Source organism: Actinophytocola glycyrrhizae (assembly GCF_042653545.1).
Taxonomy (GTDB): domain Bacteria; phylum Actinomycetota; class Actinomycetes; order Mycobacteriales; family Pseudonocardiaceae; genus Actinophytocola; species Actinophytocola glycyrrhizae.
Window position 1 is genome coordinate 1371973 of record NZ_JBHSIS010000002.1, and the last position, 57051, is coordinate 1429023.

At 68.8% G+C, this 57051-nt stretch carries 55 protein-coding genes and 2 pseudogenes (1 of these 57 only partly in view); 30 read left to right on the top strand and 27 right to left on the bottom strand.

Annotated elements, in window-relative coordinates:
* Together ACFPCV_RS05550 and ACFPCV_RS05555 are read right to left on the bottom strand one after the other, a co-directional pair.
* A protein-coding gene (locus tag ACFPCV_RS05550; protein WP_378054910.1) for a hypothetical protein crosses the window boundary here: on the bottom strand, positions 1–40 show its start. Its footprint begins 311 nt before the window's first position; 40 of the gene's 351 nt are visible here — the first part of the coding sequence; its start codon is at positions 38–40; its stop codon lies off the left edge, out of view.
* 58 nt (positions 41–98) lie between these two features.
* The gene (locus tag ACFPCV_RS05555; protein WP_378054911.1) at positions 99–401 is read right to left on the bottom strand and encodes a hypothetical protein; all 303 of its coding nucleotides are present in this window, start codon (positions 399–401) and stop codon (positions 99–101) included.
* A 310-nt stretch (positions 402–711) separates the two neighbouring features.
* Here ACFPCV_RS05555 and ACFPCV_RS05560 point away from each other — a divergent pair, with 310 nt between their 5' ends.
* The 3 genes from ACFPCV_RS05560 to ACFPCV_RS05570 all read left to right on the top strand — a co-directional run bounded on the left by ACFPCV_RS05560 (position 712) and on the right by ACFPCV_RS05570 (position 6375).
* The gene (locus ACFPCV_RS05560) at positions 712–1872 is read left to right on the top strand and encodes an FG-GAP repeat domain-containing protein (protein WP_378054912.1); all 1161 of its coding nucleotides are present in this window, start codon (positions 712–714) and stop codon (positions 1870–1872) included.
* Between the two features lie 281 nt (positions 1873–2153).
* On the top strand, positions 2154–4847 hold the full coding sequence (locus ACFPCV_RS05565) for a hypothetical protein (RefSeq protein WP_378054913.1): 2694 nt from the start codon (positions 2154–2156) through the stop codon (positions 4845–4847).
* Between the two features lie 4 nt (positions 4848–4851).
* Entirely contained in the window at positions 4852–6375 is a 1524-nt protein-coding gene (locus ACFPCV_RS05570; RefSeq protein WP_378054914.1) for an AAA family ATPase, read from the top strand.
* Between the two features lie 172 nt (positions 6376–6547).
* Here ACFPCV_RS05570 and ACFPCV_RS05575 read toward each other — a convergent pair whose 3' ends face one another.
* The 6 genes from ACFPCV_RS05575 to ACFPCV_RS05600 form a co-directional block, all read right to left on the bottom strand.
* Positions 6548–7528, bottom strand: coding sequence for a cytochrome c oxidase assembly protein (locus ACFPCV_RS05575; protein ID WP_378054915.1), 981 nt, complete (start codon positions 7526–7528; stop codon positions 6548–6550).
* 294 nt (positions 7529–7822) lie between these two features.
* Positions 7823–8035, bottom strand: a complete 213-nt coding sequence (locus ACFPCV_RS05580; RefSeq protein ID WP_378054916.1) for a CsbD family protein — start codon at positions 8033–8035, stop codon at positions 7823–7825.
* Positions 8036–8298: 263 nt separating this feature from the next.
* Positions 8299–9732, bottom strand: coding sequence for a PKD domain-containing protein (locus ACFPCV_RS05585; RefSeq protein WP_378054917.1), 1434 nt, complete (start codon positions 9730–9732; stop codon positions 8299–8301).
* 26 nt (positions 9733–9758) lie between these two features.
* The gene (locus ACFPCV_RS05590; protein WP_378054918.1) at positions 9759–11249 is read right to left on the bottom strand and encodes a PKD domain-containing protein; all 1491 of its coding nucleotides are present in this window, start codon (positions 11247–11249) and stop codon (positions 9759–9761) included.
* A 320-nt stretch (positions 11250–11569) separates the two neighbouring features.
* The gene (locus ACFPCV_RS05595) at positions 11570–12595 is read right to left on the bottom strand and encodes an NAD(P)-dependent alcohol dehydrogenase (protein ID WP_378054919.1); all 1026 of its coding nucleotides are present in this window, start codon (positions 12593–12595) and stop codon (positions 11570–11572) included.
* Complete coding sequence (locus tag ACFPCV_RS05600) at positions 12585–14225, bottom strand: nitrilase-related carbon-nitrogen hydrolase (RefSeq protein ID WP_378054920.1); 1641 nt, start codon at positions 14223–14225, stop codon at positions 12585–12587. Before ACFPCV_RS05600 ends, ACFPCV_RS05595 begins: the two co-directional genes overlap by 11 nt.
* A gap of 173 nt (positions 14226–14398) precedes the next feature.
* Here ACFPCV_RS05600 and ACFPCV_RS05605 point away from each other — a divergent pair, with 173 nt between their 5' ends.
* Entirely contained in the window at positions 14399–15442 is a 1044-nt protein-coding gene (locus ACFPCV_RS05605) for an AraC family transcriptional regulator (RefSeq protein ID WP_378054921.1), read from the top strand.
* A gap of 352 nt (positions 15443–15794) precedes the next feature.
* Complete coding sequence (locus tag ACFPCV_RS05610; RefSeq protein WP_378054922.1) at positions 15795–16289, top strand: allene oxide cyclase barrel-like domain-containing protein; 495 nt, start codon at positions 15795–15797, stop codon at positions 16287–16289.
* A gap of 7 nt (positions 16290–16296) precedes the next feature.
* Here the strand turns inward: ACFPCV_RS05610 and ACFPCV_RS05615 are convergent, their stop codons facing one another.
* Together ACFPCV_RS05615 and ACFPCV_RS05620 are read right to left on the bottom strand one after the other, a co-directional pair.
* Positions 16297–17343 (bottom strand): type 1 periplasmic-binding domain-containing protein, encoded by a 1047-nt coding sequence (locus ACFPCV_RS05615; protein WP_378054923.1) that lies wholly within the window; start codon positions 17341–17343, stop codon positions 16297–16299.
* A 372-nt stretch (positions 17344–17715) separates the two neighbouring features.
* Positions 17716–18039, bottom strand: a complete 324-nt coding sequence (locus ACFPCV_RS05620) for a hypothetical protein (RefSeq protein ID WP_378054924.1) — start codon at positions 18037–18039, stop codon at positions 17716–17718.
* 558 nt (positions 18040–18597) lie between these two features.
* On the opposite strand from ACFPCV_RS05620, the gene ACFPCV_RS05625 reads away from it, so the two are divergent.
* Entirely contained in the window at positions 18598–19419 is an 822-nt protein-coding gene (locus ACFPCV_RS05625) for a helix-turn-helix domain-containing protein (RefSeq protein ID WP_378055029.1), read from the top strand.
* Between the two features lie 64 nt (positions 19420–19483).
* On the top strand, positions 19484–20065 hold the full coding sequence (locus ACFPCV_RS05630; RefSeq protein ID WP_378054925.1) for a dihydrofolate reductase family protein: 582 nt from the start codon (positions 19484–19486) through the stop codon (positions 20063–20065).
* A 352-nt stretch (positions 20066–20417) separates the two neighbouring features.
* On the opposite strand, the gene ACFPCV_RS05635 is transcribed toward ACFPCV_RS05630, so the two are convergent.
* Together ACFPCV_RS05635 and ACFPCV_RS05640 are read right to left on the bottom strand one after the other, a co-directional pair.
* On the bottom strand, positions 20418–20684 hold the full coding sequence (locus ACFPCV_RS05635; RefSeq protein ID WP_378054926.1) for a hypothetical protein: 267 nt from the start codon (positions 20682–20684) through the stop codon (positions 20418–20420).
* Between the two features lie 796 nt (positions 20685–21480).
* Positions 21481–21774: pseudogene (locus ACFPCV_RS05640) on the bottom strand (hypothetical protein); the annotation flags it as partial.
* On the opposite strand from ACFPCV_RS05640, the gene ACFPCV_RS05645 reads away from it, so the two are divergent.
* From ACFPCV_RS05645 to trpB, 12 genes are all read left to right on the top strand, one after another.
* Positions 21746–22297 carry an RNA polymerase sigma factor gene (locus tag ACFPCV_RS05645; RefSeq protein ID WP_378054927.1) on the top strand — a complete coding sequence of 184 codons (552 nt, stop codon included), beginning with the start codon at positions 21746–21748 and terminating at the stop codon, positions 22295–22297. The pseudogene ACFPCV_RS05640 and the gene ACFPCV_RS05645 overlap by 29 nt on opposite strands.
* Positions 22294–23370, top strand: a complete 1077-nt coding sequence (locus tag ACFPCV_RS05650; RefSeq protein WP_378054928.1) for a CU044_5270 family protein — start codon at positions 22294–22296, stop codon at positions 23368–23370. Before ACFPCV_RS05645 ends, ACFPCV_RS05650 begins: the two co-directional genes overlap by 4 nt.
* A gap of 75 nt (positions 23371–23445) precedes the next feature.
* Positions 23446–23676, top strand: a complete 231-nt coding sequence (locus ACFPCV_RS05655) for a hypothetical protein (protein ID WP_378054929.1) — start codon at positions 23446–23448, stop codon at positions 23674–23676.
* Positions 23673–24083, top strand: coding sequence for a hypothetical protein (locus tag ACFPCV_RS05660; RefSeq protein ID WP_378054930.1), 411 nt, complete (start codon positions 23673–23675; stop codon positions 24081–24083). Before ACFPCV_RS05655 ends, ACFPCV_RS05660 begins: the two co-directional genes overlap by 4 nt.
* Before the next feature lie 181 nt (positions 24084–24264).
* Positions 24265–24450 carry a hypothetical protein gene (locus tag ACFPCV_RS05665; protein WP_378054931.1) on the top strand — a complete coding sequence of 62 codons (186 nt, stop codon included), beginning with the start codon at positions 24265–24267 and terminating at the stop codon, positions 24448–24450.
* 2 nt (positions 24451–24452) lie between these two features.
* A complete protein-coding gene (locus tag ACFPCV_RS05670) occupies positions 24453–25118 on the top strand; it encodes a hypothetical protein (RefSeq protein WP_378054932.1) in 666 nt (221 codons plus the stop codon).
* The gene (locus tag ACFPCV_RS05675) at positions 25115–26020 is read left to right on the top strand and encodes a DUF6895 family protein (RefSeq protein ID WP_378054933.1); all 906 of its coding nucleotides are present in this window, start codon (positions 25115–25117) and stop codon (positions 26018–26020) included. Before ACFPCV_RS05670 ends, ACFPCV_RS05675 begins: the two co-directional genes overlap by 4 nt.
* A complete protein-coding gene (locus tag ACFPCV_RS05680) occupies positions 26017–26949 on the top strand; it encodes a DUF6895 family protein (RefSeq protein ID WP_378054934.1) in 933 nt (310 codons plus the stop codon). Before ACFPCV_RS05675 ends, ACFPCV_RS05680 begins: the two co-directional genes overlap by 4 nt.
* Positions 26946–27947, top strand: coding sequence for a serine hydrolase domain-containing protein (locus tag ACFPCV_RS05685; protein ID WP_378054935.1), 1002 nt, complete (start codon positions 26946–26948; stop codon positions 27945–27947). Before ACFPCV_RS05680 ends, ACFPCV_RS05685 begins: the two co-directional genes overlap by 4 nt.
* 401 nt (positions 27948–28348) lie before the next feature.
* On the top strand, positions 28349–28522 hold the full coding sequence (locus tag ACFPCV_RS05690) for a hypothetical protein (protein ID WP_378054936.1): 174 nt from the start codon (positions 28349–28351) through the stop codon (positions 28520–28522).
* Between the two features lie 14 nt (positions 28523–28536).
* Entirely contained in the window at positions 28537–29301 is a 765-nt protein-coding gene (locus ACFPCV_RS05695; RefSeq protein WP_378055030.1) for a helix-turn-helix transcriptional regulator, read from the top strand.
* Between the two features lie 78 nt (positions 29302–29379).
* On the top strand, positions 29380–30753 hold the full coding sequence (trpB, locus tag ACFPCV_RS05700; RefSeq protein ID WP_378054937.1) for a tryptophan synthase subunit beta: 1374 nt from the start codon (positions 29380–29382) through the stop codon (positions 30751–30753).
* 547 nt (positions 30754–31300) lie between these two features.
* On the opposite strand, the gene ACFPCV_RS05705 is transcribed toward trpB, so the two are convergent.
* Genes ACFPCV_RS05705 through ACFPCV_RS05715 form a run of 3 tightly spaced genes read right to left on the bottom strand, consistent with a single transcriptional unit; the run spans position 31301 to position 33719 of the window.
* Positions 31301–32416 carry an FAD-dependent monooxygenase gene (locus ACFPCV_RS05705; protein ID WP_378054938.1) on the bottom strand — a complete coding sequence of 372 codons (1116 nt, stop codon included), beginning with the start codon at positions 32414–32416 and terminating at the stop codon, positions 31301–31303.
* Between the two features lie 35 nt (positions 32417–32451).
* Positions 32452–33252 (bottom strand): alpha/beta fold hydrolase, encoded by an 801-nt coding sequence (locus tag ACFPCV_RS05710; RefSeq protein ID WP_378054939.1) that lies wholly within the window; start codon positions 33250–33252, stop codon positions 32452–32454.
* Positions 33249–33719, bottom strand: coding sequence for a hypothetical protein (locus ACFPCV_RS05715; RefSeq protein ID WP_378054940.1), 471 nt, complete (start codon positions 33717–33719; stop codon positions 33249–33251). Before ACFPCV_RS05715 ends, ACFPCV_RS05710 begins: the two co-directional genes overlap by 4 nt.
* Before the next feature lie 27 nt (positions 33720–33746).
* Between ACFPCV_RS05715 and ACFPCV_RS05720 the strand changes: the two genes are divergently transcribed.
* Positions 33747–34370: a TetR/AcrR family transcriptional regulator gene (locus ACFPCV_RS05720; RefSeq protein ID WP_378054941.1), complete on the top strand. Its 624-nt coding sequence runs from the start codon at positions 33747–33749 to the stop codon at positions 34368–34370.
* Between the two features lie 76 nt (positions 34371–34446).
* Positions 34447–34770 (top strand): annotated as a pseudogene (locus tag ACFPCV_RS05725) (IS3 family transposase); the annotation flags it as partial.
* A 113-nt stretch (positions 34771–34883) separates the two neighbouring features.
* On the opposite strand, the gene ACFPCV_RS05730 reads toward ACFPCV_RS05725, so the two are convergent.
* A complete protein-coding gene (locus ACFPCV_RS05730; protein ID WP_378054942.1) occupies positions 34884–35387 on the bottom strand; it encodes an SEFIR domain-containing protein in 504 nt (167 codons plus the stop codon).
* 197 nt (positions 35388–35584) lie between these two features.
* On the opposite strand from ACFPCV_RS05730, the gene fxsT (ACFPCV_RS05735) reads away from it, so the two are divergent.
* The 4 genes from fxsT (ACFPCV_RS05735) (at position 35585) to ACFPCV_RS05750 (ending at position 41501) form a co-directional block, all read left to right on the top strand.
* Positions 35585–38392 (top strand): FxSxx-COOH system tetratricopeptide repeat protein, encoded by a 2808-nt coding sequence (fxsT, locus tag ACFPCV_RS05735; RefSeq protein ID WP_378054943.1) that lies wholly within the window; start codon positions 35585–35587, stop codon positions 38390–38392.
* 103 nt (positions 38393–38495) lie between these two features.
* Positions 38496–38669: a hypothetical protein gene (locus tag ACFPCV_RS05740; RefSeq protein ID WP_378054944.1), complete on the top strand. Its 174-nt coding sequence runs from the start codon at positions 38496–38498 to the stop codon at positions 38667–38669.
* Complete coding sequence (locus tag ACFPCV_RS05745; protein WP_378054945.1) at positions 38653–39801, top strand: FxsB family cyclophane-forming radical SAM/SPASM peptide maturase; 1149 nt, start codon at positions 38653–38655, stop codon at positions 39799–39801. The genes ACFPCV_RS05740 and ACFPCV_RS05745 overlap by 17 nt, the downstream gene beginning before the upstream one ends.
* A gap of 101 nt (positions 39802–39902) precedes the next feature.
* Positions 39903–41501, top strand: coding sequence for an HEXXH motif domain-containing protein (locus ACFPCV_RS05750; RefSeq protein WP_378054946.1), 1599 nt, complete (start codon positions 39903–39905; stop codon positions 41499–41501).
* On the opposite strand, the gene fxsT (ACFPCV_RS05755) is transcribed toward ACFPCV_RS05750, so the two are convergent.
* Positions 41498–44761: an FxSxx-COOH system tetratricopeptide repeat protein gene (gene fxsT, locus ACFPCV_RS05755; RefSeq protein ID WP_378054947.1), complete on the bottom strand. Its 3264-nt coding sequence runs from the start codon at positions 44759–44761 to the stop codon at positions 41498–41500. The genes ACFPCV_RS05750 and fxsT (ACFPCV_RS05755) overlap by 4 nt on opposite strands.
* A gap of 356 nt (positions 44762–45117) precedes the next feature.
* Between fxsT (ACFPCV_RS05755) and ACFPCV_RS05760 the strand changes: the two genes are divergently transcribed.
* Together ACFPCV_RS05760 and ACFPCV_RS05765 are read left to right on the top strand one after the other, a co-directional pair.
* Positions 45118–45468 (top strand): hypothetical protein, encoded by a 351-nt coding sequence (locus ACFPCV_RS05760; RefSeq protein ID WP_378054948.1) that lies wholly within the window; start codon positions 45118–45120, stop codon positions 45466–45468.
* A gap of 174 nt (positions 45469–45642) precedes the next feature.
* Positions 45643–46445, top strand: a protein-coding gene (locus ACFPCV_RS05765) for an IS5 family transposase (RefSeq protein WP_378055031.1) whose coding sequence is annotated in 2 segments (ribosomal slippage) — positions 45643–46402 and positions 46402–46445 — 804 coding nt in all. Because the reading frame shifts where the segments join, the coding sequence is not laid out codon by codon here.
* 265 nt (positions 46446–46710) lie between these two features.
* Here the strand turns inward: ACFPCV_RS05765 and ACFPCV_RS05770 are convergent.
* From ACFPCV_RS05770 to ACFPCV_RS05780, 3 genes are all read right to left on the bottom strand, one after another.
* Positions 46711–47268: a hypothetical protein gene (locus ACFPCV_RS05770; protein ID WP_378054949.1), complete on the bottom strand. Its 558-nt coding sequence runs from the start codon at positions 47266–47268 to the stop codon at positions 46711–46713.
* A 91-nt stretch (positions 47269–47359) separates the two neighbouring features.
* Entirely contained in the window at positions 47360–48025 is a 666-nt protein-coding gene (locus ACFPCV_RS05775; protein WP_378054950.1) for a class F sortase, read from the bottom strand.
* Between the two features lie 15 nt (positions 48026–48040).
* Entirely contained in the window at positions 48041–48415 is a 375-nt protein-coding gene (locus tag ACFPCV_RS05780; RefSeq protein WP_378054951.1) for a hypothetical protein, read from the bottom strand.
* 162 nt (positions 48416–48577) lie between these two features.
* Between ACFPCV_RS05780 and ACFPCV_RS05785 the strand changes: the two genes are divergently transcribed.
* From ACFPCV_RS05785 to ACFPCV_RS05795, 3 genes are all read left to right on the top strand, one after another.
* Positions 48578–49285 carry a response regulator transcription factor gene (locus ACFPCV_RS05785; protein WP_378054952.1) on the top strand — a complete coding sequence of 236 codons (708 nt, stop codon included), beginning with the start codon at positions 48578–48580 and terminating at the stop codon, positions 49283–49285.
* Entirely contained in the window at positions 49269–51146 is a 1878-nt protein-coding gene (locus ACFPCV_RS05790; RefSeq protein ID WP_378054953.1) for a sensor histidine kinase, read from the top strand. The genes ACFPCV_RS05785 and ACFPCV_RS05790 overlap by 17 nt, the downstream gene beginning before the upstream one ends.
* A 314-nt stretch (positions 51147–51460) precedes the next feature.
* Positions 51461–51610, top strand: a complete 150-nt coding sequence (locus ACFPCV_RS05795) for a hypothetical protein (protein WP_378054954.1) — start codon at positions 51461–51463, stop codon at positions 51608–51610.
* A 179-nt stretch (positions 51611–51789) separates the two neighbouring features.
* On the opposite strand, the gene ACFPCV_RS05800 is transcribed toward ACFPCV_RS05795, so the two are convergent.
* From ACFPCV_RS05800 to ACFPCV_RS05830, 7 genes are all read right to left on the bottom strand, one after another.
* The gene (locus ACFPCV_RS05800; protein WP_378054955.1) at positions 51790–52530 is read right to left on the bottom strand and encodes an integrase core domain-containing protein; all 741 of its coding nucleotides are present in this window, start codon (positions 52528–52530) and stop codon (positions 51790–51792) included.
* A 415-nt stretch (positions 52531–52945) separates the two neighbouring features.
* Positions 52946–53188, bottom strand: a complete 243-nt coding sequence (locus ACFPCV_RS05805; RefSeq protein WP_378054956.1) for a hypothetical protein — start codon at positions 53186–53188, stop codon at positions 52946–52948.
* A 385-nt stretch (positions 53189–53573) separates the two neighbouring features.
* Positions 53574–53975: a hypothetical protein gene (locus ACFPCV_RS05810; RefSeq protein WP_378054957.1), complete on the bottom strand. Its 402-nt coding sequence runs from the start codon at positions 53973–53975 to the stop codon at positions 53574–53576.
* 288 nt (positions 53976–54263) lie between these two features.
* The gene (locus ACFPCV_RS05815) at positions 54264–54482 is read right to left on the bottom strand and encodes a hypothetical protein (RefSeq protein ID WP_378054958.1); all 219 of its coding nucleotides are present in this window, start codon (positions 54480–54482) and stop codon (positions 54264–54266) included.
* Positions 54479–54958 (bottom strand): Imm26 family immunity protein, encoded by a 480-nt coding sequence (locus ACFPCV_RS05820; RefSeq protein WP_378054959.1) that lies wholly within the window; start codon positions 54956–54958, stop codon positions 54479–54481. Before ACFPCV_RS05820 ends, ACFPCV_RS05815 begins: the two co-directional genes overlap by 4 nt.
* A gap of 404 nt (positions 54959–55362) precedes the next feature.
* Positions 55363–56279, bottom strand: a protein-coding gene (locus tag ACFPCV_RS05825) for an IS5 family transposase (protein WP_378054960.1) whose coding sequence is annotated in 2 segments (ribosomal slippage) — positions 55363–55935 and positions 55938–56279 — 915 coding nt in all. Because the reading frame shifts where the segments join, the coding sequence is not laid out codon by codon here.
* A gap of 77 nt (positions 56280–56356) precedes the next feature.
* Positions 56357–56677 carry a hypothetical protein gene (locus tag ACFPCV_RS05830; RefSeq protein ID WP_378054961.1) on the bottom strand — a complete coding sequence of 107 codons (321 nt, stop codon included), beginning with the start codon at positions 56675–56677 and terminating at the stop codon, positions 56357–56359.
* Between the last annotated feature and the right edge of the window lie 374 nt (positions 56678–57051).

Consider the following 57051-nt stretch of genomic DNA (forward strand, 5'->3'; position numbering starts at 1 on the left):
CGAGAACCGACCCGACGAGCTTTGCGCGAAGTGATTTCACTTTCATTCCTCCTGTTTTGTGTGTTTCAACACCGGATCCCTCCGGCGCCCACCACGCTTCACGTTCGCCTGAGCGTGTCGCGTGAGCAGCTGTTCATATCCGGAGAAGAGGCCGCGACGTTGCGCACCCCTTTGTTCAACCCCGAATCCGAGACGCTGGTTTGGTCTGCGGCGGCAGGCGAACGATGGCGAGGTCCGCGACATCGACCGGACCGGCGGCTGACCTGGTTCGGCCAGATCTCGGTGGGGTCCTGCTCCTGCGCGTGAGCGGGCAGCGTGGTGACGAGGGTGGTCAGTACGGCGAGCGTGGCTTTTCGGAACATCGTCTTCTCTCTGTCGTGGGCCGAGGTGGCGTCTTTCACCCACGCCGCACAGCGGAAGTCTCGTTCGGGATTCGGTTCACCCGATTGGGTTTGACGGCAACGGCCCGCACTCGGTCCGTGATCCAGATCTACCGCATCGGGGAGTTGTCTCCGCGTGCTGAACGGCCGAGATAATCAACGCGAGACAATCCCGAAACGCAGGAGACAACCTGGCCGAGCCGGTCGAGCGAAGGGGACGGGGGGCATGCCACGACCTGAGAGCCCGGTGGACCCGCACGCGGGGCAGGTGCAGCTCTTCGCCCACGACCTGCGCCTGCTGCGGGAGAAGGCGGGCTCCCCGCCGTACCGGGTGCTGGCGCTGCGGGCGCATTACGCGCCGGCGACCCTGGCACGGGCGGCCGGAGGGCGGGAGTTGCCGAGCCTCGCGGTGACCCTGGCGTACGTGCGGGCCTGCGATGGCGACGAAGAGCAATGGGAAAACCGCTGGCATGAGGCCGCCGCAGCTGCAGCGCCGCGGACGCGTGGCGAACCGGATCAACCCCCGCCCCCGTTGCCGACACAGCCGGAGGAACAAGGAAGAGCTGCCCGCTTCCGGATCCGCCGCAGCCGGCTGGTCACGATCCTGGCCGCACTGTTCCTGCTGGCGGGAACCACGGGGGTGATCGTGGTCAACGCGGGAACCGATTCGCCGCGTCCCGGCAGACCGCGGCCCGGCAAGGCGGAGATGCTCGACATCCACGCGGCCACCGACGGCACGGTACGGGCCTGGTCGAACACGGGCGGCTTCCCGGGATGGCCGTGGAGCGACCCGGTCAGCATGCTCTTGGGCGAGGTCGACCCGGCCCTGGTCCGCTTCGCCGACCTCAACGGCGACGGGTTCGACGAGCTGGTCCGGATCGCCGCCGACGGGACGATCACCGCATGGTTGAACGACAAGGGCTTCCCGGACCGCCCGTGGTATTCATCGGTGATCGTGGGCAAGGGTTCGACAGACCCGGCGGGCATCCGGTTCGCCGATCTTGACGGTGACGGCAGGGACGAGCTGATCACCATCGGCGAGGTGGTCAGCGCCTGGCCCAACACCGGCGAATTCCCGAAGTGGCCGTGGAGCGATCCGGTGAGTCTGGGTCAGGCACCTGCCCGGCACACCTGGTTCGCCGATCTCGACGGCGACGCGAAGGCCGAACTGATCACCTTGGACACCACCTCCGGTACCCGGATCCAGGCCAGACCCAACACGGGCGCCTTCCCCGCCCAACCGTGGAGCACTGCCGTCGACCTCGGACCCAGCCATGCCGATCCCGCGCGCGTCCGCTTCGCGGACCTCGACGGCGACGGCTTCGACGAGCTGATCTCGCTCCAGACGGACGGCACGACCTCGGCGTGGTGGAACAACCACACCTTCCCCGACCAGCCCTGGCACGCCTCGGTGGTGATCGGCAAGGGGCGGGACCACGACCCGGTGAGATACCACTTCGCCAACCTCACGAGCGACGAACACACCCGCTGACAAGGCTGCGGCGGACCAGCAGGTCGCGTCCGTAGAGCGTGCGGAGCAGGTCCTGGGCGCGGTTCACGCTCACCCGCAACGTCTCGCGCACGTCGGCGTCAGTGGTCGGCCGGGCCGAGGACAACTCCCCTACCGCGCGTAGCTCCGGGAGGTCCTCGCTCCGGCGACCCGGCGCGCCGTGGCGAGGTCCGTCCCGCCACGACTCGGACAGTAAGCTGTCGCGATCTCCGCTGGAGCCGGCCGGGCCTGGCGGCCCGAGCAAGAAGGGTGGGTCACGGGGGATGCCGAGCAAGTCCCTTGGCGGTGGTTCCGGCGCGGTCGCCGCGTCCACGCACGCGGCGTGTGCGCGGTTCCGGGGTACCGACCCGCTCGTCGTCGGCAGGACGCGCCGCCAGCTCGCGGTCGACCTCGGGTTCCCCGACGACTCCGGCTACATCCCGGCGGCCAGGTGGACGCGCGCCATGACGTTCGAGCACCTGGTGCGCGACACCTTGTTCGCCGGTGAGGTCGCGACCACCACGGTCGGGCGGGCCGGGCTCGACCGGCCGACGAAGGTCGTGACCGTCAACGCCCACGTGCACGTCGACGAGACCGCCGAGCTGCTGGCCGCCGCCCACGAACGTGCCGTCGAGGAGGGCGCCGCCACGCTGGTCCACGGGCTCGCGGTGCCGTTCGCCGGGTTCGAGGACAGCGTCGCCACCGAGGTGAAGCCGGACTTCGCGGTGGTCGCCGCCGGCCAGGGGCGCACGTCGTGGCTGATCGTCGGCGACGCCAAGGACTACGAGCGGGTGCGCTCGCGGATCGACGACACCCGGCTGCTGAAGGGCTTCCTCCAGGTGGCGCTGGGGGCGGAGTCGGCGGCGGCGTGGTCGCGACTGCCCGGCGGCATGGCCGTCCACTCGCACGGCGTGCTCGCGGTGCCGAGGAACTCCTTCCTCCAGCCGGAGGCTCTCGTAGAGGCGCTGCACGACCACCGGGCGGAGGTCCGGATGCGGGTGGCCGAGCGGCGGCGCGAGGCGGCGGAGACCAGGTACCTGCCGGGGACCGACGTCGCGCCGTTCGTGGCGCACCTGCGGGCCACGTTCGACCCGGCCACCTGCATCACCTGTCCCCTGTTCTCCTACTGCCGCCACGAGCTGCGGACCTCGCCCAACCCGGCCGACCTGCTGGTGGAGATCGGCGTGCCTGCCGAGCTGCGGTCCCAGGTCGCCGGGCTGGTGACCGGCGGCGAGGCGGCCGCGCGGGCACCGGCCTCGGTTGTCGCGCAGGTGCGCGCCACACTGGACGGCGTCGGCCGCGAAACAGGGCAGCTGCGGGTCGACGGCGCTGGCCGCCCCGGCACCGTCGACATGGTGCTCGCGAAGGCGGACGCCGCCGCGCTCGGTGTGCACGGGATCGCTCTGCGGCGCCACACGGAGCACGGCCAGGAAGATTGGGCCGTCACCGTGTTCGACGAGCCGCAGTCGGTGGAAACCAGGCGGCGGGTGATGCGCCTGCTCGGGCAGGAGATCACCGCCGCGATGGCCGAGAGCGCGAGCCGCGGCGCGTACGCGGTGCACGTCGTCGTCCCCGACGCCGTGACCGCCGACGTACTCGTCTCCATCGCCGACAACCTCGCGGGCGTCGAGCTGAGCAGGCTGCGCTGGGAGCGGGACCAGGAGTTGGGCCGCGAGCCGCTGACGTTCGGCGGCGAGCCCGCGCGGGTGCCCACGGCGTTGCATCCGGTCGAGCGGACCGCGGTGTCGTTCCTCCTGGAGGACGACCGCGCCCGCGCGCTCACGCTCCGAGCGCCGGTCGTCGACCTGCGTGCGGTGCTCGCCCAGCACGTGGTGGCCGGCGGGCCCGCCTTCTCGTCGCTGCGCCTCGACTACCTGGTGGCGTGGGCGGAGACGCTCACGAAGGGCCCGGTCAAACCCCGTGAGCTGGAGGACGACATCGAGGGTTCCCAGCACACGCCGGGTGCCCGGCTGACGGGCAGGCGCTCGGACGCCGTGCACCGCGCGCTGACCGGCGGTCGCAGCGGCGACCCCGACCCGGAGCGGTACACCGCGCTCGTCACCGAGGAGCTGGCGTACAAACGCGACGTGCTGGAGCGGACCCTTGTCGCACTCGCCACCGTCCGTGACTCCAGCCTCCGCGACGTCCACCACACGATCGAGGCCGACGCCCAGGCGGTGTGGCGGCGCAGGCTGGACCTGCACGCGTCCGACCTGGTCCGGTTCGGGCGCACCTACCGGCACTGGCGCAACTCGCTCGTGCCGGTGATCGAGAGCGACGGCCGGTGCCGCCGCCAGCTCGCGGCGCTGGGCAACCCGCAGGCCGCGGCCGACATGGCCGCCGACGCCGGGGTCCGGGAGGTCGTGTCCGCGACCGTGGTCAGCACCGGGCCGCTCGTGCTGGACGTCGGGTCGCGACGGCTCGGCGCGGGCGCGCGGATCGTGCTGCTGCACGTCAACGGGGACGCCTGCGTGGAACGGCCGGGCACGGCCATGACCCCGTTGAAGGGCAGCGTCAAGTTCTCCGGCATGGCGATCGGCCCGCTGGCGGGCGTGGACGACGAGCCGCGCCGTTTCGTGTGGACACCGGACAACGTGCCGGCCCTGGCGCCCGGCGACCGGCTCGTCGTCGCGGACTTCAGCTGGTACTGCGACCTCAAGGGCAACAAGGCCCTGTCCGTCGGCAGGCCCGCGGCGGACGACATGTCGGCGCCGAAACCGGACTGTGGCGCGTACTCGTACGCCGACGCCCCCGAGGAGCACCAGTACTGCTGCCGCCCGCACGAGGACGCGGAGGCGGACTGGTCCGACCGGCTCGCCGAGCGCCGGGACAAGGGTGAGCTGAACCCGCAGGTGTGGCCGCCGGTGTTCGACGAGGACGCGTTCGAGGTGACCCCGGAGGGCGCGCCCGTCGCGGACCTGGCGGCGATGTCGCAGGACGAGGCGCCGGACGACCTGACTCTCGACGACCTGGAGTGACGCCGTGACCCTCGCATTCACCCCGCCCGCCGGGGCGGACACCGGGCCAGGCTCCGCGGCGGTCCACCACGCCGACGCGGCGGCGGGCAACGCGGCCGTCGCCGACGCGGCGGTCGACGTGCTGCGTGCCGCGCTGGCGGGCACCGCGCCGGTGGAGCGCATCCTGCTGAAGGCGGCCGCCGGTGCCGGGAAGTCGCACGTGCTGAAGAAGCTCGTCACCGACGCCGTCGACCACCCCGGCTGTACGCGCGTCGCGATCATCGCGTTCACCAACAAGCAGGTCTACCCGCTCGCGACCGCGCTCGGGAAGGAACTGGGCCGCGACCACGTGTGCCTGTTCGCCAGCAGGAAACGCTACGACGACGTGCCGGAGGAAGCCCACGCGCACGCAACCGTCGTCACCAGCGCGCCGGGCATCCCGGCGGAGACGCGGGTCGTCGTCGCGACGTCGCACAAGCTGGGTGCGCGCGGCGAGCTGGGCAGGCTGGCGACCCATTTCACGGACGGCGAGGAGGCCGACGAGGAGCCAGGCCCGGTGTTCGACGTGCTGTTCGTCGACGAGGCGTGGCAGCTGCCGCACCACCTGTTCGACAAGGTCGCGAAGGCCGCCCCGATCACCGTCGGCGTCGGCGACGTCGGTCAGCTACCGCCGCTGGAGATCGGCGCGAACCCGTGGCGCGGCGATCCCGGCTTCAACCCCTACCGCGCCTGGCCGACCGACTTCGACAGCCCCGAACGCACTGACGAACGTACCGTCGTCATCGAACTGCCCGCGGTCTGGCGGCCCGCCGCCGGGCACCTCCACCTCTGGCGCGCCTTCTACCCGGAGTGGCGACAGCTGAACTGCGTGGCCGCGCCGGGCGACCGGGCGCTGGTCGCAACCGGGCTGACCGGTGCCGCGGCCGACGTGTGGCAGGCGGTCGGCACCGGCGTGCCGACGCTGCTCGAGATCGCCGGGCTGCCGGAACCCGAGGCGGCCGACGTGGACCAGCCGCTGCTCGGCGAGATCGAGGCGCTGCTCGACGCGCTGCTCGACGCCGGGTTCGCCCTCACCCGCGCGGAGTACGACGGCACGGGTGCCCCGACCGGGCGACGCCTCACCACCCGCCCCGGCGAAGGGGGCGACCCGCTGATCACCGTCCTCGCCACCCGCAACCAGGCGGTCGACGACGCGACCGACATCGTCGACCGCCTGCGCGCCAGACACTCCCTCAGCGCGACGGACATCGTGGCATCCACTGTGGACTCCTGGCAGGGGCAGACCAACGGCATCACGGTCGCCATCCACCCGCTGTCCGGCGCAGGACGGCTCGACGAGTTCAACTCCTCGTTCGGCAGGCTGGCCGTCACCTGCACACGCGCGACCCACGGGCTGCTCATGGTCACCCGCCCCGGGCTCGCCGAACTCCTCCGCGACGCACCCGCGCGGCCGGGCACCCCGTTCGGCGAACCCGGCGGCAGGCACCTGCCCCGGCAGACCCACCAGCGCATCCTCGCCGCCTTCACCACCGGCACGCTCGAGCGGTAGCCGGGCTGTCGAAGGAGTGCCGGGTCGGTGGAGCCCTCGCCGGGGTACCCCTCCGACGAGGGGGTCGAGGCGCAGGTGATCGGGCACCATTGCGAGCGTCTCCGCAGGTCGCCGGTCTGGCCTCGAACGTCTTCAGCCGCGTTCGCGAAGCCCTGGGATCCTGTCCTGCTGCTCAATGGCGGGGCGGGTCAGCGAGTTCGGCGAGCATGTCGTTGTAGGCTGCCAGGTCGGGCTCGGTGTCCGCCCGGACGGCGGCACGTTCGTCCGCGCGGGCCCATTGGGCCACGGTCGCCATGAGCACCACCAGCACCGGCATCTCGCCGAGAGCCCATATGAGGTTGCCCGCGTTCCGCTGGTCGGCGGCGACGTCGACCAGCCCCAGAGCAGCGAGGAAACCCTCACCCAGGACGGTGTTCGCGGAACCGACCACGACGGCGAGATACCCGATCCCCAGCAGCAGGGCGGCCATCTGCCCGATCCGCCCCGCGTGCGGCAGTCGCCGTACACCCGGGTCCACCCCGATCACCGACCAGAAGAACGCGTAACCGGCGAGCAACGCGACAGCGTTGATGCCGAGGTGTGACCAATGACTGCCCAGCACGACGTCGACCGAGCCGAACACGTAGAACAGGTAGAACGGCCCGAGCAGAAGCCCGAACGCGACCGCCGGCTGGGTCAGCACCCGGCACACCCGTGACCGCAGGAGCGCGACCAGCCACTCCCGAGGTCCAGGCACGTCGTCCCGTCCGCTCCTCGGCAGCGCCCGCAGCGCGAGGCTCACCGGGCCTCCTAGCACCAGCAGCACCGGTGCCACGACAGCCAGCAACACCTGGCTCGCGAGCAGCATGCTGATCATCACCGGTGCGTACCGGCCGATCCCGGACGACGTGGCGACCAGCACCACCGCACATCCGGTCAACCACATCGCGGTGCGCCCGCGCGGCCAGCCCGGCACCCGCCGGACACCCAGGAGGTATAGCACCGCGAGCACGACCGCCGCCACACCGAACACGACGTCCGGCCACCACCCGAGAAGGAGACCCGCGACCGACGGAGGCCCGGACGGCGACGGAGCCGACACGAATGGCGACACCGCGAGCGCTGCGATGCCGCCCCCCACGCACAGCGCCGCGACCATCACCCGACGCGACATGCCCGATACCTCCCGTTCACGCCTTCCCAGGAGGGTATGCGACGGGCTTCGTCCTACTGCTCGGCCGGGCGCGCATCAGGTCGGCCAACCAGGCCTTCTCGACCGCGTCCAGGGCAGCGAGATCGACGTCCCCACAGGTCAGCGGGGACAGCCACGCGCTTCGCCGACTGCTGCGGTTCAGCCGCGGATGCGCCCGAGGGAGCCGCCGCCGAACGTCGGCAGAACCGACCCCGGCGACGGCGACACTGAAGCGGTCATCGTGACCGCTGGCTATCTCTACTCAGGCACTGACCATCACTTGTCGCCGCGGAACTTGTCCCTGACGTCGTCGGCAACGCCCGCGGCCTTGTCCCGGAGGTCGTGCCCCGCCTCCTTGGCCTCACCGCTGACCTGGTCACGCCTGCCCGCGTTCTCCAACTCCTCGTTGTCCGTCGCCTCGCCGACCCGCTCCTTACCCTGACCGGCAGCCTGCTCGGCCTTGTCCTTCGCCTTGTCGAAAACGCCCATGTGCGCCGACCTCCTTCGTCCTCGCGATGGTTACCCGTGCAAGACCTGCCGACACCTGACCGGACGCCCAACTCCAGCCACGCAGCGCACTGCTGACCCAGTCCTTCTCCGCACTGGTCAACCGGGTGGTGTCACCGCCGCCCTCGGTGCTGCTCGTGTGGAACGCCCAGGACCGTTCGTCGACCACCCGGAGTGGGCGGGCGCGATCTGGCGCTGACCGTGCGGGGGACGGGACGCGGTGGTCCCGTCCCCCGCGCGACAGGTCACGGCCGCACGGTGGTGGTGGCGGTCGCGGTGTTGTCGTCGGGGTTGTCGTCCTCGGCGGGCCACGTGAACCCCGCCACGGCGTCGAACGTCACCGTGCCCACGTCGTCGGGGCCGAAGGTGTAGGCGAAGGGGAACGTCACGGTCGCTCCCTTGGGCACGGTCTGGGTGAGGGTGCCGACGGCGGGTCCCGACCCGTCGGTGCGCTTGCGGAGCGTCACCGTGACCCGTTCGTCGTACCGGGTGTTCGTGACCGCGACCGTGATCTGCTTCGTCGTGTCGACGCGCGCCTTCGCCGGTGCCGTGAACGCCGAGATGCCCACGTCGTGAGACTCCACCCGCAGGACCGACGTGCCTGTCGCGGAGCGGCCGTCCGCGGTGGTGACCGACAGCGTCAGCGTGTAGTCGCCGTCCTCGGTGTACTGGTGCTCCACCGTGTCCATGTCCGCGAGTTCGATTGCCGTGCCGTCACCGAAGTCGAGGTGCGCGCTGACGACCGGCTGGTCCATCGGGTCGCCCGAGGACAGGTGCACCGCCGCCGGCCGGAACACGGTGTCGGGGGCGTGGGAGCCGGCGGCGCGCGGGGCCAGCGCGGGTGCGGTCCGGAAGTCCACGTAGTACTGGCTCGCGTCCTCCGCCGAGGACGCGACCCGGATCAGGTAGGTCTCGCCGACCTCGGCGCGGAACACCGCCCACCCGTACTCGGCCTCGCAGTCCACTTCGGACAGAGCAGTGCCGTGGTGTACGGACACCGCGGTCGACTCGTTGCCCGTCTTGACACCGACCCACCGCGCGCTCGATGGCGTGTAGGAGTACCAGACCGACCGCGTCGCGGACGGATCACAGCTCGGCGGCACCTCGTCCGGCGCCGCCGAGGAGCGGTCCAGGTCGGCGGTGCTGCTCGTCGGCAGCCCCGGCACCCGCTCCGCCGCCGCCACGTCGTCGTTGGGCGCCGCGGGCACCCCCCGCAGCCGCAGCGTCACCTCGCCCGCGTACGGCGGGTACGCGGACTGCACAAGCAGGTGGTACGTCGTGCCCGCCGCGACCGGGAACGTCTCCGCGTCCCCGGTGTACATGGCGCACATCCCCGGCACCGGCGCGAGCGCGCCCCGCGTGCCCGTGTAGGCCGACAGCACCGGCGTGAACGCGGCGTCGGTGATCGTCGCCTGCACGTACCCGTCGGCCTGTGCCGTGTAGCTGAACCAGACGCTCTTGCCCGCGTACCCGTAGCAGTCGCGCGGGTCGTCCGCGGCGGCGGTCGCCGCGCCGGTGTCCACCGTCTGCTCGAAGGGCAGCGCTGTGATCGCCACCGCGTGGTCGAAGTCGTCGGCGCCCGGCGGTGCCGCCGCCGCGGTGCCGGGCGTCAGCAGGACCAGCCCCGCGGCGGCGGCGAAGGCAGCGAGCCGGGGTCTCCTCGTCGGGTGATGTCGCATTTCGTCTCTCCCCAGGGTGTCGTGGGTCACGCGAACCGGAGGTCCGCCGCGCTCGGCGTCACGGTGGCCGCCGCGGAGATCAGCTCGTTGTCCATCGGGCGCGCGTCGCGCACGCCGTCGCGCAGCCGCACCACGGTCCGGAACGCGACCTTGCCCGTGACCGCGTCGGCGCTCGTGAACGTGTAGGCGAACGGGAACTTCACCGTCCGGTCCTTCGGCACGTCCAGCGTGAGCGACCCGACCTCCTGCCAGGTGCTCCCCTCGGACTTGAGGAGGGTCGCGGTGACGCCCTGCTCGCGGTACCGGGGCGCGTTGGCCACGTGCACGGTGATCGTCTTGGTCTCACCGGCGCGGCCCTTCGCGGGCACCGCGAACTTCGCGACCGACACGTCGTGCGTCACCACCTCGACCGTCGTGGTCCGCGTGCCGGTCCGGCCGTCCGCGGTCCGCACGGTCGCGGTGGCCTGGTAGGTGCCGTCCGCGGTGTAGTGGTGGGACGCGCTCTCCCCGTCGAGCGGTTCGACCGTGCCGTCGCCGAAGTCCAGTTCACCGCCCACGACCGGGGTGTCCCACTCACCGGACCCGACCGAGAACTGCGTGAGCTCGTGGATCGTCGGGTCCTCCGGCCAGACGCCGAGCCGCGGGTTCAGGGCGGGGGGCACCTCGACGGTGAGGGCCACCTCGGCCGCGACCGACGCGGTCACCCGGAACCAGTACGTCTCGCCCGCGGTCGCGGCCAGCAGCACCCGGTCGGAGAAACCGCCGTCCGCGCAGCCGACCAGCCGCAGGTCCGGCAGCGCGCCGCCGGTGTAGACCTCCACGGAGGAGTCGTAGTGGTCGGCGCGAGCGCTCAGCGGTGTGGCCGCCGCCGGGGTGTGGCGATACCACACCGACCGGCTCGCTGGGCCGCGGCAGGGGAAAGCGGGTTCCGGTTCGTCGTACTCGGTGCCCGCGATCGAGAGGTCGCCCACCACTGTCGCGGGCAGCGCGGTGATCTCCTCCGCGTCGGCGAACGCGTCGTTCGGAGCGGGAGCGGCCCGGTCCAGGGTGAACGCCAGGTCACCGCCGGGCACGCCATAGCCCGCGACCATGAGATGGTACGTGGTGCCCGCCCGCGCGCGGAACGTGATCTCGCTGCCCGTCACCGTCGCGACGTCGCACGCGTCCGTCACCCCCGCCAGGTCGCCCGGCACGCCGGTGTTGGCGGACAGGATGGTGCCGTGGTCAGCGCCGGTCGCGGTCGCGCGCAGCAGCCCGTCCTCGGTCGCGGTGTACCGGAACCACACCGTGCCGCCGATGTCGTACGTCTGGCACCAGTAGGGGTCGTCGTCGGCGCGCGTCGCCTCGCTCGTGTCGGCCTGCGTGGCGTACGGCAGAGCCGTCACCGCGGTCGCGGCGGTCACGTCGTCGTTCGCCGGTGACACGGCCGCCGCCACGCCCGGCAGCGCCACGGTCGCGGTCACCGCCGCCACGACGGCGGCGAGCACGGCGAACCGCCTCCTTCTCGTCTTCGGCATCGTCCTGCCCCCAGTTCCTCCGGATGTACCGCAGGTTCTATCGGTAACGAGGACGGGACGTAACGAAGTTTCCAGAAACTGCCGGTGAATGACTCCTTTTGACGCAACACCGATCAGGTCGCGCGCACACCTGCCCCGGTGCCGCTCATGGCCGTCGGCCACTGCCTGTCACGGCGACAGCCGCGAAGAGAACCGTCGCCGCTCATGGCGTTGACAGGAGGCGACAGGATCCGCCTGATCCCGAGACCAACGCCTCCGGTCAGGACGCATTGGAACGCAACGGCTGCTGGGCAACACCAAGTGAGCCGAGGGTGTGGTGGTCACCGCTCGAACACCAGCTTTCCGACGGTGCGTCCGGTGCGGTTCTCTTCGATGCCCTGATTCACTCCCTCAAGCGTCAACGGGAAGGTACGCGCCAGGTGCGGAACGACCTGGCCGCTTTCCACGAGCGCGGTCACGCGCTGCAGCAGGGGGTGTGCGGCTTTGAGGAACACGGGAAGGTACTTGATCCCCCGTTTCCCGGCGCCCCGGATGCGGCGGGAGGTGATCGTCGTGAGCAGCCGGACAATGGCGGCGGGAGTGACGACCCCGTCCTCGTCGCGGGAGATCGTCACGAACCGGCCGCCCGGCCGCAGCACACGGCGGGCCTGCACCCACTGATTCCGGCCTCCGACGGTGTCGATGACCACGTCGAAGGAGTCCGCCCCGTACTTCGTCGGCAGGTCGGTCTCGTTCCGGTCGACCACTTCGGCGGCGCCGAGCCCCAGGACGAAGTCGAGGTTGCGGGCGCTCGACACCCCGACGACGAACGCCCCGGCGGCGCGCGCCATCTGGATGACGAAGTGCCCGACTCCGCCGGAGGCACCGATGACCGCGACTCGGGTGCCCGCGGAGACTCCGCCTTGGTCGAGGCAGGTCAGAGCCGTCTGCGCGGCCAGGGGGATCGCCGCGGCCTCTGTGAAGCTCAGCCCGGCGGGGGCGGGGGCGAGGAGGTCCACGGGCACGTTGACGTACTCGGTCCCGCCGCCGCCGTTCATCTCGTTGTCGGCGTACACCCGGTCGCCCACCGTGAACGCCGTGACCGCGCTCCCGACTGCCGTGACGACGCCCGCGAGGTCGAACATCGGCGTGAACGGAAACCGACGCCGGGTGATCAAACGCCGGTTGCCCTCGATCATGTGCCAGTCGATCGGGTTCAACGACGACGCCCGCACGTGCACCTGAACCTCGTGTGCGACGGGAGGGGTGACCGGCACGTCCGTCGCCAGGGCGAGGACGTCGCGCACGTCGCCGTACCGCGTCTGCACGATCGCGTGCTGCGTCCTGGCCGCGGAGTCAGTGGTCATGAAGAGCAGTTCCTTCTGATTGAGGTGATCGACCTGCGGAGCCGCGCGAGAGCGGCGCCGCGGGCAGGGAACCGGTCTGCGGCGCCGGATCGGATGCTCGTCGGCGCCGCACCGCGACGACCACGGCTCCGACTACGAACGCCGCGCAGATCCAGGTGAGAACATCGCCGACGCGGCTGTAGACGGTGGTTGCGCCACGGGTGGGCACATCCACGATCCACGGCGGGTTGTCGCCGGTCGTGGTGTCCTGCTGGGCCAGGACGTGCCCCTGGCGGTCGAACGCCTGGGACGAGCCGTTGAAGTCGCTGCGGACCAGGGCGTACCCGTTCTCGATGGCGCGGAGACTCGCCATCTGGGTGTGGATGCGGCCCATCTCGGGCCAGTCGCCGCCCGGGACGAGCATGATGTCCGCGTCGACGTGCATGTCCGCCGGGAAGTCCGCGTCGTAGCAGATGACGTTGGAAAGGCGCCCGTACGGGGTGTCGACGACCGGCGCCGGTTCGGTCCCGGCCACGTAGTTCTCCAGACCCGGGATCGGATGCCGCTTCTGGTAGGTCCACAGCACCGTGCCGTCGGGACCTAGCAGCACCGTCTGGTCACGACCGTAGGGCGCCTGCTGCAGGTAGACGTTCGCGGCGACGCTGAGGTAGATGCCCTCCTCGCGGGCGAGTGCCCCTGCCTGCGCCACGAACTCCTGCTCGTCCTCGGCGCGGACCCGGGCGGAGTTCTCCGACCAGAAGACGATCTTGGCTCCGGACCGCGCGGCGGTGCGGGTGGCGTCGAGCAGCGGCCGGTTGATCACGTCGGTGGCCGCGCGCACCGTCGCCGAGTCGACGCGGGAGACGCCCTCCAGATCCGTCGGGACGGTACCGAGCAGCCGGCCTGCCTCCGCCAGGGTCGCCATGGCCGGGTTGATGCCGGCGATGCGCACGGTCGGGGAGGTGGCGGCGGGGGCGAAGGCCAGCGAGGCCTGACCGCCCGCGATCACCGCCGCCAGCAGTGCGGTCACCGCGGCCGCCGGCCGGGCGGCGGGCCAGGACGGGCCCTGCTCCCAGAGGTGGTTGGCCGCGGTGGCCACCAACCCGATCAGGAAGGTGATCACGTACGGTCCGGCGACAGAGATCACCTGCAGCAGCGCCAGGTTCTCGTGCTGGGTGACCGCGAGCAACCCGTAGGCGGTGCCGAACGGGTTGTAGTTGCCGAGCAGGAACGCCACGGTGGTCAGCGCGGCCGGGAAGGTGAGCAGCCGGCCGAGCAGGCCGAGGCGGGGTGCCAGCAGGCGGTCCGCCACGTAGGGCACGAGACCGGCCGCGGCGAGCCCGACCACCCCGACGGTGGTCAGGAACGTCAACGGCACCGCGAGTTGCCAGGCCCAGAACAGGCCGCCGGCCACGAGCACCAGCAGCACCAGCGCGATTCCGCGCAAGGCGTGACTGGGCCGCAGGAACCTGATGAGGAAGATCTGGAAGAACCACGCGGCGAGCGCGATGTCCCACCGCCCACCGACTGCGAACAGGTGCAGGACGAACCCGAGGGCAAGCCACAGGTACCTGCGGTCCGATACCGGGCGGCCAGTGTCGGACGGTGTGGATTCGAGTTGCCGGTCGATGCCGGTACTGGTGGTTGTCATGGTGCTCTCCGACCGGGCTGAGGAGCGTGACGGTGGGTGTCCCCGCGATCGACGATAGGGACGCGATCACGCTGTCTCGAGAGCCGCGACTCGCACTATTCGTGACCGCGGCGCGCACCACCGGTCCTCCGGCGTTCCGCCGACAGCCCCAACCCGAACGTTACAATCCGCCGATGTGCGGTTCGACGCTGCCGGGCGACGTGACCGGTCGACTGCTCCGGATCGGAGAGCGACAGGGCCTGGACGTCCCCTCCCTGCTGCGGCGCACGGGCATCCACGTCGACGGCGCGGGCAGCCCGCGCACCGCCGGGGTGTCGAGCACTCAGGCCGCCGAACTGACCCAGGAACTGTGGATCATGACCGGGGACGAGCTGTTCGGGCTCGGGCCGCCCGCACCGCTCGGACTGTTCCGGCTCCTGATGCGGTCGGTGCTCCACGTCCCGGACATGAGGGCCGCGTTGCAACGCCTCGTCGAGGCCGGCGAGGTGCTGCCGGGCGCGCCGCAACTGCGGGTGGCGGTGGACGACGGCCTCGTCGAGGTCGAGATCGGGATCGCACGACTGCACGATCCCGACCACCTGGGGGCCGAGATCCTGGCCACGCTGATCCACCGCGTGCTGGGCTGGCTCGTCGGGCGCCGCATTCCGCTGCTGGCCTTCGAGGTGCCCTGGCCCGCCCCGGACTACGCGGCGGACTACGAGATCGTTTTCGGCCGTCATCCTGAGTTCGACGCCGACCGCCTGGTGCTGGCCTTCGACGGCCGGCTGCTCACCGCGCCCCTGATCCGGGACGAGGACGACCTGGCCGACTACCTCCGGGATCAGCCGAACATCTGGTTCACCTTCCGCGACTACGGCTCGTCGACCGCCGACCAGGTCCACAGGATCCTGGAGCGCGGCCTGCGCGGCGATTGGCTCTCCCCGGACGACATAGCGGCCCGCCTCAACGTGAGCACGCAGCACCTGCGCAGGCTGTTGCACACCGAGCACACCTCGATCCGGCAGATCAAGGAGGACCTCCTGCGCGACGCCGCCGTGGCAAGCCTGTCCCGCGGCGAGGAGTCCGTCGAGGACCTTGCGCGGCGTCTGGGTTTCTCCGACGCCAGCGCCTTCCGCCGCGCGTTCAGCCGCTGGACCGGCAAGCCGACGAGCGCGTTCCGGCCTGCGGCCGCACCCGCTGCGCCGGTTCACCGGGCGCGGTCGAACATCACCTCGTAGAGGTACTCGGGGTCCTCCGCGCAGGACCCCGGCGAAGAACCGGGTCAGCCGGTCTCGTCGTCCACAGTGGAACAGGCCGCCGGTCCTGCTCGGCCACCAGCGGTTCGCACCCCTGTCAACCGGACAGCACGGCGTCCGAGTCGTCGCACAGCACGGCGAGGACCAGCGCTGCCGCGTTCTTCGGACCGGTACCCCAGTAAGCCACGAAGGCCATCCGGGCGAAACGCTATACCGACCGTGCCCAGTTGCCGATCGGTCCGCCGTTCGTGGCCACGCTATCTAGCGATGTCCGTTACCCCGCAACAGAACTAGCGTCGAGACATCATCCGGTTTCTGGACATGGAGGTGTGGGGTGCGGATCAAGCCGTGGCACGTGCTCGTGCTCGCCGGGGCGCTCCTGAGTGCTGGTGCTGTCAGCGCCGGTGCCGCAGGCGGCCCCAGGGCGGACACGGTGGAGGTGGTGGCCAAACGGACGCTGATGTCCGCGTCCGCGAACCCTGCTGTGGGCAGCGGCTTCGTCGCCGGCGGCGACCTGCTCGACGAGCAGGGGCGCGCCAAGGTCGGCGAAGGGTTCTCCCACTGCGGTGTGGTGTCCGTATCGCTGACCGTGCCGCCGGCTGTGACGGCGCACTGCACATCGGTGTTCCGGCTGAAGGACGGCGAGCTGCACCTGTCCGGACTGCGCACCTACAAGGCGCTCGCGACGGGTTTCGATGACACGGCCCTGGCGGTCGTCGGCGGCACCGGCGCATACGCCAACGCCCGTGGCGATGGCAAGGTGACGCGGACCTCGGGGCACGCGGCGGACGTGAGCTACCGGTTCACCTTCACAGTGGTCACGGACTGAACGCGGGTCACGGATCCACCAGCAGCTCGCCACCGACAGGCACGACCGGCGCGCGACGGTTGTCCACGACCACCAGCTGCGGACGTGGCCCTGCGCGCCACTGCCCACCCGCCAACGGAATCGTCGCCACGCCCGGCACCGGCCCGGCGGTCCAGTCGAGCACACCGGCCAGGGTCGCCAGGCGAGTGCGCGCCAGCACCGCCGCCACGCCCGCCCGAGAGTCCGCATCGGACACCGCGTGGCACGCCACCTCCATCAGGGCGTGCGCCAAACCGAGCGGCTGCAGCCACCCCGACCCGGTCGCAGCCTCGTAAGCGGCAGTGAGGTCACGAGGCGTGCGGCCAGTAGCTCGGTGGGCATGCTCCGGCGTCCACGACACGATCGTGGCGACCCGGTCCAGACCATGCCGGGACACACTGAACGGGTAGGTCAACCAACGCGAGCAGGTCACCAGCCGAGGCCGGCACCGGCGCACCGCCGCCGCGAGGTCGGTTGCGGTCGCGGCCCCGGTCATCACCTCGACACCCGTCACATCAGGCAGCTCGCCGCCGGACTCCCGGTACGGCAGGTCAACCAGTTCGTGCCCCCGCGCCGCTGCGACCGGCCGGAACCACCGCCGCAACGCCTCGCCCTGGATACCGTCGTTCCACAGGCAACCGACCGCACGGGCCTGACCCACGTGCTCCCACAGGTCGGCGAACACGACCGCGATGTCGTCCAGACCCCAACCGAAATGGAACGCCCACCCCGGTTGATGCCCGGCGGCGAACACCTGCCACGGCAGAGTCGTGGACACGCACGGCACCTCGCGTTCGGTGCAGGCACCCGCCACCGCGGGCAAAGTCTCGGTCCCACCCAGTGTCACCACGACCCGCACACCGGCCGCCGCCAGAGACAGCGCAGCGGCCCGTGCCCCGCCAGCGGTCGACTCGCTGTCCCGCACGAGCACACCGACAGGCCAGGGCAGGGCGCGTGCGACGAAGTCCAACGGCACGCCGAGCGGCGCCAGCCGTCCAGTCTCGGCGAGGACCACTCCGATCAGTGGCTGTGACATGCTGGGCACCGTACCGACGACGGCACCGACCCGATCGAGCGAACCGCCGGTCGCCGACCGCCGCCTCGCGCGCGACACGGACGATGGTGCCGCGGTCCCGAACCACTCCACGGTAGCCGGCGCCTTGATCCGGTCGTCCCCGTGCGCCTGATCGTGGACGCCCACGGCCTTCGCCTTTGTCCGACGGCCGATTGTGATCCGACTGCCCTCCACCGAGCGACACCCTCGGGCACGCGACCGTTCTCCACCGTCACAGATCGAGGTTGAGCAGGACCGTGAGGACCACGGAGGCGAGTACCGAGAAGACGATCATCAGGAGGCACCCGACGCGACCGCCGAGAGGGCGGACCTTCATTTAGCTCGCCCCCGGACTCAGTGGTCTGCGGACTGGCGGCTACCGGCCTTGGCCAGTCCTCGGCTCACCATGTAGCCGATGGCCAGGAAGGTGATGTACCGCAGCGCCTGCTCGGCGTTGAACGGATCTCCGCCGGTGCTGGCGTCGCCGTCGACGGTCAGGGCAGTCACCACCACCGCGACGACGGCGGCCAGGAACACGAAGAACTCGGTTGTCTTGAACGACGGTTTCGTCTCAACCTCGCCCCGCCTGGTCGTGGCGGCGCCGGGCATGACGTCGCCGGCCATCCGCCCTCCCTGTGCTCCGGGGACACCTGCGGTGCGGCCTGCTGCGCTGGTCATGCCTTCTCCTCAGCTCGGTGGTGGGAAGAGCGGGCTTCGCTCGCCCGCAGATACCCGTGAACGCACCTCGTAAACCGACCGGCGTCGCACTCACCCGTACCGGGGTGATGATTCAACGGTCTGGGTGCGTGTCTCATATGGCGGCTTTGCGGAGTTTCTTGTAGCAGGTGAGGTACGCAACCGCGCATCATCGTCCGTATCGCCCGTAAGGGATCGAGACCGGTAAGTAGCTCGGCAAACACCGTTGGGTGATCGAACGATCGATCGCGTGACTGTTCAGCTTCCCTCACCCTCGCTGCCGCCATCACCTGCTACGAGAAACTCCGCAAAGCCGCCATATGAGACACTCTCTTGGCCTCCCCCATGCAGGGCGACTCTGGAGGGCCGAGGATCCTCCATCTCGCACGCAGCACGCGTTTCCCACGCAAATGTCCGCGGCTGGGCGCTCGTCCGGGGTCGGCGTCGGCGCGATGCTGGCGGCAACGCGGCTGGACCCATCCCGGCGCGCGATGCCAGCGGGGTGTCGGCGATGCTGTGGGCGTGGAGTACGTGTCCAGAGTGCCGCGGCCGCCGCTGGACGGGCTGATCGACGACCTGTACTACCTGGAGGGTGCGCCGCCGTATGCCCGGCTGACGCTGCCGCCGGCGCCGTCGGCGTTGCTCATCGTCAACCTGGGTGCGCCGTTCCGCATCCGCGCCGGCACCGACATCGGGACGGCTGAGTACGCCGATGGCTGCGTGGTCACCATGCGCACCCGCGCGTTGGAGTTCGGCTACCCACTTCGGACCCGGTCCGTCGGCGTGCACGTCAAGCCGTGGGGGCTGGCGCCGTTCCTGCCGATGCCCGCGGCCGAGCTGTGTGACCGGCCGGTGACGGTGGAGCAGGTGTGGGGCCGGCCCGCCGTTGCTGAGCTGCGAGACCGGCTGGCCACGGCGGACGGACCGCACGAGATGCTGACGCTGCTCGAGGAGGAGCTGATGCGACGGCTGGGCGAGCCCCCCGGCCTGGAACTGGTCCGTCATACGAGCAGCGTCCTGGCGGCGACCAGCGGGGCGGTGGCGATCGGGGACCTGAGGGTGGCGGCCGGTGTCAGCAGCACTCATCTGGCACAGCGGTTCAAGGAGGTCGTCGGCGTCACGCCGAAGCGGCTGGCCCGCACCTACCGCTTCGCCGCCTCCGTGTTCGCGATCAACCCCGCCGGACCGGTCGACTGGGTCGACCTCGCCAGTGCCGCGGGCTACTTCGACCAGGCCCACTTCGCCCACGAGTTCCGGGAGTTCACCGGGTTCACGCCGACCCGGTACGTCGAAGTCCGGCGGCGGTTCCTGCGCGAACATCCCGGCCACACGCTGGACGGCTGGCCGCTGCCGGCCGATTGAATTCTTACAAGAGCGACAGCTCACGACCCGCTAGTTTGGGGCACCCCGAAGCAGAGGAGAGCCCGTGGGCAAGGTGGTCATGTACAGCTCGGTGTCGGTGGACGGCTTCGTCGCGGACGAGAATGACCAGCCCGGGCCGCTGTTCGACTGGTTGTCCAACGGTGACGTCCCGTTGGACGAGAGCGGCGAGGTGAAGGTGTCGCAGACCTCCTACGACTACACCCGGCCGTACTGGGACCAGATCGGGGCGACAGTCGTCGGCCGCCACGTCTTCGACATCACGGACGGATGGGACGGGAAGCCTCCGAGCGGGATCGACCACGTGGTCGTCGTGACGCACCGGCCGGAGCCCGAAGGCTGGGACCCAGAGGCACCGTTTCACTTCGTCGATGGCGTCGAGGCAGCCATGGCCAAGGCGCAGGAGCTTGCGGGTGACCGCATGGTCGAGGTCGCCGCCGGCGACGTCGGTGGCCAGATGCTTGCCGCGGGCCTGGTCGACGAGGTGCGCATGGACGTCGTACCCGTCGTGTTCGGGTCCGGCAAGCGCTTCTTCGGGCCGGTCCACGCGCAGCACCTGTTGGAGGATCCTGACGTGGTGATTCAGGCCAACCGGGTGCTTCACCTGCGCTATCGGGTGCGCCGTTGACCGATCCGAGCGGCCATAGCGTTGAGCTGCCGCGAACGTTCCACAACTTTCTACGTATAGTATTCCGGCACCTGAGAAGAAGATGCGATGCCCACCTCGATCAGTTCTGATGAAGCATCTCCCAGATACCTGGTGAAATATCCACCGGCCCTTCTCTCGCGGGCGACCACGTGAGCTTCGCCGGCCCGACGCCCCGGAGCGACCAGGACAACACCAGGACGTCAATGCACATCAATCACAACTGGTAGTCGAACTCCATCTCGTAGACATCGCCATCACGACGACCCGCAGCATCCGGTGTGTTGTCCCAACGTCAGCCCGCTACCTATCGGGCAACGAGCAGCGATCTCCGTTACGATTGATTTCCATAATCCTCCGGAGGAATTCGTAACGTATCACCGTCGTACACCGCATTCCTATCAAGGCGAATACCTGTCGCAACTAAACTCGACAGGCCTAGCATAAAGGTCCACCCTTCGCTTAGTACAGCATATTGCTCCTCTTTTCCATCCTCTCGTGAGATGCCAACCACTACCCCACTGCTTCCACTCAAGCCAAGCGCTAATGTATTGACATCGTCAACAATATTCACAACCTCGTAGAAACCAATCGTACTCACCTATGAGTTACCTCCTCTGTTGACGTCTCCCGAAACCAGCTTCGCTGGGCGCGACCCAACTGTAACAAAGTTCAGTCGGGTGGCGGTGACATCGAGATTGGCTACCCTCGCAGGGCGACCATCGACGGAGAGCAATGAGCCATTCGGACGAAACTGATCAGCTCGTCGCCAGTCAGTGTGGTTTACATTCCAGAATCGGTGCTCGCCGGTCGTGGTAATTCGCATGTCATCTATCATGACCAGGTCAAGCTGAGCATCTCTGTGGACGAGTACGGCAGTTACTCGGCGCGCCGAGCTTTCGTTCGTCACAGGATCCGCGGCACGTACCACGTCGCCAGCCTCGACATCCCTGATGGGTTTCACTGAGCCTTTTCATCCGGCGGTGACCTCGTAGTTCTGTAGCACATGGATGGCACGAACGACTGGTGTCGTTGGCGACGCCCCACGACCAGGTCGGCCCGGTGGACGCCATCCGTCCCAAGCTGGACCGCGCCGATCGGCTGGCGGTCGTGGCCCGGGCCAACGGCCACCACACTCACATGTCGGGACACGAGGCTGTGAAGGTGGCCGTGCCAACGCGAAGGCTCAGCCACCCCGGTGGGTCCGGCGCGCGGGACAACCGACCACTCAGCCGATGTGCCCGTCGACGTCGAGCAGGGTGCGGCCCAGGTCGGCGCGGTACCGGCGGCACAGCGAGGTGAGCGACTCGGTCACCATCACCTCCATCGTGGGGGCGAACGGTGGCGGCGAGGAGGTGACCGCCCCTGGTCGTGGCGTCGCGCAGCCCCAGGACGACGTGCGCGTGCAGGGCGCGCTCACCGCCGTCGTCCCGGCCGATGTAGCCGACCAGCGACAGCACCTCGGTCTGCTCGTCCACCCACGTACGGAGGCATTCCTTCTCCGCCAGGCCGAAGAACCGAGCGTGCTGGCGCCGAACGCGGGCACCGAGGCGGCCTCCACGGCGGCGGCGCACAAAAGGGCGGTCGCAGGCCTCCGGTAAGAACGGGCGTCGGGGGCGCACTACCTGGTGACGGGACCCCCGTACGAAGGAGCAGGAGCCAGTGACAGATGCCGAGGAGAGGCGGTTCACCGCGATCTACGACGCGCACCACGCACAGGTGTACGCGTACGCGGTGAGCCGGGCTGGGCGGCAGCTCGCCGACGACGTCGTGAGCGAGGTGTTCGTCGTGGCGTGGCGCAGACTCGACGCGGCGCCCGCCGCCGCGCTGCCGTGGCTGCTCGGCGTCGCCCGCAACGTGGTGCGTGAGCGCTACCGCGACCAGGCACGGCAGGTCAGCCTGGCCACCGAGCTGCGGGCGTGGGTCGAGGAGGCGAACGCGGACGTCGCTGACGGGGTGGCCGAGCGGGCCGCGGTGCTGGCCGCGCTCGCCCACCTCCGTGACGACGACCGCGAGCTGCTGACACTGGTGGCCTGGCACGGCCTGTCGTCCCGCGAGGCGGCCCAGGTCGTCGGCTGTTCGACGGCCACTTTTTTCGTACGCCTGCACCGAGCCAGGAAACGCCTGCAGGAGGCGTTGGCGGACGCAGGACCGGCCGCCCGGCCGGAGGTACGCCGCAACCACACCCCCACCGAGGAGGAGTACAGCCGATGAGCGTTGACAAGATGCTGGCCGACGCCCGCCCCCGTCGCCTCGACCCGGACCACCGGCCGGACCCGGCGCCGCTCATGGCGCACCCGCGCCCGTCGCCCGTCCGCCGCCCGCGGGTGCGCCGCGCGGTGCTGGTGCCCGCGGTCGCGGCCGCCGTCGCCGCGGGCGCGGTCGTGCTGGGTACCCAGACGGAGTCGGACAACGGTCCACCGGCGGCACACACGACCTCGCCGCAGGCACCGCGGTCGGCGAGCGGGCTGCTGCTCGTCGCGGCGGAGCGCAGTGCGGCCGCGCAGGTCGACGAAGGACGGTACTGGGTGACCCGTAGCGAGTTCGGCACCCGGTACGAAGTGGGCCCGGAGGGCGGGCGGTACGCCATCCTGAGCCGGGACACGGCCGAGCGGTGGCTCTCGACCGGCCCGGACGGTCCGAGCCTCGCGGTGTACGAGCACCTCGGGGCCGCACCGGCGGGCCCGGCCGACGAGACCGCGTGGCGCGCGGACGGCTCGCCGACGCGGTGGCCGGAGGTCGACGCGGAAGGCACGCCCACGGGCCGGTTCCACGAGTCCGCACCCGGACCGCGCGAGATCGTCGGGTACGGGGTCGCGTCGTTCGAACCGACGACGGGTGCGCCGATGCTCGGCGGTAACCCGGTGTCGAAGGCCGCCCTGGACGCCCTGCCCTCCGAGCCGGCCGCGTTGCGGGCGGCTCTCCTGCATCACCGGCAGAACCCGGCCGCGCCGCTGCCGGAGGACTGGGTGCTCTTCTGGACAACGAGGGACCTCGTGCTGAACCTACCGGTGTCCCCGGCCGTGCGGGCCGCGGCGTACCGGGTCATGGCCGGCCTGGAGGAGGTGACCCTGCTCGGCCCAGCCACCGACCAGCGCGGCCGTGCGGGCGAGGCGGTGGCGTTCGTCGAGCACGACCGCGGTGGCTCGACGGAGTACCGCCTGATCATCGACCCGGCCACCGGCCAGGCCTTCGCGACCGAACAGCGGGACACGGCCGGTGAGCTGACCTACTACGAACTGGTGGACGACGCGGGCTTCCGCGACGAGACCCCGCCGACCGAGTGACCCAGCGGCTCAGGGCATCCCCCCGGGGCGCCCTGAGCCGTGTCCGGCGGAGTGGCGTCGAGGACGACGAGGTCGGTGGCGGCACTGGTCGCGGAGCACGGTGAGGAATGGCTCGTGACCTACGTGGTGCCCCCGGGCCCGGCGCCCTCCGGGGGCGAGCTGCGGTGTTTCCTCGCCGAGTCGCTGCCGGACTACCTGGTGCCGACCGTCTTCGCGATCATCGACGCGCTGCCGTTGAGCAGCGGCGGCGAGGTCGACATGCACATCGTGGTGATGCGGACCGCCGTGGTGCTTGCGTTCTGGTGATCCTGCGTCTCGACGCGGCGCGGTGGATGCTGATCGTCGTCGGTTACGCCCTCACCGCCTACTACGTGCTCGCTCTCGTCATGGCGCTGATCCGCGAGGACACCGCCGAGCGCGCCTCGATGACGATCGACTGCCTCGTCTCCTGGACGATCGGCACCGTCCTGCTGTCGCGGCCGCCGACGGGCGGGGCGATGCGGCGAGCGCGACGTCGTCGCACCACACCGGCGTTACGGGTCCGCGTCGCCCGGCGGTCCGCGGGGCGCGCCGCTGACACCTCCCGCTCCGCGAGCCGGAAATCCTGCCCGATGACCGTCCCGGAAATAGTGAACAAGTCTCATTATCTGCGCGTTCGACCGTCGGATCAACGCGTCTGCGACATGCAGGAACATCCACGCCGCCACTGGTAGGAAAGATCGCTTTCGACGACGATTACGCTCCGTTTCCACAGTGGACCGTTTCACACTAACGGGTATCGCTTTCCTGGCGCTTGCTGGGATCGCGTCACACTACCGAGCGGATGGAGTTCAAATTCCGGGCTCAGTGTGCAAGCTTTGAGAGGCAGGACACCACTCTTAAGGAGTTGTTTGAATGGTTGTCACCGAAATGTCAACCCGTAGCGTCACCGAAACACCGGAACTCACTGCGGATGTGGAAGCACTGTTCGACCGGCCCGAGGCCGACGGCGTCTACCGGGAGTCGGAGAAGTGCCTCGGCCTTCTGCTGCTCGCCGGGGCCGCGCTGCTCTCCCCCCCGACGCCGCGACGCAAGGGCTGACTGTGAACGAGCTGCTGGACACATCGGCCCGCGGAGTGGCTGAGGGCGTGCGGGAACTGGCGCGCGCGGTAGTCCGTGCCCTTGACGACGAGGCGCCACTCGAAGTCGAGACGGGCTCGGACGATCCGGTGTTGCTGGCAGCGGCACGGGTGCTCGGGGCGGATGTGCTCGCCCCGAGCACCCTGTCAGCACGTGCCGCCACCGAACCGGAGGTGGCACTGCTGATCGGCGCGGTGCGGGCGTTCCCACCCCAGGAGGGTTCGCCGACCAGTCAATGGACGTACTGGGGGGCGCGCGTCGCGCTCGGCGAGACACGCGGCGGTGCGGACGAGCCGGACCCGGGCCCGGTGGCCGACGTGCCATGGCCCCGGCTCGCCCATCAGTTCGCCGGGCTCGCGGCTCTGTCCACCGTGGTGCCGTCGGCGCTGACCGCCGCCGCCGCGCGCCGGGTCGAGGACCTGTCCCGGGGTTTCGTCCGAGCGGTGCGCCGAGGGGACTGGCCGCAGGCGGCGGGCACCGGACGCTGGCTCGCGGCCGTCGACGGGGTGCCGTCGTCGCTGGGACTCGACGCTGGGCTGGAGTTCGTCGAGATGATGGGGAACGCTGACGCACGCGTCGCGCTCGACGTGCGGGTGGCCAGGATCCTGCGCCGGAGCCGGGCGCGGTGACCGCCACGACGATGACGTGTGTCGACGTGGCCGAGGTGGCGCTGTCGGCGCTGCGCTGGCTCGACGCGCACCAGGAGGAGTTCCGGTTGCCCGACACACCGCACGATCCCCGGCACGGCCGGGACCTGACGTTGCGGCCGCTGGGGGAACTGGCACGGCTGACCCATGTCATCGCGGGACTGGACTGTCTGGGAACGGAAGGACGGCGGATGGCCGCCGCGCTGTTCGACTTCGCCTGGGAAGAGACGGGACACGGCGAGGTGCTGGCGACGATCGCCCGCCGGGAGCCGTTCGCCACCTACCCGCTGGAGATCTACGCCGCGTTCGCGCTGGCGGGTCGGCGCCACGGCGGGCTCGACGCGCAGCTGCGGCGGATCACCACCACCCGGATGTGGCGTACGGCAGAGCGGGACGCGACCAGGACCCTGGGCGTGCTGGGGGCCGAGCGTGACGCCGGGTTGACCCAGCACCGGGATCCGCGCGCGGTGCTGCCGCACACGTGGCTTGGCGGCGGCGCCGAGCCGTGGACGTTCACGGCGGAGACCGGCTACGCCGCCACCCACACCGTCTTCCACCTCACCGACTGGTGCACCGACCCGGGTGGGCTGACTGCCACGCTGTGCGAGCACCTGCGGTTGTGGCTGCCTGCGTGGCTGGACTGCTCGGTCGAGGCGGGCCACTGGGACCTGACCGGCGAGTTGCTCGCGGTGGCGGCCATGCTGCCCGGGCAGGTGGACGTGACCTCGGCATGGCAGGCCCTGGCCGGCGCCCGGCGCGCGGATGGCGCCCTGGCCGAGACCGCCGAACTGGACCGCGAGGGCGCCGGCTTCCACCAGTGCTACCACTCCACCCTGGTGACGGCGTTCAGCGCCACGCTCACGGCTGGACGGGCCGCGTCGTGACCGGTAACCAGGTGTCGCCGAAGGTGCCGCACCAGGTCGGCGCCGCCGCGCTGGAGTGGCTCGCCACGAACCGCGAACACTTTCGCGTCCGTGCCGACGGCGCCACCGCCTTCGAGATCAGGGAGCGGTTCAAGCCCGTCGGTGAGCTGGCGCTCATCAGCGGGGTCCTGCTCCGCGAAGGCGTCGCAGGCTCGCGGCAGGCGGCCCAGATCGCCGGCCTGCTCGACTTCGCCTGGCAGGACGTGCTCGAGGGCGGGGACCTGTTGTCCCGGATGCTGCGCGACGAGCCGCTGAGCCCGATCCCCATGGAGGTGTACGTCCCGTTCCGGGAGCTGGGCCGACACCACCCCGGCATCGAAGCCCACATGCGGGTGGTCGCCCGCACCACGAGCTGGCGGGCACTGGAGTCGGTCCCGCACCGGCGTCTCGGCCTCACCCGGTTCGCCGCGCGAGCCGAGCTGCCCGTGTACGCGGACCTCGCCGGGGCGACCCGGCGCACGTGGCTCGGCCAGACACCGGAGCCGTGGACGGTCGAGTACAACCTCGCCTACGCCATCACCCACGCCGTGTTTCACCTCACCGACTGGGGGCGGCATCCGGACCACCTGCCCGCCGAGCTGGCCGACTACCTCAGCCTCTGGCTGCCGGTCTGGATCGACGAGTGGGCCACACACAGGCACTGGGACCTGCTCGGCGAGCTGCTGGTGGTGGACGCCTGCCTGCCCGAGCCCGCGCTCGACGACGCGGTGTGGCGGTACTTCGCGGCCGCGCAGACCCAGGAGGGAGCCATGCCGGTGAGCGACACGATGCCGACCGGCTCACCCGACGAGGTGTTCGACCTCGTGCACCATCCCACCATCGTGGCCGCCTTCGCCGCCACCATGGCCACCTCGCGTGCCCTCGCCTCGCTGAGCGGTCCCGCGGCGTGACGGACATCGACCGGGACCGGCTGGCGGCCGCAGCGGCCGCCATCGACGCCCCGGACGTGGTGATCGCCTGCTCCCAGCACGGTGAGCGGATGGTCGCCACCGGCGGCACCGCCGCCGGACGGGATCCCGCCACGGTGGCGGCGGCACGATACGAGATCGGGTCGGCGTCCAAGACCTTCACCGGGCTGTTGCTGGCCCAGCTCTCCCGCCGCCACGTGGTGAAGCTCTCCGACCCCGTCACCTGGTACCTGCCGCCGCGCCGCGCACACGCCCGGCGGGACGCCATCGCCCTGTTCCATCTGGTCACCCACACCTCCGGCCTGCCGCGCCTGCCACCCGACCTCTTCCGGCGCGGTCTGCCGCACTGGTTCACCAACCCCTACGCCGGTTACACGACCGAGCAACTGGTCGACGCGTTCACCAGCACCCGCCCGGTCGGCCGGCCGGGAACCCGTTGGCGCTACTCGAACTTCGGTGTCGCCATGCTCGGCACCGCCCTCACCGAAGCCACCGGAACCCCGTTCGAGCCGTTACTGACCGAGGAGATCCTGTCCCCTCTCGGCCTGAAAGACACCGCGCTCACCCCACAACCCGGCGACGCCACCGGACACGGCTACCGCGGTCGCCGCCCGACGCCCGCGTTCGACGCGGGCATCTTCGCCGCGGCAGGTGCCGTCCGGGCCACCGCCGACGACCTGCTCACCTATCTCGAGACACACCTGGACCCCGACCGGGTCCCCGCGCTCAGCGAGGCGCTGCGCTTCGTGCAGCGGACCGCTGTCCGGCGCGGACTGCGCAAGCAACACCACCACAGCCTCTGCTGGTTCGTCCACGAGTACGACGACGGCCCGGTCTTCTTCCATGCCGGCGCGACACCCGGCCAGGAAGCGTTCGTGGGGTTCCGCCCGGCCACCGGCACCGCGGTCGTCGTCCTCGGCACCCGGCGCTACCGGTACGGCAGCAGCCTTCAACAGCAGGCCTACGCCCTGCTGATCTGACTCCCGCACCCGGTGGGCCAGGCGCGCCGCGCGACACATGGTCCTGTATGGACTGCCGTCGGCGGTCGGTGACCGGATTCCCGTGAGACGTCGGATCGCCACGAGGAAGCGGAGTGCTACACCAACCGATCGATAAGGCTACCGACACCGAGGCCCGCACCCTGCTGGCCACCGCGGTGGGCGAGTGTCTGCCCTTGAGGACCCTTCGCCGCGTTCACCGCGACGAGAGCCCTCAAGGCGCGGTGTCACGGGCACACGTCGTGCGGGTCGTGCAGCCAGAAGGCGGTCCAGCTCGTGTCCTCTCCCGCGATGCCGCGAGCGAAGATCGCGCTCGCGGTGGCTGTTCTCCCGGATACCGCACGCGGCGTGCTTTGATGGCGTCGATGTCGTGGAGGGTGCACATGGAGCGGGCTACTGCCGGACAGCAGACGAAGCCGATCCATGATCTCGGCGCGAAATCGGTCACCGCCCTGCCGGCCGGCTGGCTCGAATCCTGCCGCAGCGAAGGCCGCCGACGTTCGGGGTGCACCGGTGACCGCGCTGGAGCGAGCGGCGCGGAGGATTTCTCGCTGTGACACGAGTCGACTCGATGACGTTCGCGCTCCAGCGCGTGGATCTTCTCCGCGCGCGGGCGACGGCGGTGGACTTCGATCCGCACCTGCACGGCACGTACTCGGTCGTGGTCGTCACGAGCGGAACCGCGCACATCTGGTCCGGCCGCTGGAGCAGGACCGTCCGCGCCGGCGATGTGTTCTTCTTCAACCCGTTCGAGGTGCATGCGGGCCGGAGCACAAGCGGTCGCGCGCAGTACGACGTCCTCTACCCGTCGGAGGCGTTCCTCGACAGCTGCACCGCCACGATCCGGCCGGACGAGCTCCGGACCATCCGCACCGATGTGCTGACACGAAGCCGGGCAACCCGTGGGCTGGTCGATGCGCTGTCAGCTCCGATAGTCGACGACGCGTCGATCGAGGAATCTCTCCGGCAGGTGCTGCGGGAGTGCGCTTTCTCGGTCGAGTCACCCGCCTCGACCTCGACGTCGATCGCGCGAACGGTGTGTGAGCTCGTCAGGCGGGACGAGCTGCGCTCGACTCGTACGCACGACCTTGCGCGCGAGATCGGGATCAACCCGAGCCACCTCGTCCGCTCTTTCAAGAAGACGATCGGTGTGCCCCCGCAGACCTACGTTCGCCAGGTTCGCGTCGCCAGAGCCCGGGAACTCATCTGCGCCGGATTCGAGCTGAACGATGTCGCGCAGATGGTGAACTTCGCCGATCAGCCACACCTCACCCGTGAGTTCAAGAAGGTGTTCGGTGTGCCGCCGGGAGCACTGTCGCGTGGCGTGGGCCGCTGAGCCGCCGCTGCGCACATCCTGTTCAAGATTTCGGGGGTCAGCTGTGCCTACCGTCGACATGTCCGAAAGGTGGTCACGATGCCGCACAGCACAAGCACCCACGTCAGCCGCTTCCCCGACTCCGATGGCTACTACGGGGAGTTCGGCGGCAACCACTGGCCCGCGCACATGGGGCCCGCACTCGAGGAACTCGCCGGCGCGTACCGGCAACTGCGGTCGTCGCCGGACTTCCGGCACGAGCTCGGCACCGTCCGCACCGGCCTGCAAGGCCGGCCCACGCCGGTGCACCACCTGGAGAACATCTCGAACCAGGTGGGTGGCGCCAGGATCTACGTCAAACGCGAGGACCTCAACCACACCGGCGCACACAAGATCAACCACTGCGTTGGGTTCGCGCTCCTCGCCAGGAAGATGGGCAAGCGGAAGCTGATCGCCGAGACGGGCGCCGGCCAGCACGGCGTCGCGCTCGCCAGTGCGGCAGCCCGTTTCGGGCTCGAATGCGAAGTCCACATGGGCGCGATCGACCTCGACAAGGTGAACGCGAACGTCAGCCTCATGCGCCTTCTTGGTGCGCGGGTCGTTCCGGTGGCCTCCGGACAGTCGACGTTGAAGGAGGCCAGCGACTCGGCGTTGCACGCGTACACCGAGCAGCACGCCCATGCTCTCTACGCGATCGGTTCGGCCATCGGACCACATCCGTTCCCGGTGATCGTCCGCGACTTCCAGTCGGTCGTCGGGCAGGAGGCTCGCGCACAGTTCCTCTCGATCACCGGCGGAACGTTGCCCGACCACGTCGTAGCCTGCGTCGCCGGTGGCTCGAACGCGCTCGGGGTGTACTCCGGTTTCCTGGACGATCCCGAAGTCGCCCTGCACGCGGTCGAACCCCTCGGCAGGAGTGCTCAACCCGGACAGCACGCGGCCACACTGACCTTCGGACGTCCAGGAACCCTGCACGGGACCTCGTCCGTCGTCCTGCAGGATGACGACGGCGGGCCCGCCGCGGTGCTGTCCATCGCCTCAGGGCTCGCCTATCCCGGCGTCGGCCCCGAGATGGCCATGCTGAGCACATCCGGCCGGGTGTCCGTCGACACCGTTTCCGACGAGGAAGCAGTCGCCACGTTCCTCCGCATCGCGCGGTCGGAAGGCATCATCCCGGCACTCGAGAGCGCGCACGCTCTGGCATTCGCGATCCGCCTGGCGGCGACCAGTCCGCCCACCGAGCGCATCCTGGTCAACCTGTCAGGGCGCGGCGACAAGGACGTCGACTTCGTGCTGGCCAGACACGAGTTCTCCCGGTCTGACGGAGGCTCGCCACTCGACAACTGGCCAGCGACGCAGGGACCTACCGCACCGGTCATCGGCGAAGGACGTCGAACTGCTGGTACTGCGACACGAGGTCGCGGTACCGCTTCGCCAACGGGATCACCCGGTCGTCGCGGCCGTGCACGATGAGCGTCTCGTGCCGCACCGACGCGATGACGGTCGTCCGCGAGCGCCCGTGCGTCGACCCCGTTCTGCCGCGCGGATATGGACCGACCAGTCCACAGTACGTAGCATCCATCTCGTGCCACGCCCACGCGAGTTCAATGAGGAGCACGGTGCGAACCACGGCAGGGAGGGCGGCTCGGAGCCAGGTTCCTCTGCCGGGAACTCGACGACGATCCGTGCATCCCGGTACGGCTCGCGCCCGACCACGACGCGGGTCACGCCCGCCACGACCTCGGACCGGAACCATCCGGACTTCGTCTGAACCGGAACGTCGGCGAACCGTGGGGCCCGATGCCGCAGCACCGACTCGCGCACCGCGTCCAGCTGTCCTTTGCCCCGCACGTAGCCTGCCGCCAGCGCTGCTTGTTCCTCCTGCCACTGGCGGGTCTCTTCGCCGTCGAACTCCAGCCAGCGGTAAGGATCTGGAATCGTCGATCCGGCGAACTCGTCGGCAGCGTCACACACACGCGTCAGCGGCCGGGTGTATTCGGCCTCGGGCCCCATCGGCGCGCTACTGACCGGCCGTGACCGGCTGGAGCATCTGGTTCCGTGCGACGATCGCTTCCTGCGTGGGTGGCACGATAAGCGCGGCACCACCCTCGACCGTGCCCTGGGCGAATTCGACATAAGGCCGCATGCGGGCCTCGTATCGCGGGAACGCCGTGACGTGATCTCCATCCGAACGCTCGAGCTCCTCGGCGAGGAACTGAGCCCCGATCATCGCCAGGGACGTGCCCCGGCCCGCGAGGGGGGACGCGCAATAGCCGGCGTCGCCCACGAGCGCGACCCGGCCCCGGTGCCAGGTGGACATGTGAATCTGGCTGACCGAATCGAAGTAGATGTCGGGATCGGCGCGCACCGCGTCGAGGATCGTCGGGACCTCCCACGAACGACACTCGGCGAACTGGTCGAACAGGATTTTCTTCTGCGCTTCGACGTCGCGGTAGTCGTAGTCGATGGGATCCGACGCGACCATCAGGATCCCGATTGCCTTGTCCTTGAACCGGCCGATGCCGGCCAGGTGCCCGGGACAGTTGTACATGGGATTGATCCGCTCGGCTTCGGCATCAGCCTCGCCGGGCATGTCGGCGATGGCGACGTAGACACCGAGATGCCGGATCCAGTCCTTCTCCGGACCGAACACGAGCCGCCGCACCGCCGAGTGCATACCGTCGGCGCCGAGGACGAGGTCGTAGTTCTCCGAGTTGCCGGAAGCGAACCCGACATCCACCCGGTCGTCGTGCTCGGCGATCGAGTTCACCGACTCGCTCAGCCGCAGGTCCACGGTTTCGGGCAGCGCGTCGGCCAGGATCCAGTACAGGTCCTCGCGGGTGATCTCGATGTCGTCGGACGAATCGCCGATGTCGTCGGGCAACCGGCCAATGGCCGTGCCGTTCTCGTCGACGAAATGCACCTGCTCGGACATTTGGATACGCGCTTCGCGGACCGCGGGCAGGATCCCCATTTTCTCGGCGACCTCGAGCGCATCGCCGCGGATGTCGATGGGCGAACCGTTGCCCCTGAGCCGATCGGCCCGCTCGACGACCGTGACGTGATGACCTCGAATCCCGAGGTCATATCCGAGTGAGAGACCGGCGACGCCCGCACCGGAGACAAGAATTTTCATGCGTACTCCACAACAGTGAGGATGAGCTGGGACTCTTACCGTGCTGGCTGCGACGGGTGGGCGAGCACGAAATCGCGGAGCAACCGGGCGGTTTCTTGCGCGAACTCCACCATGAATCCGTGGCGCGCCCCCGGAATCACCTCCAGCCTCGCCCCAGGGATCGCGTCGGCGACCTTCTGTCCGATTTGGGGAGCGGCCGCGGGATCGTCCTCGCCGTAGATGAGCAGGGTGGGCGCCGTGATCTCGGGTAGGCGATCGGTGACGTCGAAGCCCGGGATCGCGGCCAGTCGCCGCGCATCCGCCTCCGGTGAGCGGTGTACCAATATCGACTTGAGTTCGGCCACCACCTTCTCGTCCGCTTGCCCGCGTTCGGACAGGGCGAGAGCGAGCATCCGCGCATCGCGCTGCGACGGCGACAGTTCGACGACCTCGGAGACCGCGGGTGCTTGCAGCGCCGAGGCGTTGGAGAAGGTGGCGCCGACCGTCAGCGACTGCACGACGTCGGGCACCGATACCGCGACCTGCAGGGCGATGAAGCCGCCGAACGAGGATCCGAAGATGTGCGCTCGTTCGCACCCGAGTCCCCTGATGAGGGCAGCGCAGTCCTCGGCCAGGTCCGGGATGCCGTACGGATCGGGCGGGTTGACCGACGCTCCGGAATCGCGCTGGTCGTAGGCGATCGCACGGATGCCGTCACCGAGCAGGGGCCGGAACGTGTCGTACTGGATGTGGGTGCTCTCGCCGCCGTGCAGCAGGATCACCGGCTCGCCGGCACCGGACTCCGCGTAGGCGATCTCGATCTCGCCGGCCTTCACCGTGCCCAGTGCCGTGGTCACGCCTGCTCCCCGGAGTTCCCGCCGATGAACGTCCCGCGGCCGTTGGTCTGCCCGGGCAGGCGCTTCTCACTCGGCGATCGCTCACTGATCAAGTCGATGATGTAGTGCGTGACCGCCGTGTCACCGACGTTGCGGATGCGGTGCGGGGTGAGGGGTTCCGCGGTGCCGACCGTCTGGAACAGCACGAAGCCCGGCTCGGCCGCCAGCGAGATCCCCCAGTCGGCCTCACCGAGGTTCTGTCCCACGGCCTGCCCGCTGTCCGGCCACAGGATCACGTGGTCGTAGTGGTGCTGATGGAAGTCGAACATGCCGCCCGGCTCCAGCGTCATCGACCAGACGCGCACCCGGTCGTTCTCGAACACCAGGGTGTCGCCCGGGGCGCTCGGATGGGTGGGTCCCACAACGCTCACATCCTTAAAGAGACCGATAGTCTCTTTAAGGTAGCCTCGATCCACCGAGGTGTCCACCGAGGGACAGATGGGAAGATCAGAGGCGTGCCGGAGAACGTGGAGACCTCGGAGACGGCCGACGCCGACGCACGACCGGCAACGCGACCGGGCGGCCGCAACGCTCGGGTGCGGTCGCGGATCCTCGCGGCGACGACGGAGCTCGTCGCGCGAAACGGCGTGGCCGGCCTACGCTACGAAGAGATCGCCGAACTCGCCGGCGTCAACAAGAACAGCGTCTACCGCAACTGGCCGGACCGCACCGAACTCGTCAGCGACGCGCTGCTGCAGTACGCAGAAGATTCCGCACCCCTCCACGACACCGGCAACCTCCGCCGCGACCTGGTCGACTTCTTGATAGTGTTCTCCGAACGCCTGTCGAGCTCGATCGACCGGGCCCTCCTGCAGGCCACCATCGCGGCACCCGGGAACACAGATCTCGACAAGGCAGTCCGAGCTGCCTACGACCAACGACTCGCCACCGCCCGAAGGCGATTCGACAGCGCCGTCGAAAAGGGCGAGATCCCCTCTGTCGACAGCTACTTCGTCACCGAACTGCTGTCCGGCCCGGTATTCCTCTACATCAACCGCCGACGCCACCCCTTCACCCGCGAGGTAGCCGAGAAAATCGTCGACATCGTCCTCGCCGGGATCCACGCCACCACGCCGTAGGGTCCGATCAGCTACACGTGCAAATGAAGGGTTCCCGGCCAGGGCGAGAACTGAGTTCCGTGACGATGTCGTCGCTGTGGCCCGACGCGGCGGGGCTCCGTTGCGGCAGGTCGCAGCCGATTTTCGGGATCTCGGAATCGTGTCTGGCCAACTGGCTGCGTGCCGCCGACATCGAGGACGGCACCCGGCCCGGTGTGACCCGCGAGGAGTCGGTTGAGCTACGTGAGTTGCGTAAGCGCAACCGTCTGCTGGAGCAGGAGAACGAGGTCCTCCGTAAGGCCGCCGCCTACCTCGCGCAGGGCAACCTGCCGGGAAATGATCTTCCCGCTCGTCCGCGAACTGGCCGCGGCCGGTGCCCCCTGTGCGGATGTCGGTCGCGGTGACGTGCAGGGTGCTGGGGATTCTGTTCGGCATCGCCGTGCTGCGCGTGGGCATCCACCCGAAAGTGCCGGTCGTGGCCTATCTTGTGGCCTTCCACGTACTCGCCATCGCCGCCCGACTCCCGGACACCCCTCACGACTGCGATCCACCTGACGGCAGGCGCGTCACTGATATGGCTGGCGTCGGCAGCCCTAGCGCACGCAACAGCGGAGCAGTCCCTTCACGAGTGAACGCCGTGACCTCGTACCGGCTGCTCGAGTAGGGCAGGAGGAACAACGGAATCTCGTCGACCCGTCCCCCGGGCAGTACCACCGGCAGGATCTTCCGCTGCCACGTCCGCCGGTCGTAGGCGAGGCGGTCCCGCAGGAATGCCGCCTCCCCTGCGACACCGTCACCGGAGCCCGGGGGCAGCACACCTTCCGCACGTACCCGGTAGTTCGCCGACGCTACCACCGCCACGAAATCGGCGGCGAGGATTTCCTCGATGGCCCAGAGCGACCAGTCCCGCCGGTCGTACCCGGCCAGCTCGTCCAGCCTGACCTCGACGCCGCACCCATGCAGGAACTCGCACAGCCTCCCCACCAGCAAGCCGTGCCGCGCGTCCTGGCGAGCGTAGGAAACGAACACTCTGGCCATGTCCACCACTTCCCCTCCGTGCCCACCACCAATTCTTCGCGGCCACGGGAAGGCGAGGTGACAACTGGTCAGAATGGTCGAAAACCTGACACCTGCTGGCGTCAACGTTGTGGGCACGTCAAACCACCTGACACAATCTGACAGTCCCTGACAAAAGCGGGACCGTCGGGGGGTGGCGCGTGGCCCACAGCAGACCAGTGCCCGCCCCGACCCCCTTGCGCGCACTGGTCGACGCACTACGCGACCTTCACAGCCGCGCGGGCCTGCCCAGCCGCCGCAAGATCAGCCACGACATCCGCCAGCGCCACGACCTGCGCGACACCGTGAGCCACGAGACTGTCAGCACCATGCTTCGCGGCGACAGCAGGCCGACTTGGCTCAAGTACGAGACGGTCGTCCGCTACCTCGCCGACTATGCCGTGTACCAACCGGACGAGGACGTCCCCGACCACAACGCGCTCGTCGCCCGCTTCCACCACCTCTGGCTGGCTTGCGAGAACACGGCGGAGCCCGCCGTCCCGGCGCCACCGCCCCCGGAACCGGTCAGGACCATCGACAGGGTAGGAGGCGATCCTCCACCGAGGAACCCGAAGTTCGTCGGCAGGGAGCACCAACTCCGCGCCCTCCACGAGATCCTCCGCACCGGCGCCCCGATGCTCGCCCTGACCGGCATCGGCGGCGTGGGCAAAACACAGCTGGCGACCGAGTACATCTACCGCTTCCGCGACGAGTACGACCTCATCTGGTGGGTGCCCGCCGAACACACCCCACCCCTGCGCGCTTCCCTGGCGACCCTGGGCACCCGCCTGAACCTCCCCCGCAGCGGCACGATGCAGCAGCCCTCGGCACAGGTGCTCGAAGAACTGAAGAAGAGCACCCTGCTGTGGCTACTGGTCTTCGACAACGCCCGCTCGCCGGCACATCAGCCCCTGATCCGCCCGGTGGCCACGGGAAAGATTCTGGTCACCTCCCGAGACCCCGACTGGCGCGACGTGGGTCCGACCCTGGACATCGGCGTGTTCGAACGCCACGAGAGCGTCAAGCTGCTCCGGACACGTGCGGTGACCATCGAACCGAGGGACGCCGACACCGTGGCGGAGAAGGTCGGCGACCTCCCGCTGGCGGTCGACCAGGTGGCGAACTGGCATGTCGCCACCGGCACGCCGATGAGCAGCCTGCTGACTCGCCTGGACGATGTCCTCACCGACCCCGGGGCGACGGCGGCCGGGTACCCAGCTCCGCTGGCAGGTGCCCTGTACGTCGCGTTCGAACAGTTGACGGCCGCAGCGGCGCAGCTACTGGAGCTCTTCGCCTGGCTCGGCGCGGAACCCGTGTGGTTGGCGCTGCTGCGACGGGGCAGGCAGGGCACGGTGACCGAGCCACTGCGCTCGGCTCTGCGTCAGGAGCCGGACATCAACGCGGCGGTGCGGGAGCTGCGCAGGCATGGGCTCGTCACCCTGCTCAAGGTCCCTGGCGAACGACTGCAGATGCACCGGGTCTTCCAGAGCGTGCTCCGCGACTGGCTGTCACCGGACCGGCTGGCCCGCGGCCGGGACAACCTGCGTGCCATCCTCGCCGCGGCGAATCCCGGCGAGCCGGACAATCCGGACTTCTGGCCGCACTACAACGAGGTCGGTCCGCACATCCACCGCGCTGACCTCGCGGCCGCGAGCGACTTCGAGGTGCGGCGTGTCGTGCTCGACCAGGCCCGATTCCTCAACAAGGTCGGTCACTACGAGGAAAGCGAGGCCCTATCGGCACAGCTCGTCACCGAGGGTGGTGAGCAGGACTCCGTCGTGGACCACCAGTTCACCGTGCAGGCCACCCGCCATCTGGCCAACGCCTCGCGGAACCTGGGGAAGTACGAGGAGGCCGCCCGGCTGACCCGCGACGCGCTCGACTACATGAGCCGCCATCCCGTCTTCGGCAAGGACCACGAGTACCGCACCGAGCTGCTGGGCATGCTCGCCCTCGACCTGCGCATCGCCGGGCAGTACGAGAAGGCGCTCGCCGTCGACACAGGCAATCTCGACCAGGTCGATCCGGACGACCGGGAGAGCGGGCTCGTCAACCGCAACAACATCGCCGTCAACTACCGGTTGCTCGGACGGTCCGCGGAGGCCTACCGGATCGACAGCGACCTGGTCCGGGAGTGGGAGAAGGACCAGCGGCGCGACCACCCCCGTGCCTTGCTCGCCCGCTGCAACCTCGCGCGCGACCTGTACGGCCTCGGCCGGTACCGCGAGGCGGCGACACTGCTCGCCGACACCCTGCCGGTCTACCGCGGCGTCGTCGGCGATATGCATCCCGGCGCGCTGCTCGTCACCAGGATCCAGGTGATGGTGCTGCGCAAGCTGGGTCACATCGGTGACGCGGTGCGCTTGGCCCGAAAGAACCAGCACGACGTCGAGCTGTGGTTCGGCAAGCACCACGAGAACACGCTCAACATCGGTTTGTCGCTGGTCAACGCGTTGCTGGCGGACGGGGACCTCGGCAACGCGACGCTCACGTCGAACACCGTGCAGGACGACTGCGCGCGCGTCTTCGGTGATGACCACCCGACCACGCTCGCGATGCTCGTGAACTCCGCCGCCGTGCTCCGTGCGCTGGGTGGAGACATGTCCGAGGCACGCAGACGCGACGAGCGGGCCGCTACAGAGCTCAGCCGCGCGCTCGGTGCAGACCACCCGTACGCGCTGTGCGCCCGGCACAACCTCGCTGTTGACCTGGCCATGCTCGGGTTCGAGGGCCGGGCTCTCGACGAGTTCAAGGCCGTGCTGGACCTGTCCGTCCGACACCGGCCCACCACACATCCCGACCACCTCGCGACCGAGATCGACCTGGCGCTGGCCAGGATCGCGATCGGCGGGCCGGCCGCGGGTCTGCCCGCGCTCACCACCGCGACCGCCGCACTCGAGGCGGAACTGGGCGCAGACCACCCGAACGTGGTTGCCGCGAAGGAGAAGCGCTGGCTTGAGTGCGACATCGAGCCGCCGGCGACCTGATGGCGCGAGATCATCCATTTGTGGTCACGGGGTGTGGCAAACGCGATCCCGCGACGTATCGTCTAGGTGAACGACTCGTTCGGCGTCATACGAAGGGGGCCCGGTGGACGACATCTCCATCGATCTGGGGACCGATCTCGCCGACCTGTCCGACGTGCTGCTGGAGGACCTCCGCACCGCCGACGACACCCCGCTGGCCCACTCCATCCGCAGAGTTCTCGCGGAGAGCGCGGACGACACCGCATCCGTAGTCGCCGGCCATGAGACCCACATCTGAGCCGATCGTGGTCCCGATCACCGAATACGTGGTTAAGGTGGCCAGTCGCTGCAACCTTGCCTGCGACTACTGCTACGTCTACGAGATGGCCGACCAGAGCTGGCGTACCCGTCCCCACTTCCCTGCCGGGGAAACCGTGGCCGCAACGGCACAACGGATCGGCGAGCACATGCGGACGCACGGACTCGACACCGTCTCCGTAGCGTTGCACGGTGGTGAGCCACTGCTCGCAGGTCCGGAACGGGTCGCGGGCGTGGTGACTGCCATCCGGCAGGCGTGCCCTGGTGGTTCGACCATTGACGCACGGGTTCAGACCAATGGCGTGCTGCTCGACGAGCCGATGCTGACCGTCCTCCGGGCACATGGGATCCGAGTCGGCGTGAGCGTCGACGGCAACCGCGCCCACCACGACCGGCACCGCCGCGACCACGCCGGGCAGGGCAGCTGGGACGGCACGGCACGCGCGCTGCGGCTTCTGCGGGACAACCCCGACCTGTACTCCGGGCTGCTGTGCGTCATCGACCTCGCGAACGATCCCGTCGAGGTGTACGAGGCGTTGCTGGAGTTCGCACCCCCCGTCGTCGACTTCCTGCTGCCACAAGCCAGCTGGCCTGCGCCGCCACCACGCCACGGCGAACCGGCGCCGTACGCCGACTGGCTGACCGCGGTGTTCGACCGCTGGTACGACGCCCCGCTGCGGGAGACCGGTGTCCGGTTGTTCGAGGAGATCATCCACCTGCTGCTTGGCAGGCAGAGCACATCGGACCAGGTCGGCCTGAGTCCGGTGGCGTACCTGGTCGTCGACACCGACGGCTCGTTCCAGCAGGCCGACATGCTCAAGTCGACCGCACACGGTCAACCGGAGACCGGGTTCACCGTGTTCGACCACACCGTCGACACAGTGCTCACCCATCCGGACATCCGCGCACGACAGGCCGGGATCGCGTCCCTGGCGGACGAATGCCGGCGGTGCGCGCTGGTGCGGGTCTGCGGTGGCGGCAACTACACCCACCGTTTCGGGGCGGACCGCGGCTTCAGCCATCCGTCTGTGTACTGTCCGGACCTCGCACGGCTGATCGAGCACGTCGCGGGCCGTGTCCGTTCGGACCTCGCGGTTCGGCTCGCTCGTTGAGTGGCTACCACCACCTCCCACCGTCCATCTTGGACTCGATGTGCGGCGGCGGCGACGAGCCGGAGCGAAAGCTCTGGCGTACGGCACATGTGAGCAAGCGGATGGCACAGCTGCGCGCGATCCTCGACATCGTCGACGACGACCTGGCGGCGAAGTCAGGCGTGCGAGACAGCTTCCGCATTCTGGCAGAGGTACAACGGCACGATCCGCGTATGGTCGCCGAACTGCTGAGCAGCCCGCAGACGGGTGCGTGGGCGGCAACCTGCCTGCGACTACTGACCTCCCGTGATCCGGATAGTCCTGTGTGGCTTCATCTCGCCCATCTCGGCTCAGTGGCGGCGATATCCGCACTGCGCGCTCGACAGCGCGTGCGGGTCATGGTGCCTGTGCACGCCGGGGCCGTTCACCTGCCCACATTCGGGCGCGCTTCTATTGCCACCGCGGAAAAGCTGGTGGAGTGCGACACCGATCTGGGCTTGTGGTTGAACGGTGCGGAACCCGCGGCGTGGGAATCGGTGCGCACTCTGCACAGCGTCGCCGGTGGCGTGCCGCTGGAAGTACAGCTCGACGACGTCGACCCGTATTGGTCGTCGTTCGGCATGCCCACCACCGGCCGGCTCACCAACGAGGAGGTGGCGGTCTGGAAGGACCAGATCGACGAGGCGTGGGCCATCCTGGGCGAACGCCACCCGCACCGGCTGCACACGCTGGCCGCCGCGCTGCGGTGCCTGGTGCCGGTCCGGCAGGATGGCCGGATCGGCGGTGTCAGCGCGAGTTCGGTGGACGCACCAGGCGCAGTCGCCCTCACGGAGCCGATGAGCCCTGTGCGGTTGGCGGCTACGCTGATCCACGAGTCGCAGCACTACCGGCTCGCCAGCCTCCATGATCTACGGCACCTGTACACGACGCCGCCGACCCAGCTGCGCTATTCCCCGTGGCGCAACGATCCCCGGCCGGTGTCCGGAGTCGTGCACGGGCTCATGGCGTTCGCCGGCGTGGCCGAATTCTGGTCGCGGGAACGCGTCGACCTGCCGACCGAGCTGGAGTACGCGCGGCACATACGGCAGCTGCGTGTCGCACACCGAGTGGCGTCCACCGCTTCTGACCTCACCGAACTCGGCAGGGCGCTCGTCGCCGCACTGGGCACCGCGATCGACGCGATGCCGGTCGACACCGGGCCTGAGGACGTCCGCCGCGTAGCTGACGATCTCGTCAGCGAGCACGAGGCGAGGTGGCGACTCCGCACCATCGTGCCCTCCCCGGAGAACGTCCGCGCCTTCGGCGAAGCCTGGCTAGCCGGCACCTCACTACCGATCAGTCACGCGACTCCCCCAGCGGCCTGTGCGCCGAGTGGGGACAACCCGGTGACAAGAGTCGCCATGGCGTTGCTGGAGGGCAAGTTCGAACGGCAAAAACTCGGCGATGTCCAGTTCGCCCAGCACTTTCCGGGCGCGGTCTCATACCACGTGCCGCTGGTCGCCGGCGACTACCAGGTAGCCCGCGACGACGCGCTGGCGTACATCGGCGCGGACACGGCAGATGACGCGGCGTGGGCCACGTTGTCCGTCGCATGCGGACGGTTGAGCGCCGAGCCGAACCGGTCCCCCGTCGTCCGAGTGCCGGAGCTGGTCCGTGCCGCGTTCGCCGTCATCGCACCGGACGGCGATCTCCGCCCGTTGCGGGCGTTGCTGGCTCGTTAGGACGCGGGCACCTCTACGTCGGACGCCACGCGGCGGTATGCATTGGCGTTCAACGTCTCCGGGTGATCGATCCCAAGCTTCTCGCGGAACAGCGGGAAGATCTCGCGCCGCAGGGCGGTTGCCTCGACCGGGTCGCCCGTGGCTTCAAGGTCCAACGCGTGGTTCGCCGCGCACGCCAGGGTGTTCGGGTGGTCCGCGCCCCGAACGTGGCGTGAGCGGTCGAGCAGCCGCTTGCTCAGCTCTCTGGCCTCCTGGTGCCTTCCGGCCAACGCCAGGCCGCTGGCCTTGGTGTTGACCGCGCACAGCGTGTGCGGGTGGTCCTCACCGAGGCTGGTCGTCAGCCCGTCGAGCGCGGGGTCGTTCAGCTCTTCGGCTTCCGGGAGCTGGTCGAGCGCCTGGAGCACGATCGCGACGTCCACCCGGCAGGCCAGCGTGAACGGGTGCAGCTCGCCGAACACCTCGCGGTAGATGGTGAGCGCCCGCTGGCCGAACCGCAGCGCACCGTCGTGGTCACCCGTCACCCGCAGCGTGTTGCTGAGGCTCATGAGCGCGGACAGCGTGTGCTCGTGGGAGCGGCCCAGGGTGCGGCGGCAGACGTCGTACAGGTCGCGTGCGTGCTGGAGCGCCTCGGCGTTGTGGCCGGCCTTGCGCAGCAGGATCGAATAGGTCCGCTTGGTCAGCAGCAGGTTCCGGTGGTTGTCCGGCATCTGCTGCTCCTGCAGCGGCAGCTTCTCCCGTCCCAGCTCCAGCCCGCGCCGGTACTCGCCGAGGCCGTAAAGGTCACGCATGAGGCAGCCGTAGGAGAACAGTGTGCTCATGTGGTCCTCGCCAAGGGCGCTCGCCTTGATGGCGATGGCTTCCTGGTCGAGCTCGGCGGCCTTGGCGAAGTCGCCGACCATGCGGTAGTCGACGGCGAGGTTGGTCAGGGCACGCAGGGTGTGCAGGTCGCTCTCGCCGAGCACCTCGCGGTGCCGCACCAGGTTCTGGGCGTCCAGAGCCAGCGCTTCCCGGAACTCACCGGCGACGCGCAGGTCGGCGGCCACACTGCCCGCTGTGACAAGGGCGTGCTCGTGGTCCTCGCCCAGTGTCTCGACCATCAGCTCCAGAGTCTCCTGGCTGAGCTGACGAGCCTCGGCGTAGTACCCGAGCGACCGCAACGAGATCGACAGGTGCCTGCTCGCGACGAGCGTCAGCTCGTCGCTCTCACCGCAGGCCGACCGCCAGACCTCGACCGCACTCTCCCCGACCTTGCGGCTTCCCGCGAAGTCACCGATGGCGAACAGATACCGGATCTGGTCGAGAACGACCTGCCGGACGGCTGGGTCAAGCGAGTACACCAGGCCGGCGGGCTCCACGTGCGGTGCGATCTGGGCGTGGGCCAGCCAGTTGTTGGGATTGTCCGGATCACCGGGGTTGGCGCCTGCCAGGACGGTGTGGGCGTGCAGTTGGACGGCCGGGCGTTCGCCTTCCGGGGTGGCGTCGCGGATCAGGGCTCGGACGAGGCTGTGGACACGGAGGAGGTCACGGCCGATGTCCAATTGGACGAGGGCGAAGCGGCCCAGGTCGCGGACCGCGCGGCGGACCTTGATGTCGTCGCCCAGGTCGATGTCCTGGTCGGCGGGTTGGGCGGCGCGGCCTCGGGTGAGCAGCGGCAGGGCGATGGGCTGGGCGGAGAGGAACGCGCAGAGCCGCAGGAGGTAGGCCGCGCCCGGGGAGATGTCACGAACGCTGTTGAACGCCAGGCTGAGCGTGGCGGCCACCGACTGGGGGTAGTTGGCCGGGTTGCCCTCGGCGAGGATCTGACTCGGGCTGTTCCGCAGGGCCCGCTGGTACTCAGCGAGGGGGATGCCTGTCTGTTCGTGCATGGCCGCGGCCTGTTCGAGCGCCAGCGGGAGATGGCCGAGGTCGGTGGCCAGCTCGAGTGCCTCGTCGTCGGTGAGGTCGTGCCAGCGGCTGCGGATCAGGCCGATGCTCTCCTCGGGGCTGAAGACGTCGACCTCGATGGCGTTCGACTCGCTGGCCCAGGTACGGCTACGCGAGGTGACGATGACGTGGCCGACGCCCGAGGGCAGGTACGGGCCGACGACGCCGGGCTCCGGGGCGTCGTCGTAGATGAGCAGCCAGCTCGTGTACGGGTCGCGGCGGCGCAGGACGTCGAGCACGTTGTCGACGGTGTCCTGGACGTCGGCGCTCTCCGGGAGGTGCAGGCGCTTGGCCAGCGACACGAGCGAGCGCCGCACCGAGCGTTCGTCGTTGGCCTGGACCCACCAGACGAGCTGGTAGTCGTTCTGGTAGCGGTAGGCGTACTCGACGGCCAGCTGACTCTTGCCGATCCCGCCGAGGCCATGCAGGGCCTGGGGCACGAGCGCGGACTGTGCGTGCTGACCCAGCGTGCGCTGCACCTGGACGAGGATGTCCTCGCGGCCGGTGAAATGCTTGTTGCGCGGCGGCACCCCGCCCCACACCTGCGGCGCGGACATAGTCACGGCCTGGCCTGGCCTCACACGGGTGCGGTTCACGGGGTCGTCCTCGTCGTCATCGGCCTCGGGCCCCGCTTCATCTTCAGACACGGGCGGAAGGGCTGGCGGGTTCAGTTCGGCGGGCCCGGATTCGTCAGCGCGCGCCGTGCCACGACACAGCTCCGGCGCGACATGGGCCAGGTCGAGCCGCGCGGCCAGCAGGTCGATCAGCCGATGGAGCTCAACCATGTCGTACTCGGGCAGCTCGTGCGCGACCCGTTCGAGGAACGTCAGCAGCGGGATCGACCTGGACGCGACCAGCAGGGTCGCGTAGACGTCCAGGGCGTTGCCGCCGAGGCGGCTGCCCTCGAAGACCTCATGCCGCAGCGCCCTCGCCACGACCTCGCCCGACACCGTGACGAGAAGCGACTGGATCCGTCGGTCCAGCTCGTGGTCGCCCGTCGCGGCGTTCGGCTGCCTGGGGAACAGCTCTTCGACCAGCTCACTCAACTGCTGCCACTGGAGGGCCTGCCCACCGACGAGCTTCAGGATCGTCACCAGGGTGCGCATCGCGCCTTCGATGCGCATGCACGTGCTGACCAGGGCCCAAGTGTCCGCGTTGGTGCCGGAGTGCCGCAGCGGGTCGAACTGGCTGCCGTACTCGTCCCGCAGCTCGTCGAGGACCAGCTGACGCTGGTGCGGGTCACGCAGCACGGGAACCGCGTTCAGCGCCTCCATGAGGCGCTCCTTGTCGGCGATGGTCAGTCCCGACCGGTGCCTGCCATCGGTTTCGTGTGGCACGGGCTCACCTCGGCACTGGAAAGACACCGACTGTGGCGTGTCGGTGGTACGCCCCGGTTCTGATGGCATCCTGCCGGGCGTCAGGTGTCATGTGACCCATGACTCACAGCATTCCACGACATAGCTCGTCGCTCCACTGGGCCGTCCGTTACACCTGGCCTGGCGGAAGGGATAGTCTGCCGATTCTTCACGCACCGCTGGAGGTGCGGTCGAGCCTGTCACGTTGATGGTCCCTCGTCGAATTTGCGACGAGAACTCGCTATGTGCTGCCGGGGCCGGGAACTGGTTCGACACCGTTAGGTCGTGCGGGTGTCACCCGCTACGGTGACGACGTCATCAGCCGACAGGGTGAGAACGTGCCGCCGTGGTTGCGTGCCTGTGACGACATCCGCGATCAGGGCTGGGGTGACCAGTGGGCGGGCCGCGTCGTGCAGGAGGACGACATCCACCTCGCCGTCGTGCGGGCCTATGACGTCGCTTTCGGCGCCGACGGGTACCTGGTCGACATGTACGGCTGGACCGTCACGCTGCTCGCCGACCATGAGCACAATCCGCCGAGCCTGACCCGTCACCTGCCCGCGCACGTTCCGGACGGCGCGAATTCGACTACCCCGCCGACCCGCTCATCGACGGGGAGACTGATCTCGACGAGCATGTACGAGACCTGCTGCACGTCGAAGCCTCGGCCCTTAAGAGCCTGTTCCTGAACTGATCTTGGTCGGCGTGTCAGGGTGCTGGAATGGAGGAACTCCTGGTAGAGCAGTCGGTGTCGAATCGCCGCTTTACCAGGAGTTCCGTTGTCATCGTGCCGTATCGAGGTTGCTGGTGTGGTCTCGGGGTCGGAGTGCTGCCGTCTGGGCCCGCTTCACGCTTCGTCGGGGGTGTCTCGTGTTCGCCGGTATCCCTCGGACACCACCGATGCGCAGTGGGCGCTGATCGATCCGTTGTTACCGGATCCGGCATGGTTGACCGGGCAGGGCGGACGACGGGAAGTGCACTGCCGGCGGGCGGTTGTCGACGCGATCTTCTATCTGGTGGACAACGGCATCAAGTGGCGAGCGTTGCCCGCGGACTTCCCGCCGTGGTCGACGGTCTACAACTACTTCGCCGCGTGGGAGAAAGCCGGGCTCACCCAGAACCTCCTCGACAGCCTGCGTGACCGCGTACGCCTGCGGGAAGGTCGCACCGCCGAACCCACGGCCGCGATCGCTGATTCCCAGTCGATCAAAGCCGCCGAAACCGTGGGACGAACCAGCCGTGGTTTCGACGCGGGCAAGAAGATCAACGGCCGCAAACGCCACATCGTCGTGGACACCCTTGGTCTGTTGTTATGCGTGCTGATCACCACAGCCTCGACACAAGACCGCGACGGCGCCCGCCCACTGCTCGACCAGCTGGCCGCCGCCTGCCGCCGCGTCCGGCTGGTCTGGGCCGACGGCGGCTACGCCGGCAAACTCCTCGGCTGGGCCAAAGTCACCCACAAGATCGTGGTGCAGATCGTCAAACGCACCGACGACGTCGTCGGTTTCCAAGTCCTGCCCCGACGCTGGGTCGTCGAACGCACACTCGCCTGGATCACCCGACACCGCCGCTGCGTCCGCGACTACGAACGACTACCCGAACACCACGCCGCCACGGTCCGCTGACCATGATCCGCATCACCAGCCGACGCCTCACGAAATAAGTTCAGGAACAGGCTCTCAGAAACAACCTGACGCCAAGACACCAAAGGAGTAACCGACCGAGACCAGGCCCACACGCAGAGTGGGCATCTCCAGCTGATAGGACCGACCAGCAACGTTATGTGACGATGAACACACGCATCGCGTTACCACGCATCTACTTCTCGCCCAGCAAAGCCTCCAAGGACGACGACTCCCACTCCGAGCCGAGGTCGACCTGGCGACACCCGACTTACGCCGAGTCGGCCCAATGGGGTCGGCGTCGGCTCACAAGGGCGGCAGGGCTTGCCAGAGTCTGTCCGCGATCGTGGAGGCAGCCGTGCACGCAGCCTTGCCCTGGCCAGCGGGGAGCCGCACAAGGATCGTCACGCTCTCCACGATCGCCATCTCGAAGGGAACGTGTTCGCCGCCGACCTCACACAGCGAGAACTCACCGAAATCGGCGTACTGCGTCGTCGCGGTGTAACGACCGTGCAGCGCGCCACCGGAATCGCCCACCGGGAGAGGTCCGATCTCGAACTCGAGGTCAAGCGTCGCCCGCGTGTCATGGTGCTCCCACCAGCAACTGTGACCGGCGACGAACTCCATCGGCTCGACGTCAGCACCGAGACCAGGCACCGCAGCAAGCAACTCCGGCCCGACGAGCGTGCACGCATCGAGCCCGCCGAGTGAACCTTCGGGCAGGGTGAGGCTTTCCGCGCGACCATCCAGAACCACCGAGACGACGTGGTCGGCAAGCGCGTCGCTCACCACGCACGGATCGGTGTTCCCCATGGACGTGTCGGCGACGGCGTTGACCCCCAACGCAAGACCGTCGGCGAACACGACGTCCCGCGCGCAGCCACCACGGATGTCGGGCCGTCCGTGGGCGATCGAGATCCCTGCTTCCTGCGCAGATTGGGTGGTCGTGGCGCGGTCACCCTGGTTCGGTGGCGTCGACCACGCCGGTGAAGACGGCGAACACGATGACGTTGTCGCGGTAGCTGTTCGCGGCCTTGTCGAACGAGCCGCCGCACGTGATCAGCCGCAGCTCCGGTTCCTTCGTGTCGCCGTACACCTGGCCGGCGGGAAACTCGGTCTTCGGGAACTGTTCGATGCGCTCGACCACGAACCGGGTGACCTGCTTGTCCTCGCGGCCGATCCGGATCTCGTCACCCGGCTTCAGCTCGTGCAGGCGCGCGAAGATGCCGTCATGGCCGCCGCCGTTGACGTGACCGAGCACGACCGAGGGGCCGGTCTGGCCCGGTGCCGGGCTGTGCTTGTACCACCCGGCCTGCATCGGCTGGTCCACAGGCGGGACCTCGACCGTCCGGTCGGCGTTGAGGCCGAGTGGTACCAGCGAGGAGTGGGCGCGGATGCCGGGCACGTCGATCCACACCGGGCGCGACCGCGGGAGCGAGCCTGACTCGTCGGCAGGCGGTGGCGGCGTCTTGGATCGCGGTGACGTGGACTGGGTCGGCTGTGGTGTCGGCTGCGCGGCGGTATCGGGTGCCGAGCAGCCGGCAAGGATGAGTACGACGAGGAGCAGGGAGGCCGCGAGTGTGCCGCGGCCTCCCCGGGTTCCCGTGGTGCGGAACCGCAATGTTGCTCCCCGGCCCTACTGTGCGCCAGCGCGTCGGCGGCGCAGCAGCAGCACGGCACCGCCGGCCGCGACGGCCACGACCGCCGTCGTGCCACCGGCCACGGCCAGGTCGATGCCCGTCTCCTCCGGCCCGCCGCCGGTCTCCGGCGCACCCTCCGGCCGCACGGACACCTGAGCGTCAGGTGGCGGCACGCTGACCGTCACCGGACCAGGATCGTCCGGCAGGGCCGACGGCGGTGCGGTGTCCGCCGGTGCCGCCGTCGGGTCCGCCGCCGACGGCTGCTCCGCCACTGGCGCGGGCTCCTGGTCGGCCAGCGCGGTCCCGGCGGTCAGCGGGAGTGCCACCGCCCACAGCACGGCTCCTGCGGCGCATGCTCGGCCCAGCTTCATGGATGTCCTTTCCTCAGCGAGGTGTCCGGCCGTTGCCGGACGACGATCAGTCTGGGGAGCGGTTTTCAAGATCCTGTGTGCCGAATATGAAGAACCTGTTCGGTTTTCGCCCGCGTCGGGCGGTCGCGAGATCCCGCGTGGGACAGCACGCATAATGCGGGGGTGTACGCACAGGTGCTGGTCGCAGAGGACGATCCGAAGCAGGCCGAACTGATCCGGCGCTACCTGGTGCACGACAACCACACGGTGACCGTCGTGCACGACGGTCGGGCCGCCATCGACGAGGCGCGGCGCAGGAAACCCGATCTCGTGGTCCTCGACGTGATGATGCCCAGGGTCGACGGGCTGGACGTGTGCCGCGTGCTGCGTGCCGAGTCGGACGTCCCGATCGTGTTGCTCACCGCGCGCACCACCGAGGACGACGTGCTGCTCGGCCTCGACCTCGGCGCGGACGACTACATCACCAAGCCCTACAGCCCGAGACAGCTCGCGGCGCGCGTGCGTGCGGTGCTGCGCCGGTCCCACCGGGCGGGCGGCCGCGCGCAGCCGGTGTTGTCTGCCGGTGATCTGGTGGTGGACCGGCAGCGGCACGAGGTCACGTTCGGCGGCGCCGCGCTGGACTGCACACCGGCGGAGTTCCGGTTGCTTGCGGTGCTGGTCGCCGAGCCCGGCCGCACGTTCAGCCGGGGCCAGCTGCTCAGCCAGGCGTTCGGCATGGACAGGTTCGTCACCGAGCGCACGGTCGACGTGCACGTGATGAACCTGCGCCGCAAACTCGAACCCGACCCGCGCAACCCGGTGCACCTGCTCACCGTGTACGGGGTCGGCTACAAACTGAGGGACATCGGCGCCGATGACCCGACGGCATAGCCTGCTCACGCGGCTGCTCGCGATGTCGGTGGTCGTGGCCGGTTGCTCGGTCGGCGCCTCGGCGTGGCTGGCCGCGCAGAGCACCAGCGGCGCGATCAACCAGGAGATCAGCGAGTCGCTGGCCACTGACGCGGAGATCTACGACCTGCTGCTCGGCCACGCCGCCACCCACGTGAACTGGTCGGGTGTGCGGGTGCTGGTGGACCGCGTCGCGAAGGAGACCGGACGGCACATCACGGTGACGACCCCCTCGCGGACGCCGATCGCCGACTCCGGCGGGGCACCGGAGTCGGCGCTGCCCCGGACGCCGTCGGCGGTGGTCGATCCGCTGTCGGTCGACCCGGTGCTCAAGCCGGACGCCGGGAAGTCGGGTATCGACGCGCGTGCCGTCGGCCCGTACCGCCTGACCACCGCCGAGCGCGACGGGCTGCGCCGCGCCGCGCAGGCGCAGCTGACCTGCCTGCGCGGCCTCGGCGGCGACGGGGTGATCGTCGAGAAGCCCAACGGCCGCCCCGTCGTGGACGAGGTGACCGGCGCTGCTGCGACACGACGACCGGAGTCGGCGGCGCCGGTCGACCGAGCGCCGCCGGTCGTGTTGTTGCCGTCGGAAGACCAGAGTTCACCGGTGCCCGGCCCGGTCAAGGTCGAGATCCCGCCGACGTCCGAACACGCCGACCTCTGTCCGGGACCGGCGGCGACGACCACGACCGAGACCGCGGCGAGCACCGAACTGCTGAAGCTGGTCAACGCGTGCCTCGACCGGCAGGGCAAGGCTCCGTTGCCCACGCGACCCGCCGAGCTGGTCTCGCCGGACGAGCTGCGCCCAGCGCCGGACGACCAGCGCTGCGTGGACTCCGCGCGCCGCGAACAGCTCGCGTCCCACGTATCGGCCCCCGCGTACCTGTACGTCGGCAAGCCGGGCGGGCAGGCCGACCGGTTCGATCTGTCCACAGTGGGCTATTCCAGGATCGCGTGGGCAGCGCTGGCCGTGCTCGTGTTGACGGTCGGCGTGACCGCGCTCGCCGCCACCCGCCTCACTCGGCCCATCCATGCGATCACCTCCGCGGCACGCAGGATGGGTGACGGCGAACGATCCACGCGCGTCGAAACCACTGCCCGCGGCGAGATCGGTGCGCTGGCGACGGCGTTCAACCGGATGTCCGAGCAGATCGAGACCGCCGAGCGGCAGCGCAGGACGATGGTCAGCGATGTCGCGCACGAGCTGCGGACCCCGCTGGTGAACATCCGCGGCTGGCTGGAGGCCGCGCAGGACGGGATGGCGAACCTGGAGCCCTCGCTGGTGGCCTCGCTGGTGGAGGAAACGGTGTTGCTGCAGCACATCATCGACGACCTGCAGGACCTCGCCCTCGCCGACGCGGGGAAGCTGCGGATGCACCCGGAACAGGTGTCCGTCAGGTCGATCCTGGCGCAGGTCGCCTCGGCCCACCAAGGCCACGCGACCGCGGCGGGCATCGTGCTGCGGATCACGATCGACGGCGATCCCGACCTGTCCGCCGACCCGACCCGGTTGCGCCAGGCGCTCGGCAACCTGGTGTCCAACGCCCTGCGTCACACCCAGGCCGGTGGCCAGGTGGCCCTGGCGGCCCGCCGCGGATCCGGTGACGAGGTGCTCATCGACGTCGCCGACACCGGCTCCGGGATCGACGCGGAGTCGCTCCCGCACATCTTCGACCGCTTCTGGCGCGCCGACCGGTCGAGGAGCCGCGCCTCCGGCGGCAGCGGCCTCGGCTTGGCGATCACCCATCACCTGGTCGCCGCGCACGGCGGTCGGATCGACGTCCGCAGCACGCCCGGCACCGGCACCACGTTCACCATCCACCTGCCCGCGAACCCGGCCTGACGTAGGCCGACCGGCCTGCCCGGGGAGTGGTGCCAGGCGTGCGCGACCCTGCGGAGGAAAGCGCCCGGTGGGTATCCGCGCTGGAACGCCTCCTGTCGATGAACGCCTCCTGCAACGGGGGGCAGGTCGTCACCTGGGGCGAGGCCTTCGCTCGTGGTGAACTCGATGCCGGCGTGGCGGACCGCCAACAGGCCCGAGGGGGCCAACACGTGCGACCGGCCCCCGGGCACGACGTCTCCGGGACGCTCTGGAGGTCACTGACGAACGTCCGCACATGCCGACGAGCGGTAGTCGCGTTCGCAAGCGAGGCAGTCATGTCCACCAACACCAAAACCCGCACGCTGCAAGCTGTCCCCGGCTCGGCCAAGCCGCGGACCGAAGCCGAGGAGAAGCTGTGGCAGGCACTGCGAAACACCCCCGATAGCACAGCCGCCGCGCTGTCGGCCGCCCGCTGGGATCGGTAGGTCCACCGCCCCCAAGATTCTCACCCGCTGGGAGCCGACGGTCTCTTCGTCCGGGCCACCGGGATCGCCGACGGTGGCTCCCGCGCCGCCGACCGCTAGTAGGACTTTGTTAGTTCGTCATGGTGGTTGTTGGTGGCAGGTGGGGCATCGTGTGCCGCTCGAAAGGTCATCGACGCATGTCACGCGGCGTATCTGTACTCGTTGACGAGGCCACCGAGGATGCGGGTGCGGAGCACTCTGCGGGCGTCGTGGTCGTGCGCGTCGGTGGGGCGCTGGCGGACGTCGGGTGGTAGCTGGTCGCGGGCCTGGTGGGGTCGGTGTCGGTTGTAGTGGTCTTCGAAGGTCCTGAGGACTTGTCGTGCGTGGGCTTCTCCCAGGATCTGGATGTGGTCGAGTAGTTCGTGTCGGATGGTGCCGATGACCCGTTCGCAGTGGGCGTTCATCCGCGGTGCCTGCGACGCGCTCTTGACCACACGGAGATCACCGGCCTGAAGAACGGCGTCGAACGCCTGGCCGTACTTGCCGTCGCGGTCACGGAGCACGAAGCGCAGGGACTCCATCCGGTGTCCGAGGTCGGCGGCGAGGTTCCTGGCCTGCTGCGTCGTCCATGCCTGAGTTGGGTGCGCGGTGACGCCGGCAACGTGCAGGCGCCTGGTGCCGTGTTCGAAGAACACCAATGCGTAGAGACGTTGGCCGAGTGCGGTGTCGATGTGGAGGAAGTCCGCCGCGATGATGCCCTGGGCTTGGGCGGTGAGGAACTCACGCCAGCTCGGCCCGGTACGGCGGGGCGCCGGGTCGATGCCCGCGTCATGCAGGATCTGCCAAACCGTCGAGCTGGCGCCCCTGTGGCCGAGCCAGGCCAGTTCGCCTTGGATCCGCCGGTGACCCCACCATGGGTTCTCCCTGGCGAGCCGCCACACGAACGATGTGATCGCAACTCGTGTCGGTGGACGTCCGGTGCGTCGACCCGCGGAGTAGTCCCACCTACCGGCCACGAATCCGCGATGCCAGGCGACCAGAGTGCCCGGCATCACCGGGAAGACCTCCCGCCACCGCCGACGATCCACCAACCCGGACAAGGCGGCAAACCAGAACCGATCCGCGGGCTCATAGCGGACCAGACCCGCCAATTGCCGACGTAGGACCACGTTCTCGTGCCGCGAGCAGTTCGGCATCCTGCGCTGCCTCGCGGCGCAGCAGCACCAACGGAACTGACAGCAACACCGGGTCACCTTGAACAGCAGAGACACGACCACCCAGCCACACTCCCAGGACAGCGTCGCCCTCGCCCTACCAGCGACGATGACTTTCGAGCGGCACAGGCGCCGACAAACATCAGATCGACAAGTTACGGGCCGTGCCGTCGGTGATGTGGATGGGAACGTCAGCATAGAACGCGATCGAGATCCCGCCGCCCACATAGCTGATCTCGATATCGCCCGATGCCAGAGCCTCGGTCTGGACGTGGAAGACATCGCCTTTCACCAGGATGTACTCCCTGCCCCAGGGCTCGAGGTAGACCGAGCACTGATCACCCTCGAGACAGGTCAACTTCAAGCTAGGCATCGTGGTGCGCACGCTGGACACTATCATCACCCGCCCAGTGCCTTGATGATGTCGCCGAGTTCCCGACCGTCGTCGCGCTCTGGACGTTCACCCCAGGAATTCGCGCAAACTCGGTAGCGCTGCGGGTACCGATGAGCGCCTTGGCACCTTGAGCGCCAGTACCCCAGATCTGGTTTCCCAACAGGGCAATCCACTCCGACCTCGACGCTGTGATCACCTGCACCACAACAAACATGATCAACTACTGGTCAAGCAACCCGACACCCGGGTTACGTGACAGCCCTAAGTCAAACGCGGCAGCGGAAGTATCTCACCGCCCACACGTCTAAACGAGGCCAGCCGCCCCAAGTAACGAACGTCCGCACTGCCTCGCCTCGGTAACGTGGCCGGGGCCAGGCTACTTCAGTTTGAGATAGCCGGTAGTGGTGTCGTGCTCGACGACTGCCTCGACGTCACCTGTCTGGTAATCGAGCATGAACCGCACGTCATAGACGGTTGCCCCCCGCACGACCTCCTCGTCGTTGACGAACACGAGAAGCATTCCCTCTGTAAGGAAGTGGTCGGACATGTCGATTGAGTGGCCTACTCGTTCCTCAACGTAATCACGTACTACGGATTCCATGTCGAAGATATGAACAGTTGACCAGTCGCCCGCCACGAGGTCATGCAGGCGTTGCTGCTCACCACCCTCCTGGATGGACATCAACTGCTGCTCGAGTACGGAGTCCCTCTCCACCGAGGGCTCGTTCGGGGCGCAGGCGAGAACAGACCCCAGACCGATAACAACCGTCGTCGCCATTGTGGCTAAGCGCACATACGTACGCCCGAATCTACCTGTAGCCATACCCACCCTCGTAGTACTGCCCATCTACGTTGACATCGAACGGCGCCATCCTGTCCCAGTCGACCGCCATCGGTTGGTCGATGGAATGTCGCCATCGCCTCGACCTCGACGTCAGTGAGGGGCTGATCAGCGTCTAACCAGGGTAACGGCTTGGGTGAGTTCGAATCTCCACACGTTCCTCGCAAGCTCCCGGCGGTCCATAGCGTTTGACTAGGCAAGCACTCTGCCCGTAGGACTGTCCGACTAGGACATCGATGATCGCCCCGGCCAGTTGGTTGGCGTCCGCGCCGTAGGGGTAAATAACAACGTCTCCGCTGTGGAGATCCACTCGTGTCCGTCGAGCTCACCCGCGCCTATCTGGCCGATGGCATCGATGAGGACGTCTTCGAGGTCCGCAACGTCGGCTAGGTCGGTCGGCTCGAGCGAACCGGACAGGTGCACGAGGACGGCGTGCTCGCTCACCGGGTACCGCCGTAGGCTTGCACTCGCGGGTCATACAGGGTGCCCCCGTTGAGCAGGTGGGTCAACGCCTTCTCGACTGCCCCCGATCCGGATACTCCGGTTTTTGGCAAGCGCAAGCATTCCTCGACCGTAATTTGCTCCCGCGTCGCATATTCGGTCAGATTGTCATCTTTGTATGTGACCTTCCACGCCAGCCTGCCAGGCCCTTCGATGTAACCAAAAACCGGCACCGGCCAGTTATCCGGCTCCCATTCCTCATGGCCGCCTATAACAGACCACTTGCCATCGGCCAATCCTGGATCTCCATAGTTGCAGGTGTGAATCGCATCCGAGGGGCGGAGGGACGACGCCAACTCGACAACCTCGGGCACCACCAGTCGCCGAGGTCCGAAGAAGTAACTGGTGACACCGCCGGCACCGTCAGCCTGCGCGACGATGCCGACTACGTACCCCTCGTCCCTCAGCGGCACGGCCACCCAATCACCACGTCGATACGGCAACGACGACCGTGAGCGCTTCGCCATCATCCAACTCCAAACCGGGCCAGGAAGTCATCCGCAGCGCCGAGGTAGTGGTTCCTGCGCGGATCGTACGGGCCGATCCCGTTGATGCGATTCATGCGGGGCCTGCCATGAGCGTCGTGCGCGAGCTGCTCCAAGCCTCGTTGTTCGGCGTAGTTATAGGTCCGGAAGATCACTTCGAACTCGTAGTCCTCTGTGCCGGCCGACTTGCGGCGCTCTCCAGCCCGTCTGGCGGGTCCCCGCTTCGTCCCGTCCGCACGACCTCCCCGGTCGTCGGGTCGACCAGCCGGTACACGCCACCCCCGGGCGCTACCGTCTCCCGCATCTGAAATGCCCCGGTCTAGGGCGTGTCCCGTGGATCATGAAACGGGGTCTTTGAGCCAGATCCGGATGGACGCGACGTCGATGGTGGCTTGATACATGAAGTCGCGTTTGTCGTAGCGGGTGGCCACCGCCCGGAATCCCTTGAGCTTGTTGATACAACGTTCGACGGTGTTGCGTTGCTTGTAGCGCTCGGCATCGAACGCGGGCGGTCGTCCTCCGCGGCTGCCGCGCTTGGCGCGGTGGCGGATCTGGTCGGCCTTCTCCGGAATTGTCGCGGTGATCCCACGCCGACGGCACTGTTCGCGGATGGTCTTGCTGGAAAACGCCTTGTCCCTCAACAAGTGCCCCGGCGTGCTGCGGGGACGCCCCGGACCGGCGTGCTCGATCCGGATACCGTCCATCACCGCGGCGAAAGCGGTCGAGTCGTGCCGATGACCGGCCGTGGTGACACGCGAGATCGGACGTGCTCGCGAGTCACCGGCCAGCACGATCTTCGTGGTCAACCCGCCCCGAGACCGCCCCAGAGCCTCCCGCTCCGCGACCTGCTCCGCGGACAGTACGGCGGAATTTGTCATTCGACAGATCCCCCTGTGTGAACTGGAGGAGCGTGGCGGGCACCGGTGGCGTGCTGGTGGGCACGCACCACGGTCCCATCGACCGCCACCGCCCAGTCCGGGCCCTCCGACTGGTCGCGCCCGCGGCGTAACCCGTCGAGGATGTCCGCCCACACACCCTCGCTCGCCCACCTGTAGTGCCGGTTATAGATCGTCTTCCAATTCCCGTACTCGGCGGGCACATCCCGCCACGACACACCCGCCCGCGTCCGCCACAACACCGCGTTGATCACCTGACGGTGATCCATCCACCGGCCACCCCGACACGGCGTCCGATCCGGCAACAACGGCTCCAGCCGTGCCCACTCCTCATCAGTCAAGTCATGCCGATCAAACATGACCTAGGTTCTATCGAACACACCCACCAAGCACGCATGGTCGTTGGCTGACAACGCGGGCGCACGACAAGACCGGTTCAAACAATCAAATCTATGACAGAAGCCTCAGTATTAGCATCGGCGAACACTGTTATATCATGTCGACCTACCCCGAGATTCAACTCCGTTTTTTGCTCACGATGCGCATCCGACACGCGAATAACACCGCTTGGCAGTTCAATACTGCCTGTGAATATTTGAACACCAGATACTTCCGCGTCAGTATCCCAAATCCTCACCGATGTCTCGCCATCGTCAGCATGTAGCACGCGCACCACCAGAGCTGTTTTCGCAGCCGTTACCTGGTCCTCGGCCGTAGCCCAGGCTGGAATGGGCTCAGTCGATTCGACGTCAGCCACGAGCAGCACACCATACGGAAACTCCGCATCCAGCCGAACCCTCAACATATCCGCAATCCTCCATGACTACATCCTCAAATCTGCCCTTGCTGCATGAGAGGTTGATCACCCACAGACCCTGGGCATTGCTGCACGACAAGCATTGCGGAAAGAGTACCTGAGGTGTGCCAGGGGAGACAGTCCGTGACACTGGCATGTGATCACCAACCCAGTTTCCAGACTTGGTTCCAGGCGAACGTGCACCACATGAGTGGCATCCATACTTCGCTCCGAGGGGTTCAGTTGTGCGCGCTCGGCGGCGGTAGTCTTACCGACTGCGCTGGATGGAACCGACTCCACCGCCCATGGCCCGGCTTCATCAGGTCGTTCCCGAC

What these genes read in the sequence shown, in the direction of transcription:
- ACFPCV_RS05565 (WP_378054913.1), top strand. Translation starts at nt 2,154, where the DNA reads ATGCCGAGCAAGTCCCTTGGCGGTGGTTCCGGCGCGGTCGCCGCGTCC.
- ACFPCV_RS05575 (WP_378054915.1), bottom strand. Translation starts at nt 7,528, where the DNA reads ATGTCGCGTCGGGTGATGGTCGCGGCGCTGTGCGTGGGGGGCGGCATC.
- ACFPCV_RS05580 (WP_378054916.1), bottom strand. Translation starts at nt 8,035, where the DNA reads ATGGGCGTTTTCGACAAGGCGAAGGACAAGGCCGAGCAGGCTGCCGGT.
- ACFPCV_RS05585 (WP_378054917.1), bottom strand. Translation starts at nt 9,732, where the DNA reads ATGCGACATCACCCGACGAGGAGACCCCGGCTCGCTGCCTTCGCCGCC.
- ACFPCV_RS05590 (WP_378054918.1), bottom strand. Translation starts at nt 11,249, where the DNA reads ATGCCGAAGACGAGAAGGAGGCGGTTCGCCGTGCTCGCCGCCGTCGTG.
- ACFPCV_RS05595 (WP_378054919.1), bottom strand. Translation starts at nt 12,595, where the DNA reads ATGACCACTGACTCCGCGGCCAGGACGCAGCACGCGATCGTGCAGACG.
- ACFPCV_RS05600 (WP_378054920.1), bottom strand. Translation starts at nt 14,225, where the DNA reads ATGACAACCACCAGTACCGGCATCGACCGGCAACTCGAATCCACACCG.
- ACFPCV_RS05605 (WP_378054921.1), top strand. Translation starts at nt 14,399, where the DNA reads ATGTGCGGTTCGACGCTGCCGGGCGACGTGACCGGTCGACTGCTCCGG.
- ACFPCV_RS05615 (WP_378054923.1), bottom strand. Translation starts at nt 17,343, where the DNA reads ATGTCACAGCCACTGATCGGAGTGGTCCTCGCCGAGACTGGACGGCTG.
- ACFPCV_RS05620 (WP_378054924.1), bottom strand. Translation starts at nt 18,039, where the DNA reads ATGACCAGCGCAGCAGGCCGCACCGCAGGTGTCCCCGGAGCACAGGGA.
- ACFPCV_RS05650 (WP_378054928.1), top strand. Translation starts at nt 22,294, where the DNA reads ATGAGCGTTGACAAGATGCTGGCCGACGCCCGCCCCCGTCGCCTCGAC.
- ACFPCV_RS05665 (WP_378054931.1), top strand. Translation starts at nt 24,265, where the DNA reads ATGGTTGTCACCGAAATGTCAACCCGTAGCGTCACCGAAACACCGGAA.
- ACFPCV_RS05690 (WP_378054936.1), top strand. Translation starts at nt 28,349, where the DNA reads ATGGAGCGGGCTACTGCCGGACAGCAGACGAAGCCGATCCATGATCTC.
- ACFPCV_RS05695 (WP_378055030.1), top strand. Translation starts at nt 28,537, where the DNA reads ATGACGTTCGCGCTCCAGCGCGTGGATCTTCTCCGCGCGCGGGCGACG.
- trpB (WP_378054937.1), top strand. Translation starts at nt 29,380, where the DNA reads ATGCCGCACAGCACAAGCACCCACGTCAGCCGCTTCCCCGACTCCGAT.
- ACFPCV_RS05705 (WP_378054938.1), bottom strand. Translation starts at nt 32,416, where the DNA reads ATGAAAATTCTTGTCTCCGGTGCGGGCGTCGCCGGTCTCTCACTCGGA.
- ACFPCV_RS05730 (WP_378054942.1), bottom strand. Translation starts at nt 35,387, where the DNA reads ATGGCCAGAGTGTTCGTTTCCTACGCTCGCCAGGACGCGCGGCACGGC.
- ACFPCV_RS05745 (WP_378054945.1), top strand. Translation starts at nt 38,653, where the DNA reads ATGAGACCCACATCTGAGCCGATCGTGGTCCCGATCACCGAATACGTG.
- ACFPCV_RS05750 (WP_378054946.1), top strand. Translation starts at nt 39,903, where the DNA reads ATGGCACAGCTGCGCGCGATCCTCGACATCGTCGACGACGACCTGGCG.
- ACFPCV_RS05780 (WP_378054951.1), bottom strand. Translation starts at nt 48,415, where the DNA reads ATGAAGCTGGGCCGAGCATGCGCCGCAGGAGCCGTGCTGTGGGCGGTG.
- ACFPCV_RS05790 (WP_378054953.1), top strand. Translation starts at nt 49,269, where the DNA reads ATGACCCGACGGCATAGCCTGCTCACGCGGCTGCTCGCGATGTCGGTG.
- ACFPCV_RS05795 (WP_378054954.1), top strand. Translation starts at nt 51,461, where the DNA reads ATGTCCACCAACACCAAAACCCGCACGCTGCAAGCTGTCCCCGGCTCG.
- ACFPCV_RS05810 (WP_378054957.1), bottom strand. Translation starts at nt 53,975, where the DNA reads ATGGCGACGACGGTTGTTATCGGTCTGGGGTCTGTTCTCGCCTGCGCC.